We start from the raw sequence: 57,671 nt of genomic DNA on the forward strand, positions 1-57,671 counted from the left end.
CTCAAGTATTATTCAACCTTTTTATCTTCAGGATGTGATGAATTTTTCACCTTCATCTACTGGTTTATTACTTATGATCTATCCATTAGTTTTGTCTGTGGTGGCACCTCTTAGTGGACATTTCTCAGATAAAATAGGCTCAGAAATTTTAACTTTTATTGGGTTAGTAGTTTTAAGTTTAGGTTTAATATTAATGTCAACTCTAAATGAGAAATCTTCAACTATAAGCATGGTAATTTTTATAGGGGTTATGTCACTGGGTACTGGGTTATTCCAATCACCTAATACTTCTTTAATAATGTCAACAGTATCAAAGGATAAGCTAGGCATTGCAGGGAGTATAAATGGACTTGTAAGAAATTTGGGAATGGTATGCGGCATAGCTTTATCTACTACTCTTTTGTATAGCATGATGAGCTATAAAATTGGATATCATGTAACAGATTACGTAGTAGGAAGAAATGATGCATTTATTTACGGCATGAAAACTGTATATATAACTGCAGCGGTTATTTGTATGATTGGGGCAATTTTAACCTCTTTGAGATTATTTAATCGAAAAGATAAATTAGAAAACTAAAAAATACCTGATCTACACAATATTATATTCCCGTATCAATAGTATTATTGATTGTGTTATTTATTTTTAAATTAATAGTTTTTATACGTACCGCCAACATTCACGACAAAATCCACTTTAAGACATAAAATTGATATAACATGATAAAATAACGGCGAAGTCAACTAACGATATATATGAATTATGCATTAGGTATTCAATCTGAACATATTTTTCTATGGAATGTACATTATTAATAGTATAATTAAGTAAATATTAGTCTTATATAGATTAAATTAAAAAGGAGATGTAACTATGAGAAATACAGCCCTTTTAGTTGTAGACGTTCAAAATGCACTAGTCTTAGCCAAGCCTTTCGCAGTAGAAGAGGTCATTAGTAATATAAAAAAATTAATTAAAACATGTAGAGAAAAAAATGTAGAAGTAATTTATATTCAACATACTGATAAAATTGGGGGTGAATTAGAGCCTAATTCAGAAGGCTGGAAAATCTATGGAGAAATAAGTCCTGCTATAAATGAAACGGTAATAAGTAAAACTTTTAATTCTGCTTTTAAGGAGACAATTTTAAAAGATTATTTAGATAATAAAGGTATTAACAAATTAATTATGACAGGTATGCAAACAGAGTATTGCTTTGATACTACTTGTAAAGTTGCATTTGAGTATGGGTTTAAGTTAATTATACCTGAGAAAACAAATACAACATTTAATAATGGAAATATATTAGCTAAAGATCTATATGAACATTATAACTTTAATATATTTAATGGAAGATTCGGTATTGTAGAATGCCTAGATAATACAATAGAAAGATTAATAGGTTAACTAATAATAAAGCTATCCAATATAACGAAATTTATATTGGATGGCTTTTTTATTTTATTTATAGCTAATATTTGATATTATAGCCAATTAGCCTCTAACCCCAATATCGGAATTAGTGATGGACAAGAAGTTATACCTATTATGGTATTCTATTAGACTACTCCCAAGGTCCATGTACCTACATTTTAATAATATAATAAAAAATTCCACAAAATTTAAAAAAGTCTGTGGGTTTTTTCATAGTACATACGTCTAAACCTATGAGAACTAAATTAAAGGGGGATTTTTATGAGAAAAATAGGTACGATTACTTCTTCAATAGGGCTAATTTTTCTTGGTATCTGGATGATTATATATATGAATAATCCAGAACTTGGTAAGCAAATTTTTATATGGTGGCCTGGGATTTTCATTCTACTGGGAGTAGAGATATTAATACAGTCTAATAGAAAGCATGAGAGCTGTAGAAATCAATTTAATTACTTGACGATTTTAATTATATTTTTGTATTTAGGAATAAATGTATTCCTTAATTTATCCGGAAAATTTGGAAGCATAATAGATAAAGTTGGGTCTGGCATTGAATTTAACGACGAAAACTTTAAAATAGGTTCTTTAAATAACACAAAAAAAATAAGTGCATCTAAAACCTTATCTATTAATGGAAATAGACTTGTATTTAAAGCTCCCAATGCGGATATTAAGATTTGTAGATCACAAGACCAAAATATAAAAATCCAAGCAGATATCTATGTGAAAGAAAATAGTTCTGTTAACGATTATAAAATAGCTGAGGAAAAAACTATGGAGGGGTATGAGGTTAATATTAAAGAAAGTTATATTAAACATGTCAAGGCATATATATATGTACCTTATGGATACAATTTAAAAATCGATGCTGCTAATTGTCAGATAAAAACTATTGATTCAAATATAAAATCTAATATAGATATTGATGCAAGTAATGCAAATATTTCCTTAGAGGGAGATATTGAAAAAAGTAATATAAATGTTTCTAATGCTAATATATATTTTAGAAATAAACTTTGTAAAGATATAAATATGAATGCAAGTAATGGTAAGATTACTGTATACACAGAGAGTAAGAACTTAAATGTAGACGCGAATATAAATAGTGGAGCATGTATAGTAAATGGAGAGAAAAGAGTAAATAAAGGAATATCAACAAAAATTGGGAATGGGGACGGTAAATTAAAAGTTGATATTGCTAATGGGGTAGTGAGTGTTAATAGTCAGGAGTGATTTTTTTGGAAGAACACCAAATAGTAGAGAGACTTAGAAACAAGGACAATGAGAGCTTTATTGAAATAGTAAATAAGTACAAAAGAAAGGTTATCTCTTTATGCTATGCATATACTCAAGATTACTTTGAAGCTGAAGATTTGTCGCAAGAAGTATTTATTGCCTTGTATAATAATATAGCAAAATTTAGAGAAGAATGTTCGTTATCCACATATATTTATAAAATATCAATATCAAAAGCTTTAGATTATAAGAGAAAGAGAAATCTAAAGGGATTTTTAACCGGACTTTTTACTAATAATATTCAACCGACGGAATGTGACATAGATGAGAAAAATCATGTCAGGAAATGCATATGTAGCCTTCCACGAGATTTAAAAGAAGCTGTAGTATTATACTATTATGTAGGGTTAAAGGAAAAGGAAATATCTAAGGTTTTAAATGTATCTCAAAAAACTGTAGAGGGAAGAGTTTATAGGGCAAAACAAAAACTGAGGATAGAAATTCAAAGGGGGGATATCGAAATATGCACGAAAAATGGGATGATTTAGATAGACTAATACTAAATTCCTTTGAAGAACATGAGCTAAGTAGCAATTATAATGAGAAGCTAATAAACAGAATTGAAAAGAATAAAAAAAGTTCAATAGATATTCCTGCTATGTCACTAATTGTTGCAGGGCTGACTATGATGCTGATAATTAGTACTAACTTACAATATAAAATAATTAAAACACAATGCAGATTAAAAACAGAAATTATGGTTGTGCAATATAAATATAATGAAAACATGAATGATTTAAAATATTTGATTGGAGATGGATATAATGCAAAAAAGAAATGATTTTTTAACCTTTATGGCAGCCTTAGTTCCTGGGCTTGGATATATGTACTTAGGACTTATGAAAAAGGGAATACAAGCAATGGTTATATTTTTCATGGTGGAACCCTTATTTAGATTTATTGGGTTAGGAGGATTAACAAGCGTAATTCAAATTCCACTTTGGTTCTATTTGCTCTTTGACACATTCAATATCGCTCATAAGCTTGATAGAGGCGAAAATGTATGTGACTCTGACTTTATATTTAGTAATTATCATAATTTCAATAAGAAAGAAAATCTAAATAATGATACTATAGAAAACATGAAAGACAAAAGTGGGCTAATAGTCGGCTGTGCATTGGTGATAATAGGTGTTCTTTCAATTATTAATAAATTATTTGGAAGTAATGCAATATATGATTTTATAAAACAGAGCATAGGAATATACTTTGTACCAGTACTTTTTATATTTATTGGGGTATATCTTCTAGTGAAGCCACATCAAAAGAAATAGTATAATTCCTTTATAACATTCCTATATGTCATCCCAAGCTATTTCCTATACAATAAAAAGTTATATTTTTATGAATGTACGATTTTATATTAAATCGTACATTCGTTTATGACGCAATTTAAGAAAACTCTGTCTTAACAGAGTATTTCATCTCCTTCAATAACAATCATAACAGAATATTGAGTTGAAAACATACCACCAGTTGTACTATATTGAATGTCCTTAATTTTCAATTTATTTAATTACACATTGTCCTGGACTTTTGAACCAGCATAAATGGCGACCTCTACAGTGTTTAATATCTTTTTCTGCTAAAAATACATTTACCGTTTCTGCCCCTAATATTTATTTATATAACTTTAGGTTCTCTCCTTGACTTTCAATCCACATATTTAAAAGATCTTTTAAATCATCAACCTTTTCTTTATCTGTAGATACCTCATTAGGTTTAAGTTTTTCTACAACTTTGAACTCAAAGGCATTCTCTCCGTAAGCAGCCCAATCCTCTTGTAATCTTTTAATTTTAATCCTACCTAAATTTAATTGAAACTTAATTGATTCAAAGGGCTTATATAAATTTGTACATATATTCACATTAGAATATCCATTAACCGTATTATATATTTGAATTATACCCATCTGTATTTCTTGCTGCTTATAGTTGTTTATAATTTCTTTTTTATTTATATTTCTCATGATATTTTCCTCACAATTCTTATAATATTTGCTGCCATCATTGGTTCTGCTCAAGTATCGATGGTCTACCAGGTACCGTCGTATTATTGCATCATCTTCATAAATAGTTTTAATGATTTTCTTTACTTCAGCTTCCGTATATTCTCTATCAGGTTCAAACAAATCAGCAAACCTTGGTAATAATGCTTTCCGCTTCTCTTCTTTAACAGGGAACACACGAAGCTTCGGATTTTTTATTTTTGGCATCTTTTCCTCAGCTAATTCCATAACCGCCAAAAATGCCCGTGCTTGTCTTGCCCTCTCTCTCAATGCAAATCTCATATTTCTTACTGTGGATTCTGCACATGCAAGCTTCATTGCTATTTCTTTGTCACTATATTTATTAGATACCATATCTAAAAACTCTTTTTGAATTTCAGTCAATCCTGTATATTTCTTGTCCAGCATCAGCAGCATTTCAATAGGAGTTCCATGATTTGCAGTATGAATATTTACACTTTCATCATTTTCGCCAATATATTTTCCACATATTAAACAAATAAATTCTGCTTTTTTACCATCCCATACATAACTTCTTTTAAAATCTTCAATAGTTGCACTGCGAATAAACTCATTCATATCTTTCTCCTGTCTATTAATTTCATAGACAGCATAACATTTTTTCTTTATTTTTGTCAACTATAAATTTGTAACAAATAAAATAAAAGGAGAACCCACATCATCAGAGGATTCTCCTTCTTTATTACTTCTCAAATATCTGTATATATTTCATCTAAAGTGAATTTCTACGTCTTTATTATTTTAATGGCTATCTCATTTATGATTATTGAAATACACTCTATATCTGCAATTTATTTAGATGATAATTTCATTATTTAAATTAAGCTATATCAATGCTTTCACAGAAAGCCTGTGTCATTTGTAATACGATTTATCCTATCTAATTCTAATCTTTCCAATATGCACTTAAGTCGTTAGATTAAATGGATAACAAAAGCAAGTGATAGTGGGAATGTAAATAGAACAATACCCTATATTTAAATCAGCTTCTCAGGAATAAATTTAGAAGAAATTCTCTTTATTAATATATAATCAATTATCAGGAGAACACCACCCGCTGTAAACATAATAAGGTTATTGAGCATAATTACACCTGTCATTTGACCTACCAATAGAATAATTACAGGAAGAACAAGAATGCCGCTTACCTGCTGTGCTTCCTGAAAGGTTTTTGACTTTGCTGATACCATTACAGTGAAGGTTAAGGATAACAAATTAATAGCAGGTGAAATCCAAAGTATTATAATGAGCCATTTTATATCTGGAAAAATAAGTCCTCCAAAATATATGAATCCACCTATATTGATTATTATGCCAAAAGCTATAAATGAAAGCAGGGTTATAATATAGGATGGTATAAAAACGCCTAAAATCTTTGCCCTTAGCAGTTGTTCCATGGATATTGGTGTATAAAGTAGTGTCTCCATTGTCTTATGTTCTTTTTCGCCTACTAAACTGCTGGCTCCAATAATCCCTGAACACATTATGGGAATTATAAGAAAGTATGATGGAAACATATAATTTATAGCAATTTTTATTACAAGTTGTGCAGGACTATATGCCTTATATTCAGAAGGTAGCTTTTTAAGAAGAGAGCCGAACCCTCTTAAGACATCTGAAGCATTCCCGATATAATTGACACCGATAATTAACGCCAAAGGTATAAGTACGGTGAGAACAATTGGTACAATAGCCATTGGCACAATTACCCGCTTTGAACTTGTTATCTCATTTAAATCTTTTTTAATTAATACTTTTTCATTTCTATTCATATTAATCCCCCCCCATTATTACAATGTTACACCGTCGGCTGTGCCTTTTATATACATAAAATACAGCTGCTCCAGGGACCATTTCTGTTGCAGCACCTCATAAATTTCTCCGCCGTTTGCTATTATATTATGTATAATAGCATTCACTTCGGCGTCCCCTGAAATAGATTTACTATATAGATTATGATCTTCATGAATAAGTCCAAATTTCTCTGAAATATTTTTTCCCCTGATTTTTAATTGAAGACTTGCATTTTTCTTTGACGCGAGTTCATCAAAAGTACCGAATCCAAGAATATTACCATCATTTATAAAGCCATACAATGTGCAAATATTTTCAGCGTATTTTAACTGATGAGTGCAAAGAAAGATTGTAACTTCATTTTCTTCTGCAAGTTCTTTTATAAGTTTTGAGACATTAAGTGCATTTTCTGGGTCCAAGCCAGAAGTAGGCTCATCAAGAAATAAAATTTGAGGATTGTGAATAATAGCTATAGCTAGAGAAACTCTCTTCCTCATCCCTGTACTTAAAGCTTTAACCTTCTTATTTCTTATATCTAGTAATTCCAGCCTTTTTAAAATGAAATCTATGCGCTGCCTCAGCAGCTTTTCTTCCATACCATGCATTCTTCCAAAGAATTTTAGATTTTCCTCAGCCGTAAGATTTTCATAGCAGGAAGAACTTTCGGTCATAACTCCACATAATCTATGGAGTTCAAGATTATGTTCATTCACAGGCTTTCCTAAAATTTCAGCATGACCTGAGGTTGATGAAAGAATTCCATTGAGAATTCTAACAGTAGTAGTTTTTCCCGAGCCGTTAGGACCAAGAAATCCAAATATTTCACCCTTGGGTATGCGCAGACTTATATTGTTTATTGCATTAGTCTTTCCATCATAAGATTTTTTAAGATTCGATATATTTATTGCATTCATTTTTTTCACCTCACAATTATTAAACGTACACTGGGACAAAAAGTTCAAAAAATTTACTGCAAGCATAAAATTTTCACTTGAGATAATTTTCCCAATAAAATCATTTACAATATCTAGCATTACATCTGAATTTATAATCCACTTCTCTCCTTTGGTTTTTCCCATCCGTGGTAAATAATATATATTCTTTTATATCCATCTCTATTATATGAATGTAATTGTGTATAAATATGGATAATATGTTATAATTTATATGGGATTAGGTTGAAGTTGTAACATTAGACCGTGTAACTTTTAAATAAAGAAAGGAGAAGATTTCTATGAGTCCTTTAGAAACAAAGAATTTATACAGAATTGAAATTACAGAAAGATGTTACTGCACACTGATTGGCGCGACAGGTAATGCAATGCCATCATTTGAATCAGTTGAGAAAAATGGCAATTATGGTTCAATCCCTATTGGAGTTAAAGGATGGGTGGTAGAAAAGTTTGGGATGAAATATTTTAGACCAGATGAAAACCAAGGGGGAATAGATTTGTTTACACCTTCAAATCAGCCAATCGTTCTAATTCCGTATTATAAAATAAGTGGCCATTATAAAAGGATATAGAAACCGAATAATTTTCTTATAAAACGTCACAACTAATAAAACCGAATAATATTTAAAAATACTGTAAAATTCAAATGAATTTTGCAGTATTTTTACGTCGTCTTTTTATACTGTTGCGACGCAAATCATTTATTTAATTATACTATTATTACCGTTCGTGGTTGTTGGACAATAACATAATAATGTTAAATATCAGCCTTATTCTGTTATCTCTATTCGATTTCCATCATGGTCTAAAATGCAACTCTCATAGTAACCATCTCCAGTATAACGTGGCTCACTTACTACCATGTAACCTGATTTTCTTAATGTATCAGTAAGTCTATTAACCTTTTCGACACTCCCTACAGAAAAAGCAATATGAATTAAGCCAATATATTGACTAATAGCATCATTTAAATTGGAAGGAATTGTCGTCATCTGCATAATTTCAAGTCAAGCACCTGATTCAAATTTAATAAAATATGATTCGAAATGTTTTTTTATATTAGTATATTTATCACCAGCAATGCCATCAAAATAATCCACATAAAATTTCTTTAATTTTTCAATATCTTTAGTCCATATAGCTACATGTTCGATTTTCATATTAACACATCCTTAATCCTATATTTTAGACAAACCGCCCTTGCGGGGTTCCAGAATGTGTATTATTTAATGAATTATTATCAACATATTCTTCTTCCAACCATTTGTATATAGTAGTAATTATAGCATGAATATATTTATAATATACAAGGAAAAGGCAATTAATATATAAACCTACATAAAAACATTATGTCGTGAAAGATCCGTATTACGTAGCAACTGATAAAAGATGTTCTTTGTTTATTAAATAGTGTGATATTTAAAAAATATATTATAATTAACCAAAATATAAATCAGAATTGGTAAAACGAAAAAGGAGAATAGTTATGCTTGAATACAGATTTGATACGCAGTTGTTAATTGAATGATAAAATCTTTCAGATGATAGAATAAACGAGTATATTACAAAAAGCATTAAACTCAGTATCAATTACTTTCCCGTTTTGAAATAAAAAGTTACATCAGCTTTTAGTTGATGTAACCCGTATAATAGTTAAAAATCATTTTTTCTTAAATTCCTTATTATCTAAAATAATAACCCCTGACTTATCTTCCTTTGCTGCCTTTGCTGCCTCCTTTGTGTGATTTACAAGTTTTATAACGTCCTGGTATGATTGTTTTGCTCCCTTTACAAGCAAGGGCACTCCTATAAAATCAATTTTTAGCCATCTAGAAAATAATCCACCAAAGGTCATTGGTAATGGAACAGTTGGTGACGTATTGGAAAATATAATTTTTTCATTTAATAGATTTTGTTTATGAAGCATAGATGCTAAATTATATAATCCAGGAATTAAAACCTTTGAACGTCCCCTACCTACAACATAGACTTTGTTACCATCCTCATCACTTCCATAATAAAAAAGTTCTCCACGATTTCCATATACTAACTTATTAAAGTTAGGTAATTCCAATATTTCATCCTTAGTCGGTTCTCGGGTTTCATCTAGCATTTTTAAGTGATAAGCGATTGCTAAAATAGATGAGTGGGTTCCTCCATAACAATTATATATGTATATCATTTAAATCACCTTATTTCTTATTTTTTAGCTTTGTTTTAATAAATGTAGTATATGCATTAAACATTGATATTAACCATTGATATTAAACATTCTTTGAACACACTTTCTCTAATGCCTTAAATGTTTCTACAATTCTTTATACATAAAATAAATATAATATATTGCAACGAAAAAAAAGGTAGCTCTTACAGACTCTAAGAGTAATTGTCGAAATGGAAATAAAGTTTAATCTAGCCACACTTAATATCTTAATAATTTCATTGATCTATGTGCACTTCCATCAGCATTAACAATATCATCATCTGTAAGACCTGCCTCAACTGCAATATTATAAGCTTTACCAAAATACCCTACATCCTCCGATTTGTGTGCATCACTTCCCAATGAAAATTTAACACCCATATTCTTTAACTTTTTTATTGTTTCAATATCCATATTCTTATGACTTCTGTTAATTTCCAAAGCAGTATTCCTTTCAACAGCAACCTTTCCAATTTCGATAATATCTGGATTAACATGCTCTAAAGGATGATTTAATATTGCAATTTCATATTTTTTAATGGCATTAATCGCAGCTTCTGTATAATTCCTCAATAAAAATGGATTTTGCACTGCTCCAGGATGATAACCCACACAAATTATATCCAGGTAATCAATTACTTCATCTTTAATATCTATATCACCTTTTTTAGTAACAATATTACATTCTACGCCAAGAAGAATCTTAAAGTCATTCTCCTTCAATAATGAACTCTTATTAATATCGTCAATTGATTTGCGTAATTTTTCATATTGATTTAGTTTCATCCCGAAGGTAATATGTTTATAACCATGGTCTGTTATAGCAATTTCTTTTAATCCTCTTTTTATTCCAGCTTTAACATTTGATTCAATACTTCCTTTTGCATGTTCTCCCAAAATAATATTAAATAAGGGAATATGTCCCTTTGCAATATTAGTATGAGTATGATAGTCTGCAATAATCTTAAAACTCATTTTATCTCCTCCATGGTTTAATATCTTTTAATTAAGCGCTTCATTATCAAATTGAAAAGCTTCTTGTATCCACATATGTAATTTCCCTATGGCATGTTTATCATCCAGTTTTAGTTTGCCCATATTACTGGATAATACTTACCTCAATTTTGTTAATTATGCGATAAAAGCTATCACCTTAAGTATATACTTAAATGATGATAGCTACGAAAATTGCTCAATTTCTGAAACGAGCTATTGAACGATGCGGCGTTATCTCTACTATGGGGATTCAATCTTTCTCCTCTTTCTGAAATAAAATCTTTTTATTTTTATTCGAAGTTAAAATAGGATAATTAACCATATATTTATGTTGCAACCGTAAAATATTGCGAAGTAATGTTTATATTTGAGAAAAGAGGTGTTGTTTTGAAATTAGTATTTTTAATTGGCGATACTGCTGTCGGTAAAATGACAGTTGGACAGGAACTGGCCAAAATTACGGATTTTCGGTTATTCCATAATCATATAATTATTGAACCTGTAATAGGACATTTGGATATTTTTACAGAAAAGCAATAACACGAATGAGGGATGTTATTTTTGAGGAATTTGCGAATTCTGACTGTTACGGATTAATTTTCACATATATGTGGGCATTTGACCAGCAATCCGATTGGAATTATGTAGAACATGTCTGTGACATTTTTAAAAAACATAGTGCAGATATATATTATGTGGAACTTGTTGCACCTCAATCTATCAGACTACAAAGGAATGCTACTGAAAATCGTTTGAAGCACAAAGCAACAAAAAGAGATGTTGAAATGTCAACCCAAAGACTCATTAATGATGACAACAACTATCGTTGTGTCAGCAATGATGGCGAAATTCCATTTGAAAATTATATAAAAATCGATAATTCCACTCTTCCAGCAGAAATGGTTGCAAAGATGATAAAAGAACGATTTGACTTATAATATATTAGAATACAAATATTAGTTATACATCGCAACAGGAAGACATATTACGAATTAAAAAAAGTGGTGGAATAAAACCAACTGGATTGGTATGCTACCAGTTTTAATGGGAGTAATTTATTACCTATATATATGAGAAGTGCAGGTAAATAGCTATAGTACAAAGATTTATCTTATGTACTATACCTATTTATCATCACTCTTATGAAAAAGAAAAAAGGCATTGCTGCCGTTTGTGGCTGTTGGACAATAACCTTTTTTCCTGAACTTTCGTCCTACTGGCATTCGCTTTCTCCACATACTTTCACTTGTCATCTTCCTTTGTAACATTATAAAGACTAAAAAAGTATCCTTTTTTCTGTGTTAATTCATCAAAACTACCTATCTCCTCTATCCTTCCATTGTTGACTACTATTATCCCATCATACATTCTGAGTACTTCATCAACAAGTTTGTGTGTAACTACCATACACGTCAATTCATTAATACCTAAAATTGATTTTTCTATATTATAAGCTGTCTCATTATCAAGTGATGATGTTGCTTCGTCAAGTACAAGGATTGGAGTGTTTTTAATCAATGCCCTAGCAATAGCCACCCTCTGCTTTTCTCCACCTGATAGATTACAACCATTTTCACCAACATTACTATCGAGTCCACCAGAAAGTCTACCTACTAATTCTTCAAGTCCTGAAAGCTTTACCGCCCTTTTAATATCCCCCTCACCATATTCCTTAAATAACGCAATATTTTCTCCTATACTATTATCAAACATAAATACATTTTGATGTATTACCGTAATCAACTTATACAAATCACTAACTTTAATCTCTCTATTATCAACTCCATCAATTTTTATAGCTCCCTCAAAATTCTCATAATACCTTAAAAACAATTTGATTATAGTAGATTTACCGCTTCCACTTCCCCCAACAATTGCATATTTACTACCTTTTTTAATATTCAAAGATACACGATCTAGCGCCTTCCGTTCTTCACTGTAGCAGAAATTTACATTTTCAAAGGTTATTCCCCTTTCAAAACTTAACTTATCAATCCCACTATCGCGATTTTGATTTTCACCTACAAATTTCACTAGCTTCTCACCGATTAATTTAACTGCTTTAACCTTGTTTAATCTTGTTGACACTGCAACAAGCGGCCCAACTATATTATTCATCAATTGAACTGTAGCAATCATTGCACCCACTGTTAACTCACCCTTAATAACAAAATAAGTTCCCAGTCCCATTGCTGTAAAAAACATTAAAAATCCACCTATTTCAGATAAACCATCAACAAAAGCACTAAGCAGTAAATACTTATATTTTGAATTTTCAACCCTATAATTTGATATTTTATATTCATCTTGAATTTTGTCCTCAATATTAAAACTTTTTATCACTTCAAATCCTGAAAACATATCCTTAACCTTTGTTGTAAATATACCTAGGTTATCAGAATATATATTTTTGCTTTTTCCTAATTTTTTTCCAAACGCCATAGGAATTATAATAGTAACTGCCCCAACAACAAAAACACCAATTGTAATATAAACATTCATTTTTATTATAGCAAAAGTAGCAATTCCAAAGGATATAGCGTTATAAATAATCTGAAGAATGTTTATAAAATAATCCTGCTCAACAATATTAATATCATTTGTAATCAAAGAAATATATTTCGCACTATTTTCTTCATTAAAGCTTTTTAAATTTTGCCCAAGTATTTTACCAAATACATCATTTTTTAATGATACCAACGTTTTCTTAATATACAAAGCTTCCAAAAACTTTCTTGTATAACCTATAGCAAATGTTGCTACCACATAACATAGAGAAAATACCAAAGCTGTCTTTAATTCACTCACCGTACCCTTTGTTCCTATATCAACAATTGATTTTAATATAAAAGCAAGATACACATTTGCTACTGCTGTAAGTGCAATCATAAAAATATTTACAGAAAGTAGACCCTTAAATTTGAAAAAATACCTCTTCATTTTATTCCCCCCCCAACTATTTATAATTTAAATGTTTTCTTCAAAAACTCAATAGACTCTCTTAAAGTATCCTTATTAACAACATAATAGGTCTTTTGCGCTCTTTTTTCAGATTTAACTAATTTTACACTTGCCAAATAATTCATATGATATGACACTGTGGCCATGGAAATCCCATATTTATTAGCTATTTCCTGACTATAGACTTCTCCATCCATAAGATAATTTAGTATATTAAACCTTGTTTTATCACACAAATTTTTAAATATGTTGATATTTTTTTCAAATTCATTTTCTCCAATTAATCGTTTTGTTGTTGCTTCAAAATCCCTCCCCAAGAACATATATAATTTTTTATCTGATTCATGAAAAGCACAACTTATTGAATTAAAAAAAATAGTATTAACGTATATTTCCTCATAATCATCAAATTTTAAAAATACATCCTTGAAGTTTCCAAGTATTTTCTCTAAAAATTTAATTCCGTCGTTATTTATATTTTCTTCAACATAATTATTAAATACTTGTATTGATTTTTCATATTTCTCCATGGTCTGTTCATATTGAGAGATATATCCCTCAATAAACTGCATAAATTCTCTTACCCATTTGTCACTATTATTAATAAGTTTTAGTAGCTTCCACTTCATGTTATCATCCACTTTTAAAGATTCTATTAAGTCTAATATTTTGATATCACTTTGCAGTATCTCATTAATCTTTTCCTTAGAAGCAGCATCCTCCTTGAATTCTCCCATAGATTTAATCGCTTCATATTTAATTTGCTGACCATTCAACTTTCTTATAAAATTTATAAGTTCCTCCTTATCAGAGCAGCCCCATATATCTGAGTTCTTATCTATTGGATAATTTAATGGTGACTCTTCTTTAAAATATACCTCTAAAAGCTCAATATTTTTATTAACTATCTTAGATAGTGCTTTTACGGCTCTTTCTACATCTTTGTTGACCTCTGCTTCAAACTTTGAATGCATCTCCCTGTGGCAATCATTCAATACCCAGGATATACTATCAAACAAATCAAGTAATACACCTTGCCTTTTATCAAAAATTATCTTCATTTTATCCCCTCATTCTTCATATTTGTATCTAAGCATCACTTAGAATGTCATCTAAATACATTTTAGACAATTCTCTATATAATGTCAATATAATTTCGATATATATTTGAATGTAATTTATATATCCATCTAATTACTAAACAGAGCAGAAATTAATGTAATCACACGGTTACTACATATTAATATTGACAAATAGGTTTTTGTGGTTTACTATTACGTTACGTGATATACCATGCAACATAATAAGTTATAGGAGATGAACAAAGAATAATGAGCTCAATTGAACGATTTTCAGAACCTACATTATTTATTTTAATTAGTTTAGCAGAGAGTAACAAACATGGTTATGCGATCATGGAAGATATCGAAATTTCATACAATATTAAAATTGGACCAGGTACATTATATGGTGCTATTAGTCGTATTGAAAAACTAAAGTTCATTGAGAGTGTTCCCTCAAAAGACAGGAGAAAACCTTATCAAATTACTCCTGAAGGCAGAGAATATTTACAAGGAAAATTGAGAGAAATGGAGAATGTTACAAACTTAGGTTTTAAGAGGTTAGGTATGATATGAAATGGGTTATTCATCTATATCCTAAAAAGTGGAGAGAACGTTATGAAGATGAGTTTTTATATATTTTAGAGAAAAGGAAGCTCTCTTTCAAAGAAATAATTGATGTATTTGTTAATGCAATGGATGCACGACTTTTAAATTTAGTGGAGGTGATTATAAGTATGGGTAATAATATAAGTGATATCATGCTTAAATCTGTTTTTAAGCGTTCATTAATAATTGGTTCAATAGTTTTATTAGGGGTGATCAGTGGATATTGGGTTGGCGAAAAAACTCCTTCTTTTTTTGAATTATCTCCTAAAATGATTCTTCTAATTGGAGTTGGCTTAGGGATTTTTGTAGGTTATGTAGCTGGAGTGGTAAGAGGAATCATGCGTGTCATAAAAGTAACGCAAAAAGAAGATGTGTTCTTACCAACTGGCAAATTAAAGTTTGATAAAATAGAAAGGTGATGGCGAATTTGAAACAAATAAGGATATTTAATAATACCAATAAATTTTGTTTAGTAACAGAAGTAAATGATTTTCTCAAAAATAATAAAGTGAAAATTAATGACATTCAATATAGTTCAAATGGGGGCAGTCTTATGTTTTCAACTCAATATTCTGTTATGATTATTATTGAAGAAGATGACTTGTAAAGTTAAGACAGATTTTGAAAGTATTGCGTTTTTAATCTTGCTGAGGATTACCGTATTTTTTACAAGTAAAGTAATCTAGTGCGGTAGATAAATAAATTTAAAATACAGGCCATAAGCTATAAAGAGATCCCCCTGAAGTTATATCTAAAAAATAACCATCGTATCCAAGATATTGAGAATGCTTATATGTCATATAATTTATTATAATACCCAACATAAAGATTAATTTAGTATAATGTTTTCTACTTTTATTAATTTTATTAAGACAATATAATGTATACGTAAGAAGCAAAAAATGAATGATTGTTTTTGTATCAATATTCTCTTTAAGACTAACAAGTTCTACACCTTTAATTTTTAGTTGTTCAACAATATTAAGTAAATCCTTGGTGCTTCTTTCGAGTCTACTTATACTTTCTATATAAAGAGTATCACCATCCCTAACGTACTCCATCATTTTTTTATACCCTGCTCTTTCAGTATCTTTGCCACTAACTTTTTCAATAAAATATCTATTAATTTTAAATTCACACAGTGCTATTTCTTGTCTATCTGTATGCTGTTCAATTGATGAAACTCATATGTATGCAATATTTTACATATAAATAACCTCTTTCTAAGACAATATTTATTAAAATAATACAGGATATGTTTGAAAATATCAATTGTTTAATATGAACGTTCAAAAATGCAAAAGCTAAATATATTGAACGCTCTATATACTGTTTAAAAAGGTACACCTTTACGGAGAGCAATTCGTTTTAACATCAAACTATAGTTTCTATTTAAATTATGAAATGTATACAGATAGGCTGTATTGGTTTGTAAAAATAGTATTTAATGGTATTATATTTCTAGTGATTAAGTCGCAACTGTAGGAAATTGCGAATTATAGATTATTCATATATAACATAGTGAAAGGGGTATATAGGTATGAAAACACCCACATTAGAAACGGATAGATTAATATTACGGCCATTTTGTATGGAAGATGCACAGGAAGTATTTGAGTGTTGGGAAAGTGATCCTGAGGTAGCAAAATATATGTTTTGGACCAGTCATAATGATATAAACAAAACTGTTAACTGGGTGAAAAAAGAATTAAGCAAAATAGATTCTGATGATTGGTACAGATGGGCAATTTACTCAAAAATTTCGGGGTTTTAGGCGTAGAACCCCAAATTAAAATCATTCTTTATTCCCATAAATATTCAGTTAATTTTTGGATTTCTTTACGTCTTTTTTCAGTTTCATTTATATCAATAGTAATCGTATTATTATTGATAATTAGTACATCGCCTTCTTTAGCTTGAGAAGGTAATGTAATCCTTTTAATATCTATCATAGTTCTATCTTCTTTTTCACATACTGCATAAAGCCCCTCAAATCTATCAATAATTATTTTCATAAATTATATCCTCCTCTTATTGTGGTGGATTACATTTACTGCATGGAGTTAATCCTTTTGATTTTGCATCACTTAAGCTTATTGAAATTTTACTTTTACTTAAGGAGGAACATCCATCTACATGATACTTACTTCCAGTTTTAGTAGTATACACAGTTGTATTTTGATTTTGACTTGTTGTAACTGTTGGATTAGGAGTTGATACTGCCTTGCTGGTTGATGTATTACTAGATGATGAACTACTTGTAGAAGTGGCCCCATTATAACTACCTGGTTACACATTAAAACTTACATTGGTACCGTTAGAAGTAGCAACCACCGTGCCGTCTTCATCAGTTCTATAAACTGGTATATTTTTAGCTTTTAATCTGTTCATAGTTGATTGTGTAGGATGTCCATAGCTATTTCCTTTGCCCACACTTACAACACCATATTTAGGATTTACCTTATCTAAAAAACTTTGTCCTGTAGAAGATTTACTTCCATGGTGACCTATTTTAAGTACTGTTGCCGATAAATCTAACCCTTTTGATAACATTTGACTTTCTGATTCAGCTTCTGCATCTCCGGTTAATAAAAAGGACGTATTTCCGAAAGTGACTTTTGCAACTATAGAGTAATCATTTGGATCTTCATATCCTGTTCCATTAGGTGCTAATATAGTAACAGTCGCATCACCTATTTTAAATGTACTGCCTACTGATGGAACTGTTAATTTCAGTCCTTTATTATTGACTGCACTTCCAAAACTTTTAAAAGTATTAGGGTGTTTTTGCCTATCCCGCCAAAAAGGTATATTAGTAGATTATATAGAAAAAAAGCAGCAATGCCTTTTAAAGTTGATGAACAATATAAGAATAATGAGACTTATCTGCAAACAAGATTTTGATCCTAATCTTACCAATGTCTTTTTCCTTATAACCAACCCTTTTCTCTGCAATATTCTTTATCTTGATGACCATCCGAATAGCTACTCATAAGATTTCTAAATATCCTAAACAATATTTTTGTTTTTAATGGGATATAAACTTTTTTATTTTTTTACTATATAATCAATATATCCCTGAGTTATCATTTTGCCTTCATATATTCTTTCCAAGGTTCTATTCTCTTTCAATAGTATATTCATATCACTAAAATATTGGTCACCTTCATTTATATCAAAATATGAATGAAGGACTTTTTCACCATCTTCATCTTCAAGGAATTCATTTTCACCAGCTTTTTCACCCTTTTCAAATCCAAAGTTATTCAGTGAAAGAAAATTAATGAAGCATAAGCCATTAGGTTTAAGTACTCTTTTAATTTCATTGACTGCAAGGGCTATATCTTGTTTTTTCATATGAAAGATTGAATTATAGGAATATACAAAGGAAATTGAATTATCTTCGAAGGGTAGGTGTCTCATATCACCTTTGGCGATATTTAGTATCATTTCGTGAAGTAGTTCAAATTCTTTGGATTTTTGGACTTGGGTATCATCTAGTTCTATTCCATAGGTCTCATATCCAAATTCATGAAAAAGTCCTAGGGGTGGGCAGTTTCCTCCTGCTCCACAATCTAACACCGTTTTTTCTAAGGAAATATCCTGGCAATGTTTTAAGAATTTGTAAAGTTCAGTTTGTCTGTACACAATGTTCATGAAATTACCCCCTAATAATTAAATTTAATTCATATTTGTAATGATACAGTAATAATACATTAATTATAAGTCTTAATGTATCTTAAAGTCTGTGCTTTTGAAGAATGGTTAAATATATCCATAAGTAATTCTAATGAAGATCCATTTTGATATGCATGGTATCCAGCCAAAGTGAAAGTAACACAATTACTATTGTGTTACTTTCGCTAATCCAATCCATTTTACAAATTTGAGTTTATTTTATTATAAATTCAAAAATTGAAAACACTAAAGCAAGTATCGCAGCCAATAAATGACTTTTAGCAACCTCTTTATTTTTCTTCCAATACTGAATGGCTTGAATTAACATTGACACACCCAACAATGGAACAAATACACCTGTTTCAATTTTCCAAACACCTAAAATCTGCGTACATACAAATATTATTATGCTTATAGAACAAATATTGCTAAGTACAGACAGCACTTTTTCATCTGTTTGTTTTTTACTCCATTGTTTTTGACTCCAGCTACCTCTCACTTTTCCCATTGTACCTCCCATATGATTAATTATTATTTTATTATCTAAGACGCAATAATCTACGATTATGACATAGATGTTTAGCTAATTATACTATTTTTACCTAATTATATATATAAATTAAAATTGGTTTTGTTAATTATATGATAAATTAAATAGTATATTATTAGGAATTCAAAAACATAAAAGTCGTGAAAGATAACTTTCACGTCATTTGTGTTATAAGTTCGTTTATTGATTTGCATTACTTTATATATTCAGTAATTAGATCAGTAAAAAGAATACCTTCTAAATGGTCTATTTCATGGCAAAAACATTTTGCTAAATCTCCTGTGCCAGTCACTATAATTTCCTCTCCATTCTCATTCAACGCTTGTACCGTTACCTTTGCAGGTCTTTTTAACTTCCCTAATCTATTTGGAATGCTTAAACATCCTTCTACAACTTCTTGAATACCTTCCGACTTAATTATCTTTGGATTAACTAATTTTATAAGTCCTTGACCCATATCTACTACAATTAATCTCTTTAGTATGCCTACCTGTGGAGACGCCAACCCTCCACCTTTTGAATTATACATAGTATCTGCCATATCATTTAGAATAAGCCGTATTTTATCGTCTATTACTTCAACTAATCTGCTTTTTTTTCTCAATATTTCATCATCAAAAAATCTAATTTGTCTTAATGCCATTTAAACTACCCCTCTACTTTGCTGTGCTCTAGATTTTCTTTCACTTTCTTCAAAAAGAAAAACATCCTCTATGGAACTGCGAAATGTTTTACAAATATCATAGGCTAACCATATAGACGGCTCAAATTTTGCTGTTTCAATAGAATTAATTGCTTGTCTTGATACACCCACAAGTTCTCCTAATTGTTGTTGCGTTAATCCAAAAGATTCACGAAATTGTTTTATTTTATTTTTCATTAGTACCACCTTTGTAAGGTTAACCTTACATTGCTAATATAGCATTATTTTACTATTATGTCAATTTAACACTATGTATAGAATTACATTAAATTATATATAAGAAAAGCAAAATAGGGTTCGTTAATATTGGGGTAAAAAGAATAGTTTATATTATGGTATCAAAAAAACACAATGTCGTGAAATAATTAATTTAACGACATTTGTTATGTACCTATATATAGCCTAGAGCTTCATTCATTCTTTTTCCATATGCACTAAGCAACTATTTCACTGCATAAAAGGTGTCTAATTGAGAATATGCACTCCATTTATGCACTTTTTAACAATTTATCCATGCTCTAAACTCTATACCATTTTAATAATATTTAGTACATAGTATAAGAAAGAGACGACATAACTGAATCTAAACTTATGTTATCTCTTATCTCAACTCTACAAATTGGAATTTTGTAGAATTCACATTTTGTTCATTGATTTACCATTCACATAAAAATGACAAAATCTGCTGTACACTGTCCTTTCTGGCGTTTGCACACTCTTTCGGATATTTTTGCTCAGCTTCAATAGCCCTTCTAATAAATAGTTTTTTTAATGGATTTACTATAGGTATATTTCCAAGTAGATGACTTGCCTTTTCGTAAACAATGCTTTTTACTCTATATGGATAATTTGATTTTAATAGCACGGTTTCCATTCTTGGAACGGCTTCATCAGCTGGCCAACAATCATCATTTTGCGCAGCAAGCATCAATATATCGGCTTTTATATTCTCAACCTTTATACGTGAGGAAGGTATTGGCGGATTTATGTCATAAATATAACGCATAGCTCGCCGCAGAGTGTACTTTTTATTTTTATGGGCTTGATGCAATAAAGTAAAAAGGCCCTTATCCAAAAGCGTACTGGAAGTAAAAGCAATGTCTTTTCCACCGTATGTATAGGTCGACTTATGTGTTCTTCTGAATTTCTTGTCTGCCCCCTCCATTACATGGTCAAACGGCGAAATTGCAATAACGCAACTAATTTCCGGAAAAAGCGATGCGCATAACAAAGCATATCCTGCACTAGTGGATGTTCCGATAATGGCTATTTTTTTAATTTTTTGTTCTTGGTACGAAAGCGACCACTTTATCGCTTTATGTACATATTCCACCGGAATGCCATGCATTTCTTTTGGGAGTCCGCTCCATTTATAAAAACCAAGGACAAGAACAGAGTATCCTTGTTCAACTAAAAATGAAGCCGATGCTTGCGCCCGTTTTGATCCGACCCCTGCACCACTCATGAAAATTATGGATTTTTCCAAATATTTATTGCCTTTATAAAATGTTCCGCAAAATCCGTCTTTATCTAAAGAAAACATCTGCACAATCAACACCTCCTTGATGTTCAGAAAATATAAATAATCTGCAGTTTAAATTCCAATTTGTATGCTTATTATATAAATAATCTTTACTTCGTCCTTGATTACAAATACGAATTAACTTATATGCTTAATTATACTATATATAACATATATTTCATACGAGAATTTTACAGTTCTAAGCGATAAAAAGCATACAACATAACGAATGTTATCTTGAATGGGTATTTCTCTAAGTGTCACATATGGACTTGGTGAAATATCTAAACGTACAGAGAAAAAGAAGTTGAAAGGTACTTGCACCTTTCAACTTAAATGAAATTTAACTAACTATGGCTGATTAATGGTGGGGATTTATCCAAATTATTGTAGTATGCACCCTTGTACTGTATAATTATGATATAAAACACACGAGGAGTGATTGCAATAGGTATATTTAGTAAGAAAAATAAAAACAGAAGTATAACTTTATCTTTAGTGGATGGAATAGACGGATATAGCAAAGAAACTTTGGTAAGTTTAACTATAGATAATGACAAACAATGTTTAACAATTAACGCAAGAGTATTTAAAAACCCACCTATACACCTAATGTTAGAACAAATAACAGGAGTACAACGTATTTCAAAAAGTAATATAATCCAAAAAAATAAAAGTACTGTCGGTAGAGCTGCAGTAGGTGGAGTATTATTAGGGCCGCTAGGCGCTATTGTAGGTGGTATGAGTGGAATAGGCGATAAACATACTACGGAAACTAAATATTACATGGTAATAAACTATAAATCTCAAAGTAGAGATGTAAAAGTGTTAAGTTTTAAGATGGTTGGTTTTAGTAATTGGCCCAGTTTTATAAAAGAGCTTAAAAGTAAGATAAATACTCAACACATGGAAGATACTACAGAAGTATACTTGTAAATATCATGACACTTAGGAAACTAGGCGTTATTTTTTTATACAAAATGAAGTGATCAAAATTGAAGAAGTAAGATGTCCTAAATGTAACCAACTGCTTTTAAAAGCTGATTACATTAAGGGGTTCTACGCCCAAAACCTGTTATTGTTTGGCGCAATAGGTTCTCAAAAATCTTCTTTAAAAATTCCACACATCTTTCATTTAAACGTTGATCTAATGCTTGATTAGAAATAACTATTCCTATTTTTGCACTAAGCTTTGTACATAAGGTAACAAGTGTATTATTCGCAACCTCTGCATCCATAAAACAGCATAAGCAAACGAATTCCCACGTATTAATTTTACCTTTTCTTCTATCATTTGTAAAATACCCCCATCAATGTGTTTTTATTATCATTCAAATAATAACATTTTTACAAATGGAGGTCTTTATTTTTATAGAATTTTCTTAGCTTGATGGCTATGGGGTACGGCGACGATTCGTGCAAAAAACAGCCACAAGACAGCATTTTGCCTTTTAAATGAACTGTAAAGCAAAAATGAAACTACTATTTTGTGGCTGTTATGACGTACTATAAGAAAATTGTTATTATTAAATTCTATTTAATAGCTTAGATAAATTCGAATTTATCAACTTCGTGGTATGCTCATTTTGTGCGTTGAGCTTGAATTATGCAATAACGCTGAGTGTCGCCTGCCACAGGAAGTAAATCATATGGATTTTCTGCCCATACAACTTCTGCTACAACTGTTGATATAATATTTTCAAAGCCTGCATTTTTTAAATCATTAACCAAATATTCTTCAACCAAGCCTCTTTCAAGGCTTTTGCTTTGGGCAAGCTCAAAGCTTTTACTGTCTTTTTCAATATAATTGCCTTGAATGACAATTTTGCCATTAGGTTTAAGTATTCGATATAATTCTTTTGCAACCTTATCATTCTCGGGAATATTTCCAAATGCGGCTAATGAGGCAATATAATCAAAGCTTTTATCCTTTATTGACATATATTTGCCGTCGCTTGCTATATAGAATACTCTATGATCATCTGTTTGCTTTAATTTTCTAGTCCACATTAATATGCGTTTATCTATATCAGTACAAACAATAGAGAAATTTTTATTATTTGCGTTGAGCATTTTTTGAAGCATGCAGCCCATTCCCGTAGAAAGATCACAAACTATGCCTGAAAAGCCTTCAATCAAGCTGTCCATGTGCTCACTCAGCATTTTTTCTGCCTCAAGTGTTTCTTTGTTTTTATGTACATTGTAATCTTTAATACAGGCATTATCATTATCTTTCTGTTTTGTGGCTTCAATATCGTTTTCAATCATATCATCCGTTATCTCCCACAATATCTCCTGATTACTTGACAATTTTGGAGAAACAACATCAAAAACTCCGTGCTCATAAGAGAATTTATTTCCGCACTTCTTACATTCCAATTTTTCAGACAAGTCACATTTGCATATGTATATGTTAATCTAAAACTACCCCACAATTCTAATTGAAATATCCCCCACCTTACAGTAAACTTTCTTATGAGAGGCATCATAAGAGGGGGAAATGGAGATGATTAAATTGAGTGAAAAACAACACATCATAATATCGGCACATCTAAACGGAAAGTCTCAAAGGTCCATAGCTAGAGAGACTGGAATTGATAGAAAAACCATTAGTAAATATGTTAAAGAATACGAAGTGGCAAGACAAGAAATTTTGAATTTTAATGGAGGAATTGATGATATAAGAGAACTTCAGGACAGTATTGTTGAGAAACCTAAATACAATTGCATAAATAGAAAAAAGAAAAAATTAACCGATGAAATTATAAATAAGATAAAGGGGTATATTGAAGAAAACCAACAAAAACGGTATGCCGGGAGGCATAAGCAGCAAAAAAAGAAAATTGATATATATGAAGCGTTAAAAGAAGAGGATTACGATATAAGTTATCCAACTGTGAGTAACTATATAAATAAATTACTTGAGAATGGAGCCGAGGCATTTATAAAATCAGAATATGAGCTTGGGGATATTTGTGAATTTGATTGGGGGGAAGTAAAGTTAACTATTAATGCTGTGGATAGAACATTTCAAATGGCTGTATTTACATCTGCAAAAGGGAATTATAGATATGCACAGTTATTTGCTAAACAAAATTCAGAGTGTTTTCAAGAAGCTCATGCTTTGTTTTTTGAACATATAGGACAAGTATATAGAACAATCGTTTATGATAACATGAGAGTTGCAGTTAAAAAATTTGTAGGACCTACTGAGAAAGAACCTACGGATGCATTGCTTAAAATGTCCATGTATTATGGCTTTGATTTTAGGTTTTGCAATACTCGAGCTGGAAATGAAAAAGGTCATGTCGAGCGAAGTGTAGAGGTAGTACGACGTAAGTCTTTTTGTAAAAATGATAGTTTTAAATCATTAGAAGAAGCTAATAAATTTCTGATGGAAACATGCGATAAATTGAATAGCCAACCACATAAAATAAAAAATATGAAGACTGCAAAAGAAATTCTTAATGAGGAAAGACAACATATGGGGCCTTATATTGCAAAACTTGACACTGCTAGGATAGAAGAACCTAGAGTGGATAAATATTCGACATTCTCAGTGAATACCTGTCGGTATTCTGTACCTGATATATATGTTGGAAAAAGAATATTCATAAAAGTATATTCCAATGACATTGTTTGCTTTAGTGAGGGTAAAAAAATAGCTTCCCATGAAAGGAAGTTAGGATTTTATGAATGGTCTATTAAGCTTGAACATTATCTTAATACCTTTAAAAGAAAGCCAGGATCATTAGCTTCAAGCACTGCAATGCTACAAGCAGACCCTAGGATTCAAAACATCTATGATACCTATTATAACAAAAAAGAGAAAGATTTTATAGAATTACTTTTATTTATAGGTAAAAGCAATATCTCTAAGGTCCTAAATGCAATAAATTTATTAAATAAAATAAATCCTACGGATATAACAACCGAAAAAATAAAGTCTATTTGTAATAGAGATTATACTAATTTTATCGAAAATAATGTTATCCAACTAAATTCAACTGTTGAATTTAAACCTAACGGTTTACTAGATGTGTATAAATCTTTAATACCAATATCAACGGAAGATTTTAATAATGAGGTGGCTATAATATGATAAATAAGAAGAAATTATATAAAGATATTGAAGAATTAGCAATAGATCTTAAACTTGCAGGTATAAAAAATAACTTTGAGGTGGGTGCGAAAGATGCTTGCATTAATGACATAAGCTATGAAGAATTTCTTTACAAATTATTGGAAAAAGAATCTGTTTTAAGAAGTGAAAGTAGTAAACAAAATAGAATTAGAATAGCAAAGTTTCCTTATAAAAAATATATCGAAGATCTTGTAGTTGAAGATTTACCAGTTGATGCTAAAAAGAAATTAAAGACGTTAAGTTCACTTGGATTTATTAGTACAGGACAAAATGTAATTTTAGCTGGAAATCCTGGGACAGGCAAGACCCACATGAGTATTGGCCTTGGAATAAAAGCTTGTTTAGCTGGCTATAAAGTTCTTTTTATTACGGTATCATCGCTTATCACCCAATTAAAAGAAAGTCGTTCTCAGAAAGTATTAAGAGCATTTGAAAATAAATTTGATAAATATGATTTAATTATTGCTGATGAATTGGGATATATTTCCTATGATAAAGAAGGTTCAGAACTTTTATTTAGTCACTTATCATTAAGAGCAGGTAGAAAATCAACTATAGTAACCACAAATTTATCCTTTGAAAGGTGGAATGAGATATTTAAAGACCCTATTATGACCGCTGCAATGATCGATAGACTTACGCATAAGGCATATATAGTAAATATGAATGGTAACTCCTACAGATTAAAGGAAACTAAAGAATGGCTCGCAAAACAATAATAAAATTTCCCTTCACTATATAATTAATTTGGAGGGAATATTATTTTTTTTTACAATTTTTGGTGGAGGAGTTTTGGGTTAGAATATGGGGGAGTTTTCACTTGACAAATACAGCATACGGGACACATAAGTAAATCTTGGATTTTTTCATTGAATTTTTACCCCCTGTTATATAAGTAATCTGTTTATAAGTGTACTTGTTATTCCTAATTCACAAACTTTTAGACTTCCCCCCAAAGTAATAGATAGTGGTTATTTTGCCCACCCCCCCGAAAAGGGGGAATAGGCAAATCACTAATTCGATATTCTCTGAAATGTAGCCATTCCCAAACTAGTTTCCTATATTTATATTTCAAAACATGTACTATCCATTTGACATATGTCAGAAATAAATAAGATGTACCTATGACACACAAAAACACCCATCATTAAAAAATTAATTCAGAACATTATTTTTGCTAACATTTTATTTCAAATAACGTTTTGAACTCAAGACGTTCCTAAGCCCTAGCGCGACGCGATTGGCGAAGGAATGTGCATTGGCTATCTTCTACTTGAGTGCGTTGTTAGGCGTTCGTACTTCATTTCAATTCTTTTTCTAATATTTTGTCAAAGTGGCTGTCCATGCAGACACTTATATCTGTTGTAATAAACTTACCATTAAAGAATAAACTAAAAATAGTTGCAGGACTTGGTGCTAATTGTGACTGTTCCATTGTTTCAAGTTTAATAATCTTGTAGGGCAAATTCCTTTTAGTAGCGGTTTCAATCAAAGAAGTCTTTGCGTGAAATTCTGCAAATGGGCACCTATTTGAAAAATATACAACTATTCCTTTTTTGTCAAAACATTCACCACTGAGTACAGATTTTTTAAACTTAGGTGTTTCAGCATCGGGGTCAATTTTCATCACTAAAAGGCTGAAACCGGATGATATTCTCTGACAATCTACGAATCCTTGTTTCAAAAGCCATTTTGTATCACTCATAAAATGGAATTTCTTTGTCCCAACAACAGTAACTAATCCACTTTTTCCTTGACTTCTTGCATCTTCAATAGCGGTTTTCAACAATTCTTTTCCATAACCCTGACCTTTATATTGTCCGGAAACCCAAAAACAGTTGACCATTAGATAATTTGGAGCATCTATAGGAACCCAGCTCATTTCAGCAGGTCCATATTCAATAAAAACTTTTGCTCTTGCATCAATTCTTCGGAAAACATAACCATTATCAAATTCTTTTTTTAGCCAATCTTTTTTTAGTTCATAACTTTCTTTACATTTCTTATCCGATATAGCGCAGCAAATGTGTTCTTCTGCAATGTTATCGCTATTTAGTTTGGTTAATTTTTTCATCTTTTTCACCCTTTCCTTTAATTAGTATGACGCCTAACGTATCGTGTTGCCGACACTCTCCTTTACGAGTACGACATATAATATATATTTAATCATATCACAACAACCATAAATTGAGTATATTTACAATTTTTTTAAAATGAGTAATAGCCTCAAAGTGAAAGTAACTCAATACACACTTAATCAAGTAAACCCATATCATCAGATATGGGTTTACTTGTGACGACATATATTAATGCTACTAACTATTATTTATTTTTATTTTTATTTTGACATTCGTATTCAGACAACATTTTTACTGTATAGTTTTTATGGTAGCCTTTTGCCTATATGGCTTTTTTTTAATGCATAGCTTTTCTCAAAAGGCCTTATACATTTAATATATAATTAATAAAAATGAACTTTATTTCACTTTTAATTGACTTCTATATATCTTAATTATATAATTTAATTATCGTTTAAAAAATGAACTTTGTTTCATTTTTATTAAAATATATAAGCTTAAATATATTAATTAGGAGGATATTTTATATGAAGGATAGCAAAAAAAAATTACTGGCTCTAATTGGTCTAGTTATGTCTGGGTTTATAGGCTCATTAGATTCTACAGTTGTAAATGTATCTCTACCAGCAATACAACAAAGCTTTGATGTAGAATTTCAGGGCGTAATGTGGATAAGTACAATATTCTTATTATTTAATGCAAGCTCTCTTGTTACTTTAGCAAAATTAGGAGATATGTTTGGTAGGAAAACGTTATTTCTAATATCTTTATCTGTATTCACTATATCATCTGTCTTATGTGGTATTTCACCATCTTTATTAATACTTATCATTGCTAGAGCTGTTCAAGGTATAGCTTCTGCAGGATTAATGACTATAGCTATACCGATAGCTCTAGGTATGTTTCCAAAAGAAAAAAGTGGAATGATAGCTGGAGCATGGGGATCATCAATGGCACTTGCAATGGCTATTGGTCCGTCTCTTGGAGGTTTTATAACAGAAAAGATTAATTGGAGGTATATTTTTTATATTAATATACCTTTAGCAATAATTTCTTATATATTGGTTACAATGTTTGTATCTAAAGATGAAATATTGTTAAACAATAAGAAAATAGATCTGGGTGGAATATTATTTCTTTCAATATCCTTATTCTGTCTGATTTATGGGCTGTTAGAAGGGAATAATTATGGATTCGATTCTATAAAAATATTAACATTATTTGGTGTTACAATAATATCAACAATAATTTTATTAATTATTGAAAAAAGAAATAAGAATGCTCTATTTGATCTCTCCCTTTTCAAAATAAGAAGTTTTACAGTAGCATCAGTTACTTTGGCTTTTGTTGGTGTTGTTTATGCTGTATGTGGAAGCTTAATAAATTTTTATTTAAAAGGTATATTGAATTATACTACTTCACAATCTGGAAATATAATAGCCTTTATGTCCATAGGTTTTTTAGTCTCATCTATTATAGCTGGAATTTTATCTACTAAATTAAAATTTTCAACTCTATCTTTTATAGCTGTAATAATATGTATGGCATCATTATACTTAATATCAACAATCAACCCCAATGTTAGTATAAATACATTAAGATTATACTTATTCATAGGAGGATTAGGAAACGGTATAGTCGGTGGTCAATTAGTTGCATCTGCTTTAGCAGACATCCCTAAAGAAAAAAATGGTCAAGCTTCTGGAGTTAATAGAATGATCGCTAATATAGGGAATTTACTATGTATCTCAATATTATCAGCTATATTAATAAGCAATGAAAATTATTATTTCAACTCATCTAAAAATGAAATGATTAATTCAATAAAGGTTGAATCTAGATTAAACTCAAATGTAAAAAATAAAATTATTGCTCAATTAGAGAATATGGATAAGGGTAACTATAACAAATTACCAGAAAGAATAAATTTTGTGATAAAAAATACAAGTACGCCTAAAGAAGAAGCTTATATATTAAGTAATATAATAAGTAGAGATACAAAATATACACGAGAGAATACATCAAAAGCGTTTACTGATACCTTCAGAATTTCTATTTTAGGATTAGTTCCAGCCCTTATTTTAAGTCTATTTGTAAATCCTGAATGCTTATATAAAAAAAAAGAATAGTAAACTTCAAATGTTAAATGCCTCCTTCAAGTACGTATTTAACATGCTACAGTGAATCGGTAGGTTATTATGAATTGAATTTTTTTAAGAGAATATATATAATTCATGAAATAATGACCTTTATTTAATTATTAAATAAAATATTTTAGTTAACTTTTATATAAAACATGAAAAAAAGTTCATTTAATATTATAAAAATTATAATATAATTTTTATAATATTAAAGTTGTTTTATTGACTTTTTTCAAAAGAAATTTTACAATGATAATGTAAAAGTATGGAGGTAAATATTAGTGAAGAACATACGTAAAATTCAAGTACGAACTATAGAAAACAAGGAAAAGCTCGTTATATCAGCCGATGATCTATTTATGATTAAGGGTTTTTATAATACAACATCAAAAGAAATAGCAAAACATGCTGGAGTTTCAACAGGTGTATTTTATAATTATTTTGATAACAAAACGGATATATTTATAGAAATTTATAAAACCACTTGTTCATATTCATATAACTATCTAGAGAATTTAATAAGTAACTTATCTATAGAAAATGTAGATTACAAACCTTTGTTTATAAACTATATTCGTAATGGTATAAAAGCATCTTGTAAAAACAGACATCTATATGATGATTTAGAATCATTAAAAAAAGAGTCCTGTGAAGTATACAACATTTATAATTATAACAATGATAAAATGATTTTACTTCTTCAAGATTTTATTAAAAGTTTATATCATGGAGAGAAAAACATTAATTGGAATATAAAATGTCAAATAATATTAAATACTGTTCAAAGTAATGCAAATGCTATCGTTGCAATAAAAGATACTAAACAAAGAAATGAATACATAAACAACTTAATAGATATGTTATATAAATTTATATTTGATAATAGGGATTGAGTAACATACAACATAATAAGATGTTATCTTAAATGAAAGAAGAACTGAAATTTTGAACCTTATTTACTAATAATAAAAGTGCGTAATTATTTAATACTACCGCATTTAATATGAAATATATATAAGGTATTTATTAATTTGTAAAAAATTAACGTTTAATGTTATAACTTTTCTAGTGATTAAGTCACAATTGTGTTTTATTGCTAAGCACTTTTGACAGAGTTAACTGTTTTTTTTAACGTAAAAAGGAACAGATTCTGAAAACAGATCCCGTTCCTTTTTCATTCTTTATTTATTCTTTTTCCTGTATTTCTGAATATTTGTACAAATATTTAGACCAGGAACCCATAATTTTGTGAAGCGCCGGTATCAGAATTAGAGTTAGAATAATTCCCAACAAGGAGGCTAACATGATTGTATTCATGCCATAATGCAATATCTTCTCAGCGGTATATAAGGACCAGACACTAGGCAGTGGTAAAATAATTGATGTGATGACTCCTGGTACATAGTGCTTAAAACGGATGCATATAAACATATGGATAAAAACCAAATGTAAAGTTACCCCTGCCCGCTTTTGATGAGGTAAAGGGTGAAAAGATGCCTTTTCCTAAAGAAAATATTCAGTACGCTTTAACATCTAGCACTGGTGGGTTTATGCACATCCTTCTCAGGTGGCTGAACGACAGTACACAGAAATCGCCAGAAGAAATGGCAATAGTAGTGAAAGATCTTGTTTCAATCTGCAATTATTCGAATCCCATAAAAAAAGCGAATCAGTCATGAATTTAGCTTCAATGAGGAATGACCCATGACAATAAATATTTGAAAAAAGTGTGTTTCCAATGTAAGAAAAGCCTACTTATTTAACAGCCGGAGCGCCTGTTTTTCTGTTCAAAGGAGGTATGCTCTGTAGCACTCGCTGTTGTGGTAACCGACACCCTGATGACCTTTATACTCAGGATGTTGTGGTGTTACAAATATATACCACTTATCTATATACAGAAAAAAATTGCATAAAATACCTAAAAGGTTTTTTAGATAATTTGCCTATTCCACCTTAGGGCTGGTCCACCTTGAACAAGTTGTGATGAACCTACAACTTGCACAAGGTGGCTGGGTATTTCAAATATACGTGCGTAGTATTGTTTACATCTGACACGCATATAATTTAGCTATGGCAGCACTTCCCATAATAAATTTTGCTGCAAATAGGGGTACAGGTAGTAACGGAACCAAAAACTACTATAAGTGTGCAAAAAAAATGGAATTTTAAATTTAAATAGCTGTTTATCATCAATCTTAAGAAAAGAAAAAAAGGCATCGCTGCCTTTTGGTTTGTTGAGCAATATATGAATGTTGCGTCATTTATGGAAATTAACTAATTTTGTAACGCAATACGCCATTCCTGTTGTGCCACCACAACCAACTATAATCAATATTGGTTCAAATTCTGCATATTTCATACTAAATGCAAAGGCTAAAAAGCCAATTATTGCACCAAAAAAATATATATAATAAGACTTATATTTCATAGTACCCCCTTTAAAATTGTTTCGTCATCGCTTTAAGTTGCGACTTAATCACTAGAAATATAATACCATTAAATACTATTTTTACAAACCAATACAGCCTATCTTTATACATTTCATAATTTAGTTTGATGTTAAAACGAATTACTCTCCGTAAAGGTGTACTTTTTTAAACGGTATATAGAGCGTTCACTATATCTAATTTTTGTGTTTTTGAACGTTCATATTAAATAATTAGTATTCTCAAACACCTACTGTGTACAGATTAGGTTTAGTTATCGCCATATATTTACAGACCTATAGCTGATTTCTGTTCCGTTACTACCTAAACCCCTAATACAGAAAAAATGGTTTTAGAATTACCATTAGGTAATGAAGTATTCAAGTTGTCTTATATTAGGGGGTAGTATCCGCTAAGCGTAAATTTACCACGTTAAGATACATATTACCAAAATAACGATAAATCCAGGGAGAATATTAAATATACTCGTGTTATTTTAATATTTTTCTCAAAGGTTTTACATTAGCTAATATATATTTTTTATTACTTTTTTAGTTAGCATTATCAATACTATAATTCTACTTTAACTAACTTGTTTTGAGCAAAAAAATAAGAGCTTTATCATTTCGTGATTAAACCCTATGTGTATCAATGTTTTACAGTGATGTTATATATTTTTTCGAGTTAGAACTTTTTAGTATTAATTCTAAGTCGGAATATTTTGATAAAAGACTCTTTTGGTAATAACTGTCTCAACGTATATTTTCCGCGTTTTGCGAGCACTACCCCCATATGCAGTAGCAAATCTATTACAGAAAACAAAGTCCATATTAAGTTGCAAAATCATTGCAAATATAGAGGTAACTCAAAACTTTTAATATGTTCAAATTTTTTCATAATAACACCTGACGGAGATATTTCAAATGTAATGTTATCAATACCAATAGTATTATGCGCACCCACAAATGGTTTAACTTGAAGCTTTAATAAAAATCCAAATGTCCTATAACCATCAGGTCTAATAGCCTCTAAAACTTTTATATCAAAAAGGTCATATTGCACTGGCTTTTTATAGTATGATTCCAAGCCATCTTGTATATTTTCAAATAGCAATGTAGTAAAAATATCCTGATATAATTCTTCCGTAGAGTTTTTTTGTGGGATACTAGAAACTGAGGCATGGGAATTAATTGAAAAAGATAAAGACAACAATAATGTCATTACTAAAAATAATATATTCTTTTTAATATATATCACCTCTTTTATTTATTAATTATATTATTATCTTATAATTAATAATTTATGAGAATTATGGTATGATCAAATGTATATTTTATGAATGTATTTATAATTCAGCTATCAAGACAATCAACATATCATGATATGTTGATTGTCGGTATCCTTTATGGAAATATTGAGGATGGAGAGACTAAAGACATAGATATTGAGGATAGGTATCATTCAATTTACCTGAAAATTGATTGGCGCAGAAGTAATGAATTATAAATCAATCTTAGTATGAGACTAAGATGCCGCACTCAAAGGCTGGTCCACATCAAATTTTCTCATTCATTCTTCATACGAAAACCTGATGTGGCATGGGTCTGTGTAGTACCGGAACACAGGTCCTAAATTTTACCATCTAAGTTTCATTTAAAGATCCTCGTTTATCATGTTTGCGGATGCTCCACAGACTATGGCTGATGAAGGGAGATGGCGGGGAACGGCGGCTGGGGCAGTAAACAGGCCCGGCCCGAAGTTACAAGATACTTTGCTGTCGGCTGGCTAAATCAAGCCGTTATGTTTCCATAACGGCTTGATGTGCTGTTTTGAAATACAGTAATAACAAAGCACGGCAACGTCCTCCTTTTACGCCGCCGTGTCCCGAAAAAGGGGCACAGTTTATCAATCCCTCCGGTATACAGAAAACGGCGATTTTGATTTTCAAAACCACCGTTTTCTGTATATCTTTTTATGGCATAACGAACCCCCGCCGAATAACGTTTTTTTCTTTTTCCGCTTGCGCGGCGGGTTTTTTGCCGTATTTTATTGTGGTACAACTTCGGGGCGATTGCGAATCACTTGAACTAAATGTTTTTTTGATTTTCTATCAAGTCAATATCGGTTTTGAATTAATTCATGTCATCCCGAAGCGCGTCAATAATATTTTCTTTTTTTATCTTGCTAACAGAATACAGCATTGTAATGAACACTACAAAGAGCACGCTGAACACGCTGATTGCCATATTGCCCCACGGGAACATAAAACCGATGTCCTCCCCGCTGCTGACCATCCCTTTGTAAATCAGCCAAGAGGAGATTGCCGCTATGGGAAGCCCGAAGAGCAACGCCTTCATGCCATAAAAGGCACACTCGAAATTCATCATCTTTTGGAAATCGCGGTCAGACATCCCCACAGATCGGAGCATGGCAAGCTCTCGCCGACGCAGCTTGATATTAGTGGAAATAGTGTTGAACACATTAGCAACCGCAATCAGCGAAATCATAATGATAAAAGTATAAGCGAACACGTTGACAATTAATATATAATTGCGGCTCTGATCAAACATTTCATAATAATTGTACAGTTTATAATTGGATTTAATTCCCATACCCTTAATCATCGCTTCCATTTTAGCCATCGACTTTGTGGGATTCTTTAATCTAAAGGTCAATCCCTTAATAACCGCATGGGTATCGGAGGTTTCAAACTTCTCTTTGAGCGAATAGGGGACCATCACGCTAAAAATGCACGGATTCTTCGACCCGGAGTTTCCTAGGATCGGGAGTGTATCAGGCAGCACGGTATTGACAAACGTAATGCTTACGTTTCGCCCCTGTTTTATCTTCGGCTTGCCATTTGTTTCGGGAGCGATGGTAAAATTCATGGAAGAACTCTTGAATATATCAATCAGCTCGCTCTGCCCGGCTTTCGCGTTGTCTACTTTTTGGGCAACGGCGATCATTTTCGCGTTTTTCCCGGTATATTCCTTTACGGGCAAACCCAAGCCTTTGATAATATTCAGATAGGCGCTATCACCAAGAAACTGGATGTCCATTGGCAGATTAACCGTTTTGTCCGGCAAATTATAACCCGCGTATTTCCGGTAGCGGTCTGAAAAATTGCTTGCTTTAACCGCGCATGAATACTTCATAAGCGCTTGATACGAGCTTTCGTAAACACCGTCGGCGGTTTTCAATTTGTCGTAAAGCGACAACATTTCGCTATCGTCCATGTCCTGTGTGGCCAAACCGATGTCAAAGGTAGTAACCTCTACTGTCCGCTCCGACACCTGTTTTATATCCGTTACAAAAGCACTGGTCGATATAAACAGCACTACGCTTAAAACAAGTGATAGCACAATGCTGCGATAGCGTTTCTTGTTTCTTTTAAAATTCTTTAGCGCAAGGGTTCCCTCCAAACCGTAAATACGCTGCGCCAGTTTTGACGTTTTCACGGCTTTGGATTCAACTTTGACCTCGTTCGTCTGGCGAATACTCTCCATAACGGGAGTGCTTGCGGCCTTTCTGGCCGGGATATAGGCCGAAATCAGAATTGTAACTATGCTGACTGCCGCCGCGCCGACAATCGCGGGGACGGACACTGTCAAGGTGAAATGGACGTTGCTGTAGAGAACGTGCTCAAAATTCTTGGCGACACCGGAAATCACAAGCCCGATGCTGCCTATGCCAACGATAACGCCAATCGGTATGCCGACCGCACCTATACAAAGTCCCTCAACTAGCACCGAATTTCGCAGCTGCCTCGCTGTGGCTCCCACCGACGAGAGAATCCCGAACTGGTGTGTGCGTTCATTCATTGATATGTTGAACGAATTATAAATCAGAAAAATCGAGCCTACCATTATCAATGCAACCAAAATGCCGCCAATCGAGTACAGAAGCGTGTTGAAAAACTTATCCTCCGAAAGACCCATGAAGCGCAACACATTATCGTTAAATACATAGCTATGGCTTTGGGCTGTGCTGCTTGCGTAAGCGTGAACCCCATGCGGGTTTTTAAGCGTGACAAATAGGTTTAAGCTGTCCGCTTTGCCTTCTGCATCTGCTTTCGTTATCAAGGTATATCCCGGCGCGGAAGACTCATCAAAACCGGGTTTTTCGCAGATTCCGACAACCTTGTAGGTTCTCTTGGCTTTTGGCATAAGAGTTTCTTTTCCAGAAATGTAAGGGTTTTGTTGACTGAGATTTTTGTTGACCTCCATGCGGCTTCCGACAGCAAGTGAAAGCGTGTCACCCACCGCAAATTGAACGCCGCCGCTTGCTTCGACGCTCAGCGGAACAAGAATCTCCCCACTGTTTTTCGGCAATCTACCTGAAACCAGGGTTATGGGCAAGGTATCAAAGGCTTTCTTGCTAAATCCGGCTATAAAAAGATACGGCCTTTTGGGGTTTTTCCCTCCGTCAAGTTTTGCGTAGCCGATATTTTCAAATGTTGCGGTGTTTGCAACTCCATTGTCGAGAGTTCGTTCCTGTGCGAAAGAGGAATCAACGTTCAAATACTCGACGTGCCAATCGCCGTATTCCTGGGCCGCGCCTTTTGCCAGATAGTTCAGTATGGAAACACCCAAGGTAGCGACTGCCGTAATCATGGCGGCGGACAGGATAACCCCGATAACCGTTACAATCGTTCGTGTTTGGCTTTTTTTCATGCCTTGCAGGGTAACTTTATTGAAAATATTCATGGTCTCACCCTCTCGTCTCGCACTACTTTGCCGTCTGATATGCCGATAATGCGGTCTGCTTGCAGGGCGATATTTTCGTCATGGGTGACGAGGAGCAGGGTCTGCCCATATTTTTTATTGCTTTCTTTCAGCAGTTTGATGATTTCATGTCCATTTCGGCTGTCCAAACTGCCCGTGGGTTCATCGGCAAGCATGACCGCCGGGGAGTTCATCAAAGAGCGTCCTATGGAAACGCGCTGTTGCTGACCGCCCGAAAGCTGATTGGGTAAATGCGTTTTGCGGTCTTTTAGCCCAAGCAGTTCCAACAAGTCATTCAGCCGTTCCTCGTTGACCTTGCGCTTGTCCATCAGTATAGGCAAAGTGATGTTTTCCACCACATTCAGAGTGGGAATGAGGTTGTGAAACTGGTAAATCAACCCTACCTGCCGCCTGCGGAAAATGGCGAGTTTTTCATTGTTTTGGGCATATACATCCTGCCCCTCCAAATACACCTTTCCGCTTGTCGGCACGTCCACGCCGCCGATGATGTGAAGCAATGTGGATTTACCGGAGCCGGAGGAGCCGATAATTGCGGTAAACTCCCCCTTTTCGATTGTAAGCGAAACATGGTCAAGCGCGGTAACTTGGTTTTCGCCCTTTCCGTAGACCTTGTATAAATTTTCAATTTTTAAAAACTCCATTATGTGAGTCTCCTTTCTCATGTCTTACCCATATAATAGCACCTTAAACTTACATCTCTGTGACTTTCAGGTGAGAGATTAGTCACTTTGGGAAACGAATGGCAAATATTGCGCCGCCCTGCGGGTGATTTTTTGCGGTAATCGTCCCTCCCTGCCGTGTTATAATCATCTTGCAGAGAGCCAATCCAATCCCGTATCCTGTAGCGTTTGGGTTTTTCCCACGATAAAACCTGTTAAACAGGCAGGGTAAATCTTCTTTTTCAAAGCCCGCGCCACTGTCGTGGATGGCAATCTCGGTAAACAGTGGGTTGTCCGTGCAGACAATCTCAATCTTCCCGTTCTCGCCTGCGCTCTCCATGCAATTTTTGAGGATGTTTTGAATTGCTTCCGAAAGCCAACCTGAATCACCCTGAATAATCATACCTTTCGGTGCATCTATTTGAAAATCAATATCGTGCAGTTCCATTGGGATTAGAAACGGGCGAATCGCGGCACATATCAAGTTGTTTACATCTATCTGCTCGCTTTGGAACACCACAATGCCCGCGTCCAAGCGGGATAACTTCAATAGGGAAGTAATCAGCCAATCCATCCGCACAAGCAATTCCTCTGTTTCCCGCACAAATGCTTTCCGCTCGGTTTCATCAGGGTTATTCGCTAACAATGACAGAATGAGGTTCACGGATGTGAGCGGGGTTCGGAGTTGGTGGGCTATGTCGGCCAGCGAACCTGCAAGATGTTCTTTTTCTTTTTTCAGCACGTCGTTTTGCTCCCGAATGCGCAACGTCATTTTTGTTATCTCGCTGTGCAGAATGGAAAGTTCGCCCTCGTCCGATTCACCAATATACAAATGGTCAGCATTATGAAGCACAAGATCGATTTGATCTGAAATCCGAGCAATGCTTTTGTATCGGGCTTTGGTAAACGCGAAAAACGCTGTGCCAAAGACGGCGGCAGAAGCAATGGCAAGGATTCCAGCCAACCTATTTATTGTAAATCCCAGCGTTACAGTGGTGGTAGCTATTAAGGAGAACAAGATTGCAAGCTGCCGAAACTCTCTATTCCGAAGCATACTCGCCCCCCAATCTATACCCCGTTCCGCGAACGGTCAGAACGATTTGCGGACTTGCGGGGTTGTTCTCTATCTTCTCCCGCAGGCGTTTGATGTACACGGTCAATGTATTGTCATTGACAAACTCGCCCGCCGCGTCCCACAATTCGTCAAGTAGCCTGCCCCTCGTGATAATGCTTTTGGGGTTTCTAATAAACACCAGCAACAAGCGGTATTCTAATGCTGAAAGGAAAACCTCGTTGCCGTTTTTCTTCACAACGCCGCTTGCCGTATCGACATAAAGCCCTCGGATTTCAAAAGCCGACCTAGAACGCCCGCTTTTTCGCAGGGCGGTTCCAATTCGCGCAATCAATTCACGCGGACGAAAAGGCTTGGTGATATAGTCGTCCGCGCCCATATTCAGGCCGGTAACAACACTCGCCTCATCGTCGTAAGCCGTCAGAAAGATAACGGGAATATCTTGCGTTTCTTTGATTTCCGTGCAAACCATAAAGCCATTTCCGTCAGGTAAAGAAATATCAATCAACGCCAAGTCAAATTTATTCCCGGCAAGAGCGGCAAGGGCTTCACTCCGCGTAGGGGCGTGGGTGACTGTAAATTTCTCCGCGCGGAGCAAAAGCATAAGGTTTTTAGCGATTGCCTTATCGTCCTCAACCAAAAATATCCGTTTCATTTATTTTCACCATCCTTTACTTTACTGCTCCTATATCGTCCGTCAGCCGGTTTTTCAGTGTCAGCAGGAACAAGCCATGTATTTCCCATTTTTTTAGCTCCCTTAATCCGCCCGGAAGAGCAATGGCACACAACCATTCTGTCTGTGATTCCCGAAATTTTCGCTGCTTCTTTTGTCGTTATATAATTCACGCATAATACCTTCATAACTCTATTGTATTTATTTTGACGGAAATTTACATGCTGAGGTATAAAACAAAAAATTACAGGAGCGTTGAAAAGCGTTCGCGCTCCCGCAAAGGCTAAAGATGTTAGGCGGCTTTAAATGTCAGTATTCCGGCAAGCAGGCCAAGGTGGTACATACCTTGCGAATTTGCTCAAAATCCCCTTGCGGGATTTTTGGAAAATCTGCTTATTGGGGAGTATCCCCAATCCCCACTGAACACACAATAAATTGTGTGGCTACGCTCACTCCGTGAGCTGAAAAAATCACAGGTCAGATTATCTCTGCTCCTGTTATTTTTCTTTTTTTCGATGAGCCATATCGTCGCCTATAAGACGATCAACATTTGCATTTGCGGTAACTACTTCCTACATTTCTTTTTTTACCGAATGGTACTTTGTATAGGCTTTTTTCTTTTGGGTGAGTAGCTCGGAATATTCTATTTGCAGAGCCTTGACAGTATGCAACTTTTTAACGCCCAGCTCATCAAAAGCCGCCTTTGCACGGTTACAATTGAAATCTTTTTTCTCATATATACCTCCTGCTTGCAATTCATCTTATTGCTATAAATATAATTTTACCTAATTGACGTATTAACTTTAACCGTCTTATTTGGAATAATTTTATCGTAATTCGACAAAACGCAACGAATATTGGGGGGGATAGGCAAAAACACCCACATTCGTACACAATGATTTTAAAATTTAAATTCATAAAAATAGTTAGATTTATGAATTTGTCAAGTAAAATAATTACATTTTTGTAATTATACTTTCCTTGACGTACGAAATATCATTTTCGCTGACACTACCCCAAAAATAAATTGACTATTTTATTTTTGGGAATGGCATTGCAATTTTACTTATTCTTCCACAGTTATACAATAATTTTATAATAATTATTCATCACCCTCATTGAATAATTATTATAAGATTGTCAATAATTTAGATATCCTACTTTAGTTAAAAAATTATTTACAAAAGCTTATAAATAGATTAGCAAAAGATGCAAAAGTAATTCTACATCCGATGAATAATTTGAGAATTATTTATATGAGGAATTGTCATGAAGCATCTTAAAGTAGGATTTTTCGTAGTATCCATCATAATACTTTCCATACATTATAAGGTAGTTGAGATTAATTTTAATATCCTGTCAAAGAATGTAGGAAATATTGCTGTATGGATAGCTTGTACTATGCTAGGAGCGATTATTTCATCCTGGCTTGAATAATGAGCCGGAAGGTAGCTTCAATAAAAAGAAGTTGCCTTTTGCTTTTTACAAATTATTTACAATTCGCACTGTTTAGTAAGTTCGACATATCACAGTTACTGCATTTTGTTCGTCAATTATATCCTACAATATATTCTCAATATTGCTCTTAATAATCACAGCTGTTCCTGTTATTGTAATTAAAAACAACCGATATGATTTATATATGAATAATGTTTCCTGCACTTGCTTTTTCTAATCGATTGATTATAGAATTCCCTAACCCATTGTTATTGGGAGCTTGTATATAAATATGACTTACACTCAATTTATCACATTCTCTAATCAAATCAAACATCTTTTGTGCAGCTATATTTAACATTTTAAAGCTTCCTAAACTATATATATGTTGATAGTCCTTAAAATCGTTTAAAAATTCTTGAAAACAAATTACAACATCATTCTCATTTGCATTTTCTTTAATCCATTTAGAAGTTTTTACATAATCTCCTTCAACCAATGTTAGTGGTGCATCTGGTGCATAGTGTTTATATTTCATTCCTGGAGCCTTTGGAATTTCATTTTCTTTCACGCTTAATAAATCCTTTTTATATATAAGATTTGGAATCACATTACATATGTCATCCAAGCTTATTGCTCCTGGCCTTAGCAGTATTGGGGCTGGAGTAGACATATCTATAATTGTTGACTCTAACCCAATTGAACACGGCCCTCCATCTAAAATACAAGAAATTTTTCCATTTAAATCATTGTAGCAATGCTCGGCACTAGTAGTTGATGGCTTTCCTGATAAATTTGCAGATGGAGCTACTAATAAAGTTCCACTTTCTTTAATTATAGCCCTTGCTATTTCACTTTTTGGGAATCTAACTCCTACAGTTTTCATTCCTGCAGTAATTGTATCTGAAATGCAATCTTTCTTATTAAAAATCAAAGTTACTGATCCCGGCCAAAAAGTACCAAATACTTTCTCTGCTTCTTTTGAAATATCTTTGCATATGTCATACACTTGTTCCAATTTATATATATGTACCAATAATGGATTATCCTGTGGCCTTCCTTTAACTTCAAATATTTTTTTTATTGCATTTTCATTAAAAGCATCTGCGGCTAATCCATAAACAGTTTCTGTTGGAATTGCAATCACTTCACCATTTCTTAGATACTCTGCACCTTTTACAATATTTTTATAATTAATATTTAAATCTTTAACATTTAATATTTCTGTTTCCATAGATAAACTGCCTCCTATTTGCGTAATTTGTTTGGTATAATAACCATTACTATTTATCCCACTAATGGCTGTTATACCACACACCTATTCAGTTCCAAAAACAACCGTTTATGGTGCTTATACAGTTGACGAGCAATAAAAGAATGTTGTAAATTATAACCACTATAAATTTAATTCCATTTTTTTGTTTCTTGTTAACATTCCCATTTTTTCATAAAAATAAATTGCACCTTTATTAAATTCCCATACAACTAATTGTAATGATGAAGCACCTTCTGCTCTTACATAATCTACAATATATTGAAATAATAATCTTCCAATCCCATTTTTCTTATAATTTGAATTGACACAGAAATCATCTATATAAGCCACTCTTCTTGGTATTAATATTGATACGCTTTGCATATCAATAATTTTCACTGTACTATAAGCAATTGATTCTTTTTTATCAGTATTTTCAACAACAAATAATTTTGTATTATATGTATTCAATAAATTACTAAAATGCTCTTTTAATAAAGGATTATTGATATTAAAAACATCTGGTCTATTTTCAACATGCAAATTATGTACCTCGGCATTAAGGTTACTAATATCATTGTAATCACTACTAATTGCTTCTCTTACTGTTAAATTCATAAAAATCCCTCCTCCATTAGTTCGTTATATATTACAATTATTCATGTATCGTAGAATGTCACGGTAGACGTATTAGTCACCCAGTACACTCCGCACAGATCCCAGCGTGCGGAACTACCGCAGCGGGCTCTTCAAATATATTCGCTTACGTAATCACTCAAAACAGGTTTCGATTCTCATTTGTGTTTCTGCTCTTTCCACTACTCTATGTTTAATTAGTCCATACCAATTCATCTTTTTATTAAACTCTTCCAAGTTGAAACCCTTTCTTTGATTTCTACGATTCATCCATTTATACAATATTCTTAGGGATGGTCCATAGAATTCACTAAGTCCCTTACTATTTCCTATTACTCCGTAATAGTTGAAATATCCCCTGTATTTAGAATTTAACATTGTCACAATCCAAGGCTCATTCCTCTAAATAGATTGTATGGTATTAAAACAGCAAAACTCGGTGTATGCATTTTTTTAGATGAAACATCATTATGAAATTTTTCTGCCAACCTTCTGCATTTTATTTTTATTCTTTTATTTACTGTATAATCATTCCAACTATATGATATGACAGGTAATTTATAACAATAGCTAAATCCAATTCCTTTTAGCCACGCCGAAAGGTAGTTTACTGCACTATTACCGCCTACTCCACCCACTGTTGTAACAACTATTGCTTTGTTTTTGAAAAAGTGAGGTCTGTGAAACATATAGCACAAGTGGTCAATCAAATTTTTAGTCAAAGCGTTTGGTTGCATATTAAAGGTTGTCATTGCAAAAATCACGCCATCACTTTCATCAATTTTATCAATTATTCTCTGCATAATTTTATGATGCGGACAGTGTTCATGCCCTTTTCTAAAACAAAGACTACATCCAGTGCAAAAGGGTAGTTCCAAATCTGTTAACTGTATTTCCTCAAATGTTGATTCAGGTGAGATTTCATGTAAATCTTCCTGAATCAATTTAACTAACCGCCATGTATTACCCCTATGAGGGCTTCCATTAAATATTAAATATTTAATATTATTTCATCTCCTTCTAAAAATATTCATAGTTCATAGAGCAGTGATGTTTATGAATCCCTTCATCCTTATTTTCTTTTTCAAAGGTAGTATAAATAATATTTAATACGCAATATTATACTGTTGTAACACAAAATATTTATTTAATTATACTATCATTACCGTAAATTGTATACTAACCCAATATATATATGATAAGTGGCAGGTAAATAGGTATAGTACAAAGATTCATCTTATGTACTATACCTATTTATCATCAATCTTAGGAAAAAGAAAAAAGGCATTGCTGCCGTTTGTGGCTGTTGGACAATAACCTTTTTTCTGTGTTAATTCATCAAAATTACCTATCTCCTCTATCCTTCCATTGTTGGCTACTATTATCCCATCATACATTCTGAGTACTTCATCAACAAGTTTGTGTGTAACTACCATACACGTCAATTCATCAATACCTAAAATTACAGGTACAGTTGACATACGTGTAAAAACCGGCCACATTCTGGATATTGATTCCAGTACATGGCTTTAGTTCTTAAACAATAAAATACTGTTATGAATTAACATAAGTGATTATTTTATCTATATTTTTCTTTCTTGTAAAATCTACGGGCTTATCGTAGCAGGCTAGCATGCCTCTTTCATCAGGTGTTAAATCTTTTTTCATCTTCACCTTCATCTGCATCTTCCATTTTAGTAATGTCATAAGCACCTTATCAAAAGGCTTTAGTTTACTATAATTAAATCCACCTCTTAAATAAAAGAACTGTATATGTTTCTGTTCTCCAGGAGTAAAGTTTGTATTTCTTACTTCATCTATCGCCTCTTGGCTAGAGGGAGATGCTCCCGTTGCAAAAATAATGACTTTTTTATCTTTAAGTATATCCAAGTTCTTTGTTATATATTTTACTCCATTGATACCAACAGCATACAAACTGCCACCGTAAATCACGATGTCATAGGCTGCCACTATATTGGTTGCAACATTTGAAACATCAAAAATATCAGCCGATAACTCCTCTGCAATCCATTCTGCATATTGCTTTGTAAAACCTGTTTTTGATTTGTAAATTACTACAACTTTCATTATTAGAACCTCTTTCAATATAAATTTCTTGGAATTAAAATACAACTAAGCCTTACATCTACCTAAAATCAATAAAGAGATAGCTTCTACGTTCCAAATCATAATCTATTGGCTCCTTTTATTTTCTTGAAACTCCTTTAACAAGGAGTTCTACATAAGCATTTGTTGTAGCAGTTATTATATTTTCATCATAAACGTTATTTAACACAATCATAGTAACCACACCCAATATACTTGTAGTCATTAAAACTGCTGTAAATTTTGTATCATTTATAACAAAATCATCTGAGGAAACACCTTTATTTAGCATATTTACAAGTAGGTTTACTTAATATCCCTCATTTTTAAGGGTTGATATAATCTCTACATATTTTTCCATTACATCAAATCCTTTATAATCATCTCTTCTTAAATCTATAATATCTCCATGAGAGATTCCACGCCTATGCTTATTTTTAAGCACACCTTTAAATTCTCCCCATTTAGCAGAATTAATAGATACTAAACCATCATTTTCACCTTCCGTTAACTTCACTAAAATATAAGGAATGGTCACTATATAATCACTAAACATATGCTTTATAAAGCTTATCAGGCATATTACAAGCAATATCAACAAACTTACATCCTCTATGAGGTGATGACACCATTGTTAGCGATGCAACATATTCCCCCATCTCTAACTTACTAATCATATAACGTGCATCTAATCCACCTTTTGAATGTGCTATAATATTTACCTTTTCACATCCTGTTGCCTTAACAATATCAAGAATTTTATCTTTAATGTCCTGCGCATTACATTCCACTGTTCCCCAAGCTTCTTGATTTCCATAATAAACTGTTGCCCCATTACGAATCAATTCCTTAGGTATTCTTCCCCAATAATTAATGTATTTTAAATCTCTAAATCCAACTCCATGAACTAACACAAGAGGATATTTTGTTTTACATACCTCTAAGTCAACACGTGCTTCATTATTAATTACCTTATAACACTCATGATCATATTCTATTTTTGCAATATGACAAGCATACAACATTATAAAAATATTTATAATTGGAATAAAGACCATAACGGCTACTATATATCTTTTTAATATACTTAGCCTTCTTGAAGTACATAAGATTCGTAACATTCCATTTGCAAGTAAAGTAATAGTAGTCAATACCATAATAATAACATCTATTACAACGATATTATTAGAAATAACGAAGTCTTTTATTGCTTTAAACCCTATTATGTATATTAAGATTTGAATAAACGCTACATACAATCCATAGAGAACAAGACGTTTGCCACCTAACATTACCTTTAATCTAATGTTAACAATTTGCTTAAATGCGTTTGGGGCTATGTTTATTTTTAACCAAATATAAAAACTGAAAATAATTATTTGGATTAAAATAATCCATTTGCATATAACTTTATCTTGTCCAAATTTAGTGCGTTCGCTAAAAAGCCACCCTAACAAAACAATATGAGGTGCAAAAATAAAATATATGCTCATGAATTTTTTATTGAGTAAAAGTACCTTATTGCTAAGATCTAAGCATATGATGCTTATTATTAGTATTGCTAAAGCAAACGTTATTATAAATACTATCATTTAAATCCACCCTTTAATTCTGCACATTCTTAATATAAAATGTTTTAAAATTCATGTATTAACATTACTTATATTGGTATTCCAAACAAAGAATCTTTTTCCATTGATTCATCACTAGGTTTGCTTTGTTTATTATAGTTATTTCTATTACTAACTTTCGGAAATTTTTTATGATTATTGCCTTTACTCATATGTCTTCTTTATGCCATCTTCTATAATTTTAAACAGATTTTCAAAATTAATAGGCTTACTGATATAATCATCCATACCAGCTTCTATACACTTAACTCTAGCGCCATCCATAAGCCTTACTAATTCTTTACTAATTTCAAGACCAAGACCAGTTCCTCCAAATTTTCTAGTATTTGAGTTATCTGCCTGTGTAAACGGCTTAAATAGTTGATTTAAATCCTCTTGACTAAGGTTTAAATTAAAATATATATATATGTCCTACCTTTAAAAATTCCTATAAGTACAAGAGTGGGAACTTTTTCGACATTAATTTACCATATCCTCCTAAAATACTCAATAAAATGCTTACAATATGCCCAAGTTCACTTTCCAAAATTAAAACCGGAATTCAAGAAACAGTGGTCGCATTATTTCATCCGGACTTGACCCTGCAGTAATATCTACCCATAAACTTCATCACACAGTTGACTACATTTCTGAACCTAACCAGACTTGGTGAAGAAATGTGTCTTGTCTAAGATTTGAAGATTTTCTTGATTTGAAAAATAGACTTGAGTACATCACATGACCTATTCGAAATACTCTCGAGCAAGGCAAACGACAACATTCTGTTATACGAGAACATTGTCCCTACTTCAATCATTTATTCCTCTATCCAGTAATATCTGCATCATTTGGCCCGTCAGTCAAATTGCCTGAAATTAAAATTGAATGTCCCCAGAATAAGTCACCATCATTGTGCCAAAATTCGAATTCACCATTTGGGTTTATAGTAATTTCTTCAAGTATTATACAATTTCTGAACTGCTCAGATGTTACCTTGTCCTCTTCTTCCTCAAGCCAACTTTCATTTTTGATTTTCAATAATTCATGTACAGCATATTTGCATACACGGTTATTCCATGTTACCTGATCTTCCCATAAGGTTTTTGCAACCTGTAGACCTAAATTTATGCCCTCTGGTTCATCTACCGACAAATTCAGTTTAATACTTTTCCCATTCCAGCTTATATCTCCTATATACCAATTAACTTGCCTATTAAAAGTAAATGTTCCTAAGATACTATCAATATAAATAATTGGTTTTTTAAGTTCCTCTAAATATACGTTTAATTCATTATCATTTGAAACAAATTCAATAAATCCTTCAAAAAGTGCATCAGATCTACCAAATACACTCTCCTCTATAACACGAGCATTAATTTTTATTATTGTCTCAGGCCTAATCATATTTCTAATATCATTCAGTTCCTCATGAGTAACTTTTCGTCTAATATGTAATGGTTCAGTCTTTAGATATTCCTTCACAACTCTCCATGCAACAAGTTTCACACCTAAAGTCCATAGCTTCTCACCACCTGTTCTTCCAGCACTAACTCCGTTTATATCCACTATACCTATAACCTCTGATATAGGACATGATCCAAGTTGTTCTAACAACTGTTTTTCACTTTTAGCCACGTCTTTCATTTTTTATCCTCCTAATTCTATAATTTCATTTACTTTTCTATGGGAGCACCTTATACCACAATTTACTTCAGGAAAAACCATCCTTATAATAAGCGATAAAATCCGGTGTTTTATTTAAATATTGAAAAACTGGCTTTAATCTATTTACTAAATTAATCCCAATCAACAAGAGTGCATTATCAAAGAAATCGCTTTTAAACGCTATTGCTTTACTAATATCTAAAATATGATGTTCATTATTAATACAATAATAAGCATCTAAAATCTCCTTAGATTCCTTAGATAAGATTTCTTCAAAAAACCTATATGAAAAATCAGCTGGGTTATATCTCAGTCCATCTAATCCTAAAGTCTGAACTTGTTTATAATTTGAGTCTTCTTTCACACTTATTTCTAGCGCTTCATTGGTATTAATTGATATCCCTATCCCTCCAACCTCAGTATCTATTTCTAATACAACAACATATACATCTCTGTTTTCTTTTTCTTTGCTAAACTCAATAATTTTCCTTTCGCAGTCTAAAAACAATAAATCTTCAATTTCTTTTTCATTAACTAGAAATACTTCTTTTCCTTTAATACTATCAAGCTCTTCAAAGGTCTTATTTGAATAGTAAACTTTGTATCCCTCACCAACTTTAGTTCTTTCACCATTAATTAATTGCTGTAGCCACGCACAATACTCCATATACACACCTCCCCGGTTTCATGAAAACTTATAAATATTTAATTATTTGTCACTATTTCATCAAAGTATCAATTAGTTTGTACCTTCTTTTTTGATCGGATTTTCAATCACGCTAAATCCACTCCCAGCATTTCATTTATCTATTAAACTTTATTCTATCTTATCTAAATTGGTTGTTATTTAAGATAGTCATTCCAATGATAATTCAGATTTAAATGCTATTATGGCATTTCCTGAAATTTTAATTTCTACAGGTTCTTTATTTTCTATCTTTACCTCAACGTCGATAATACCTGTTCTTTTTATAGCTTCACCTTGTTTAGCTTTGAATCTAAATAAAGAATTATTATGATTAACCAATTTGTGATGAACCAGATATGCACCCAAAGGACCATTTGCATTACCAGTTACAGGATCTTCATTAATGCCTATCGCAGGAGCAAACATTCTGCCATGTACTAAAATATCAGTATCTTGAGTATTAACTGTAAAAACGTAATATCCATTACACTTAATATCGTTGCTCAATTTAGAAAGGGCATCATAATTTGGTTTCATTTTATTTAAAGTTTCAATGTTTTTTATACCAATCATAACCTTAGAGTGACCTGTTGAAACTACCTGTATTGGATAATCTTCTAGTAAATCCTTATTACTTATATTCAACGCCAATGTAATATTTTTTATATTTATTCCATCAATAATCGATCCAAATTCAATCTTACCTTGTGTCATAATAATTTTATAGTCATCATTTTCTTTTACTATATCAACAGGTAAAATTCCAGCACCAGTTTTATGATAAACCCTAGAAGTAACAAGCCTGTTTTCAATTGCACGGGCATAGTGAGCCGCAATAGTTGCATGTCCACAAATTGGCACTTCATTTGTTGGAGTGAAAAACCGTATGTGAACATCATACTCATCATTATTTGAAGATAGAATAAATGCTGTTTCAGAATTATTAAGTTCCCTAGCTATTTTCTGCATTTCAGCTTCAGTTAATCCGTCAGCATTTGTTATTACTCCAGCTGGATTTCCAGAAAACTTCTCCTTAGTGAATGAGTCAATTTGGTATAAATTATATTTCCTTGTCATAATATCCCCCCTAAGGCAGTATCAATTTATATGACACAATCTGTCTATTTCGTCTGCTCTCTCAAGTAATTTTGCAATTGTTTATTACGAGATTTACGAACAATGTGACTTAACTACAATTGTTAATAATTCTTATTCTTTCAGTGATGTAATTTATGTTTATAATTTTCGTAGAATATATTCAGTAAAATCTTTTACTATATTATCATCAATTTGGTCTAAAACTTTGTTTTTTAAGAGCAATGTTAAGATTAGCAACCCAACAAAAATATTAATATATACATCTTTTAAGTCAAACGTGAAAAAACCATTTACTAATATGTAATCTAAACTACCGTTCCAAAAAATCTTGTCAATTAATGAACACATAGCACCAGAAAATATAAAAGCATACATGCTATTAATAGTTTTGTTAGTTCCAAATTGTTTATTTAAATATTGATAAAACAGATATATTAATATACTCATAATTGCCACTAGTGAAATATGTATATATTTACCGACACCTAATTGTAACATAGAATTAAACCATGAATAGTGCCTATTGAACATAGGCTCAAAATATAGCAAATGAGGCAATATTGTAGATCTCTTGTCAAGAAAATTGTTGTTAATTACTATTTTAATAACCTGATCTATTGTTACTAAAATAAGCACTGCTCTATATGTATTTTTGTTTTGAATTTTCATATTTATTCTGCACCACCTAATATAATTAATTTTTTTACATCTTTCACATTTAAATAGCGCTTATTGCTATATCTATCTGAGTATCTAGCAGGAACCGCATATTCAATTTCATATAAGAGGAATACCCAATCTGAAAATTTAATTTCATACCATTTGCCTCGCCGTATTATAGAATTTAGACGCAAAATATATTTTATATCATACCATGGTTACCATTAATTTCATATAATCATACATAATAAAACTACCTAACTGCCCAGGTGCCCTTCTATTTATTTCTCTCCTTAATGATTAAAATAACATATTAATCACAATTCATAATATGAGAAACTAATAAAATATAAAATGTGTACAGGCTATATTATTTCAGTAATTGATAGTCTGACATCTAAATTTTAAATAATATCCACCTACAAGTACCCATCTCATACTTTAGCTCATATAACTTTTCAGCTCCGTCAATTACACTCTGACACTTATAAATAATCATAATATTACCTGCCAATTTCTCAGTATCTTTTACTATAACCTTATCTATTTTTATAACTTGCATAGGTTCATCGCCTACTTGCATTCTAAACCTTATAGGCTTTATATCGCCTTTATTATCCGTGTATGAAACCATTTCTACAGGTAATGCTAAAACCTTCATTTATTATAAACCTCCTCAAAGTATTGCGCTCATTAATGGATAATCTTCCTCACCATCTGCCATTCCACCACACATACTATTTAGTCCTGAATGAAGAAAACAAGACCGAACTACAGCTTTTGGCCCATATTTTAATCTTATTTTATCAACGGTATCATTTATCTTTTTATCTTTTTCATAATCAAAACTATCTAGTAACGAACACTGATAAAACTCATTACTACAAAAGTCTGTGATATGTATCCCCAAGTGTCTTATTGGATTACCTTTCCAAACATTATCAAATAAATAGCATGCTATTTCATATATTTTGCGAGTAGAGTCAGTTGCTACAGCTACTTTCTTTTGACGAGAATAAAATATTAAGTCGCTACCCCTAACGCTTATACTTATCACAGTACAACAATTGTGTGAATCTCTTAAACGCATGGAAACTGTTTCACATAAGGATAGTAATACTTTATGAGCCGTGTCTTTATCTTCCACATCAAAGGCTATTGTTGTAGAATTGCCTATACCCTTCACTTTAATATAATTGCTCTTGCGGACTTCTGAAAACTCGATGCCATTGGCGTAATTCCAAATAACTTGACCATGACTCTTTAATTTATTCTTTAAAATATCTAAATTATAATTTGCTAATTCCCCAATAGTATTAATATTTAAATTGTGCAATTTAGGTGCTGTCGCTCTACCTACCATAAATAAATCTTCAACAGGTAATGGCCACATTTTATCTTTTATTTCATTTTGGAAAAGTGTGTGAATTCTATCTGGCTTCTTAAAATCTGTTGCTACCTTTGCAAGCAGTTTGTTATTTGATATCCCTATGTTCACTGTAAACCCAAGCTCATTCTTTATCCTCTCTTTTATAGTTTCAGCGAGTTTCAAATAGTCAGGATATAAATGTTCCATATTAGAAAAATCTAAAAAACTTTCATCAACTGAAAAACGCTGAATAATTGGAGTGTATTCTAAAAATATTTGATGCATAGCCTCGCTACATTTCATATATAATGAATATCTTGGAGGTACAATTATTATTCCAGGACACTTAGCCCTTGCACTATATAACGTCTCTCCTGTGTGAATATCAAATTTTTTAGCAGGCAATGATTTAGTTAAAACAATTCCATGCCTGCTTTCTTCATCTCCGCCTACTACAGATGGTACTGTTCTAAGATCTAACTGCTCACCTTGTTGAAGTCTATACGCAGCTTCCCATGAGAGATAGGCACTATTTGCGTCAATATGAAATATTAATTTACTCATAGCATAAATCATCTTCCTTTTTATTAATCTTAATTTACTCATATTAGAACATCAGTTCGTTATATTTATTATATACTACTTGCTTACTTTTTAAAAGCAAATTTGGGGTAGCATACGCAAAAATATTATTTCGTAGTTAATGAAAATTTCAGATTATTTTTATAATCTCAAGTTTTTATGTAACCATTTAATATTTGGTTAAAATCATACATTCTTTTTAATATCCAATTTACGGTAATAATAGTATAATTAAATAATTGTATTTGTCGCAACAGTCGATTATTGTGAAGTAAACATTATTTATATAACGCGTGGATAAATCCGAATTGTTGGGAGAGATGTACATGAATATTTTAGTAAGTGCCTGTGTAATAGGCCAAAACTGCAAATATAATGGCGGAAATAATTTGAATAGAAGTGTAGTTGAATTTATACAAAGACATACTGTGATTGAAATATGTCCTGAACTGCTGACAGGTATGAAATGCCCAAGGGCATGTGCTGAGATAGTAAACGGCATTGTAATGTCTGAGAATGGTGAGAATGTAGATGCAGAATATCGCAAAGGAGTAGAACTTGCAATGGAGAAAATTAAGGGACAAAAGATAGATTTAGCAATATTACAGTCAAGAAGTCCTACTTGTGGTGTAAATACTATCTATGATGGGTCTTTTAGTGGTACTTTAATTGAGGGGCATGGTTTATTTACTGAAGCCATCATTGAAAAAGGTATTAGGGTAGTAGACTCCAATAATTTTTAAGTTTACTCAATTCGTAAGTTACTACTTATGGAAATGAAACCGGTTATGAGCACAACCTTAGCTAACAATTTGTTTTTATTCATTTAATATTCCCCCTATTGGATATGTTGCATTCGCATTATAACATACATAAATTAAAAATTATGCCGAAATATAGCTAGTGTTTATAAAAATAGGGTATTTGTGACAACTTGCATAACCCAATGGTACAATATTCCTATGAGTTGCGTCAGATTAATAAAAAATTATGTACCAAATAAGATTTTAATGGAGGGTAAAATGATAAATGCTAATGAATCCAAAGAAGTATTAATTAATATGTTAAGTGAATCAAATTTTGATTTTAATAATCCAAATTCTAAATTGGCATTGGAAATTTTTAAAAAGTTTTTTAGTATCAAAGTTGATTGTGCTGATGATGGTCTGTTGTTTCAATGTGGAGTAGAAGAAGTTAAAGGTGAAGCCTTATTTTATTCGGAGTTTGTTAGACAATTTACTTTTGAGTTAGATGATGGAGAATATAACGGTATGGAGCAATTAAGACTTACAATATACTTTAAACCCAATGCTAAATTACAAGGGTTAGATACAAATTTATGGGAATACGACTGCAACTCTGTAGAAGAATTTTTTAACAAAGTTGAAAATATGGATAATTTTAAAATACCTTTTGAGAAATATGTACCATTGAAATGTGAAGTTGAACAGAGCGGAGTTTAAGTACTAATTATTTAATATCAGAAGGTCAAGGCATATTTAATATAAAAGCAAAGGATAGATTGGAGTTTAATACTTTAATGGTATAATTTTTCTACGGATTAAGTCGCAACTCTAATCTATTATGAAGAAAGTAGGGGGTACAAATTTATGTTATATAATATAGTAGGAGCAATTTTTACTATTCTAGCAATTGGGGGAGGAATTTATACCTTAAATAATAAAAACTAACGCCTTTTTATCAGCGTCAGTCATATCAGAACATATAGGTTTATCTTTATTACTTTGCTTAGCTAATACTCATTGCTCATATTATTACTAACTCCATATATCAGCCTCTTTACTTTTTGAGCGATTAATTGTTGAAAAATCCACCCTTGAGAAAACATAGGTTGATAATAGTAAAAACACGATCCCAAAAATGATTACAATCGCCATGCTAATAAGAGGCGTAATTACAAAATCCCCTATTTTAAAAGCAAGCTGTTCCGCAACCATTTGATCGGTTGTTAAAGACGTCTTTTCCAGTATTATAGTTCTAAAAAATGCTGTTGTATATGTCATTGGATTGAGATAAGCAACATATTGCATTGTTTTTGGTAACATTGAAAGCGGAATATATGCGCCACAAAGGAATGTCATCGGCATTGTTATCGCCGTTATTACAATTTGAAAAGTTTGTGAATTTTTAACCAGAGCTGCTAAAAACAATCCTAACCCCGAAAACACAAGTCCAACAACAATCATCACGCAGATTACAGCAAATGGCGTTATCCAGGATGTGAATTTAAGCCCTATAAAATAACCAATGATTAGAATAATAATACCCTGCATGGTTGCTATTGTTGCTGCTGATAATAGCTGACCCGCGGCAATCTGAATTCGTTTAACAGGACTTACTAACACCTCCTTCATAAATCCCGAAACAATATCTTCAATTGTACTTGTCGCAATAGTAAGGGAAGTTTGAAAGACGGTCGTTATTACAATACCTGCGAGCATATAGTTTACTGGATTTTGAATATTGTCATTTTTAAATATCGAACTAAACACATATAAAAAGAAGAATGGCATGATAATCGTGAAAACAAGCTGAACACGATTGCGAACAAAAATTTTAATGTTTCTAAACCATAAAGCTAATATAATATCCATAAATTTCTCACTTCCTTATATCTTTTCCGGTAATTTCTAAGAATACATCATTCAATGTGCCTTTTTTAATTTCCAAATCCGTTATCGACTCTTTCTGCTGACTTAATAACTCCATCAATTTTGGTATACTATTAACTTCAATCGAATAATAACCAGTTTTTTTCATGTATTTAAACCCCGCAGTGTCTAGCAGTGCCTCAAGACCTTGCTCGTCACTAGTTGTAATATTTGCTTTATCCTTTGTATATTGCTGTTTCAAACGATACGGAGTGTCCATTGCAACTATTTTACCACCATCCATAATGGCAACTTTGCTGCAAATTTCGGCCTCATCCATGTAATGCGTAGTTAAAAAAATAGTAATATTCTTCTCCTTTTGAAGCTTTACAATATAATTCCATATATGAGCCCTTGTTTGAGGGTCAAGACCTGTGGTTGGTTCATCTAAGAACAATACTTTTGGGTAGTGTAGTAGCGATCTGGCTATTTCCACACGACGTTTCATCCCGCCGGACAGACTGCTTACCATTGCTTTTTTCCACTCCAGTAAATCCACTAAATTTAAAACAAATTGGATACGCTCTGTGACTTCACTTTTGGGTATACCATAAAAATGACAATGCATAATTAAATTTTCAAGAACGGTCATTTTATTATCCAATGTCGTTTCCTGAAAAACAACCCCAATAACACTTCTAACATCATCCTTTTCATGCGAAACGTCTTTTCCGTCAATAGTCAGGGTTCCTGATGTCTTATCAAATATAGTACACAGAGTATTGATGGTTGTGCTTTTACCTGCTCCATTTGGACCTAAAAACGCAAAAATGCTTCCCTCTTCTACCTCGAATGAAACATTGTCGACTGCTGTGAATTTATCATATTTCTTTACAAAATCCTTAACTTCTATTATGTTTCTCATGGTATCACTCCTATCAACTGAATAATTACAACGCTAACATAACGAGCAGATACACAATACTCGAAGCGAAATTTGCTTCGCTTACATGATCTGCTTTCCTATGTGAAATTATACCGATAATTCGCCTAAATACAACTTATTTTATAAGACGTATGGCCCTTACATATTTCCATGTGGATATATCATATTCACTCACCTCATATTTTTAAAACATAAATAATTTTTACTTTTAAAGTATATCATAGACACTATATTATTCAACCTCTAAAATCTCCTATAAATTCTATCCCACTTTTCTGCTCCAAAATTTTGCCCTACAAAAGACAGTCCTTTAATTTTTTATTTAGTGAAAAAATGTTATAATTATAGAGAAAGAATAAATGAAATGTTCGTTTAGAGCATACCCTTACGTAGGGTTATTTGTTTTTAGATTAAATTGGAGGTAATACACATGGAAAACACTAAACTAAAAACGAAGATTTTAAGACCTACCTTTGATAGCGATTTAGATATCCTAGAGTTATCTAAAGAAAACATAGTGGATGAAGCTATATTTTCTTATGGAACAATTAGTGATTGCTCTTTAGAAAACCATAAAGCAGACATGGTAAATTTTAAACAAGTTATATTTAAAAAAGTTATTTTTAATAAAATAACTTTTAGACGTATAGAACTTATGGATGTGAGATTTGAAAATTGTGATTTATCAAATGTAGATTTTAATGAGGCTTCGTTACATAGAGTAGAATTTGTAAATTGTAAGATTATTGGTATTAATTTAAATGAAGCTACCTTGAGAAATGTGATTTTTGAAAATTGTAACGGTCAATTTGCTTTTTTTAGTTATTCTAATTGTAAACAAGTCGCATTCCTTCAATGTCAATTACGCTCTTCCGATTTTCAAAATTCAAAATTTTTAAAAGTTGAATTTCAAGAGTCTAATCTACTCCAGGCTCAATTTAATTTTACAAGTCTTAAAGGAATAGATTTTACCAGTTGCAATCTTGAAGGTATAGGAGTAAACATTGCTGATGTTAAGGGCGCAATAGTTACCACTATGCAAGCCGTTTCTATATCGAGCATACTAGGTCTCATTGTTAAATAATCACCTTTATTTATCGAGTGCATGCAAAAGGGATTTCCATATTTAGAAATCCCTTTTATATGATGTTTTTTTGAAAAAATTATTTTCAACTTTTATAAAATACTAAATACATAGCATTTCTATCACTCTTATTTCAAACTAAAAGGCATCGTATATTTAACATTTCCGCTTAACACTGGAGTAATATTTAA

General features: G+C 32.0%; 65 protein-coding genes and 3 pseudogenes (2 of these 68 running past the window's edge). 23 read left to right on the forward strand and 45 right to left on the reverse strand.

What is annotated here, in order from left to right; genetic code table 11:
* From KTC94_RS05190 to KTC94_RS05215, 6 genes are all read left to right on the forward strand, one after another.
* Positions 1-580 carry the 3' portion of an MFS transporter gene (locus tag KTC94_RS05190; protein ID WP_220287067.1) on the forward strand. It extends 851 nt beyond the left edge of the window, so 580 of the gene's 1,431 nt are visible here — the last part of the coding sequence; its start codon lies off the left edge, out of view; its stop codon occupies positions 578-580.
* Between the two features lie 294 nt (positions 581-874).
* Positions 875-1,408 (forward strand): cysteine hydrolase family protein, encoded by a 534-nt coding sequence (locus KTC94_RS05195; protein ID WP_216303641.1) that lies wholly within the window; start codon positions 875-877, stop codon positions 1,406-1,408.
* 288 nt (positions 1,409-1,696) lie between these two features.
* Entirely contained in the window at positions 1,697-2,671 is a 975-nt protein-coding gene (locus KTC94_RS05200; protein ID WP_220287066.1) for a hypothetical protein, read from the forward strand.
* Positions 2,672-2,676: 5 nt separating this feature from the next.
* On the forward strand, positions 2,677-3,222 hold the full coding sequence (locus KTC94_RS05205; protein ID WP_216303639.1) for an RNA polymerase sigma factor: 546 nt from the start codon (positions 2,677-2,679) through the stop codon (positions 3,220-3,222).
* On the forward strand, positions 3,198-3,515 hold the full coding sequence (locus KTC94_RS05210; protein WP_216303638.1) for a hypothetical protein: 318 nt from the start codon (positions 3,198-3,200) through the stop codon (positions 3,513-3,515). The genes KTC94_RS05205 and KTC94_RS05210 overlap by 25 nt, the downstream gene beginning before the upstream one ends.
* Positions 3,499-4,008 carry a hypothetical protein gene (locus tag KTC94_RS05215; RefSeq protein ID WP_220320033.1) on the forward strand — a complete coding sequence of 170 codons (510 nt, stop codon included), beginning with the start codon at positions 3,499-3,501 and terminating at the stop codon, positions 4,006-4,008. The genes KTC94_RS05210 and KTC94_RS05215 overlap by 17 nt, the downstream gene beginning before the upstream one ends.
* A 345-nt stretch (positions 4,009-4,353) precedes the next feature.
* Here KTC94_RS05215 and KTC94_RS05220 read toward each other — a convergent pair whose 3' ends face one another.
* From KTC94_RS05220 to KTC94_RS05230, 3 genes are all read right to left on the reverse strand, one after another.
* A complete protein-coding gene (locus KTC94_RS05220; protein ID WP_220287110.1) occupies positions 4,354-5,322 on the reverse strand; it encodes a DUF2087 domain-containing protein in 969 nt (322 codons plus the stop codon).
* Between the two features lie 419 nt (positions 5,323-5,741).
* A complete protein-coding gene (locus KTC94_RS05225; RefSeq protein ID WP_216303635.1) occupies positions 5,742-6,536 on the reverse strand; it encodes an ABC transporter permease subunit in 795 nt (264 codons plus the stop codon).
* 18 nt (positions 6,537-6,554) lie between these two features.
* Positions 6,555-7,472 (reverse strand): ABC transporter ATP-binding protein, encoded by a 918-nt coding sequence (locus tag KTC94_RS05230; protein WP_220287108.1) that lies wholly within the window; start codon positions 7,470-7,472, stop codon positions 6,555-6,557.
* 320 nt (positions 7,473-7,792) lie between these two features.
* Here KTC94_RS05230 and KTC94_RS05235 point away from each other — a divergent pair, with 320 nt between their 5' ends.
* Entirely contained in the window at positions 7,793-8,083 is a 291-nt protein-coding gene (locus KTC94_RS05235) for a hypothetical protein (RefSeq protein WP_220320032.1), read from the forward strand.
* A 198-nt stretch (positions 8,084-8,281) separates the two neighbouring features.
* On the opposite strand, the pseudogene KTC94_RS05240 reads toward KTC94_RS05235, so the two are convergent.
* The 3 genes and pseudogenes from KTC94_RS05240 to KTC94_RS05250 all read right to left on the reverse strand — a co-directional run bounded on the left by KTC94_RS05240 (position 8,282) and on the right by KTC94_RS05250 (position 10,689).
* Positions 8,282-8,671 (reverse strand): annotated as a pseudogene (locus KTC94_RS05240) (VOC family protein).
* 500 nt (positions 8,672-9,171) lie between these two features.
* Positions 9,172-9,693, reverse strand: coding sequence for a DUF3189 family protein (locus KTC94_RS05245; RefSeq protein ID WP_220320031.1), 522 nt, complete (start codon positions 9,691-9,693; stop codon positions 9,172-9,174).
* A 240-nt stretch (positions 9,694-9,933) separates the two neighbouring features.
* Complete coding sequence (locus KTC94_RS05250) at positions 9,934-10,689, reverse strand: PHP domain-containing protein (RefSeq protein WP_220287062.1); 756 nt, start codon at positions 10,687-10,689, stop codon at positions 9,934-9,936.
* Positions 10,690-11,097: 408 nt separating this feature from the next.
* Here KTC94_RS05250 and KTC94_RS05255 point away from each other — a divergent pair, with 408 nt between their 5' ends.
* Both KTC94_RS05255 and KTC94_RS05260 read left to right on the forward strand, forming a co-directional pair.
* Entirely contained in the window at positions 11,098-11,250 is a 153-nt protein-coding gene (locus tag KTC94_RS05255) for a hypothetical protein (protein ID WP_258876426.1), read from the forward strand.
* 5 nt (positions 11,251-11,255) lie between these two features.
* Positions 11,256-11,648, forward strand: a complete 393-nt coding sequence (locus tag KTC94_RS05260) for a shikimate kinase (RefSeq protein ID WP_253198219.1) — start codon at positions 11,256-11,258, stop codon at positions 11,646-11,648.
* A 304-nt stretch (positions 11,649-11,952) separates the two neighbouring features.
* Here the strand turns inward: KTC94_RS05260 and KTC94_RS05265 are convergent, their stop codons facing one another.
* Entirely contained in the window at positions 11,953-13,650 is a 1,698-nt protein-coding gene (locus KTC94_RS05265; protein WP_216303627.1) for an ABC transporter ATP-binding protein, read from the reverse strand.
* Between the two features lie 20 nt (positions 13,651-13,670).
* On the reverse strand, positions 13,671-14,732 hold the full coding sequence (locus KTC94_RS05270; protein ID WP_220320030.1) for a helix-turn-helix transcriptional regulator: 1,062 nt from the start codon (positions 14,730-14,732) through the stop codon (positions 13,671-13,673).
* Positions 14,733-15,002: 270 nt separating this feature from the next.
* Here KTC94_RS05270 and KTC94_RS05275 point away from each other — a divergent pair, with 270 nt between their 5' ends.
* Genes KTC94_RS05275 through KTC94_RS05285 form a run of 3 tightly spaced genes read left to right on the forward strand, consistent with a single transcriptional unit; the run spans position 15,003 to position 15,948 of the window.
* Positions 15,003-15,308, forward strand: coding sequence for a PadR family transcriptional regulator (locus KTC94_RS05275; RefSeq protein WP_165414625.1), 306 nt, complete (start codon positions 15,003-15,005; stop codon positions 15,306-15,308).
* Positions 15,305-15,760 carry a hypothetical protein gene (locus KTC94_RS05280; RefSeq protein ID WP_220320029.1) on the forward strand — a complete coding sequence of 152 codons (456 nt, stop codon included), beginning with the start codon at positions 15,305-15,307 and terminating at the stop codon, positions 15,758-15,760. The genes KTC94_RS05275 and KTC94_RS05280 overlap by 4 nt, the downstream gene beginning before the upstream one ends.
* Positions 15,761-15,768: 8 nt before the next feature.
* Positions 15,769-15,948: a hypothetical protein gene (locus tag KTC94_RS05285; protein ID WP_220320028.1), complete on the forward strand. Its 180-nt coding sequence runs from the start codon at positions 15,769-15,771 to the stop codon at positions 15,946-15,948.
* A gap of 97 nt (positions 15,949-16,045) precedes the next feature.
* On the opposite strand, the gene KTC94_RS05290 is transcribed toward KTC94_RS05285, so the two are convergent.
* Entirely contained in the window at positions 16,046-16,516 is a 471-nt protein-coding gene (locus KTC94_RS05290; protein ID WP_220320081.1) for a recombinase family protein, read from the reverse strand.
* A gap of 365 nt (positions 16,517-16,881) precedes the next feature.
* Between KTC94_RS05290 and KTC94_RS05295 the strand changes: the two genes are divergently transcribed.
* Entirely contained in the window at positions 16,882-17,115 is a 234-nt protein-coding gene (locus KTC94_RS05295; protein WP_220287057.1) for a GNAT family N-acetyltransferase, read from the forward strand.
* Positions 17,116-17,143: 28 nt separating this feature from the next.
* Here the strand turns inward: KTC94_RS05295 and KTC94_RS05300 are convergent, their stop codons facing one another.
* The 7 genes from KTC94_RS05300 to KTC94_RS05330 form a co-directional block, all read right to left on the reverse strand.
* The gene (locus KTC94_RS05300; protein WP_220320027.1) at positions 17,144-17,356 is read right to left on the reverse strand and encodes a DUF3006 domain-containing protein; all 213 of its coding nucleotides are present in this window, start codon (positions 17,354-17,356) and stop codon (positions 17,144-17,146) included.
* A gap of 274 nt (positions 17,357-17,630) precedes the next feature.
* Positions 17,631-18,152 (reverse strand): ComEC/Rec2 family competence protein, encoded by a 522-nt coding sequence (locus KTC94_RS17725; RefSeq protein ID WP_369811897.1) that lies wholly within the window; start codon positions 18,150-18,152, stop codon positions 17,631-17,633.
* A gap of 237 nt (positions 18,153-18,389) precedes the next feature.
* Positions 18,390-18,998, reverse strand: coding sequence for a class I SAM-dependent methyltransferase (locus KTC94_RS05310; protein ID WP_220287053.1), 609 nt, complete (start codon positions 18,996-18,998; stop codon positions 18,390-18,392).
* A gap of 235 nt (positions 18,999-19,233) precedes the next feature.
* Complete coding sequence (locus KTC94_RS05315; protein WP_220287052.1) at positions 19,234-19,527, reverse strand: hypothetical protein; 294 nt, start codon at positions 19,525-19,527, stop codon at positions 19,234-19,236.
* A gap of 235 nt (positions 19,528-19,762) precedes the next feature.
* Positions 19,763-20,212, reverse strand: coding sequence for a peptide deformylase (def, locus tag KTC94_RS05320; protein ID WP_220286668.1), 450 nt, complete (start codon positions 20,210-20,212; stop codon positions 19,763-19,765).
* Positions 20,213-20,449, reverse strand: coding sequence for a helix-turn-helix transcriptional regulator (locus tag KTC94_RS05325; RefSeq protein ID WP_220286667.1), 237 nt, complete (start codon positions 20,447-20,449; stop codon positions 20,213-20,215).
* A gap of 478 nt (positions 20,450-20,927) precedes the next feature.
* Positions 20,928-21,815, reverse strand: coding sequence for an acyl-CoA thioester hydrolase/BAAT C-terminal domain-containing protein (locus KTC94_RS05330; RefSeq protein WP_258280764.1), 888 nt, complete (start codon positions 21,813-21,815; stop codon positions 20,928-20,930).
* 417 nt (positions 21,816-22,232) lie between these two features.
* Here KTC94_RS05330 and KTC94_RS05335 point away from each other — a divergent pair, with 417 nt between their 5' ends.
* On the forward strand, positions 22,233-22,730 hold the full coding sequence (locus tag KTC94_RS05335; protein WP_258280716.1) for a hypothetical protein: 498 nt from the start codon (positions 22,233-22,235) through the stop codon (positions 22,728-22,730).
* Positions 22,731-23,375: 645 nt separating this feature from the next.
* Here KTC94_RS05335 and KTC94_RS05340 read toward each other — a convergent pair.
* Complete coding sequence (locus KTC94_RS05340) at positions 23,376-24,062, reverse strand: class I SAM-dependent methyltransferase (RefSeq protein ID WP_220320026.1); 687 nt, start codon at positions 24,060-24,062, stop codon at positions 23,376-23,378.
* A gap of 238 nt (positions 24,063-24,300) precedes the next feature.
* Between KTC94_RS05340 and istA the strand changes: the two genes are divergently transcribed.
* Both istA and istB read left to right on the forward strand, forming a co-directional pair.
* A complete protein-coding gene (istA, locus tag KTC94_RS05345) occupies positions 24,301-25,896 on the forward strand; it encodes an IS21 family transposase (RefSeq protein WP_220320585.1) in 1,596 nt (531 codons plus the stop codon).
* Positions 25,893-26,657 carry an IS21-like element helper ATPase IstB gene (gene istB, locus KTC94_RS05350; RefSeq protein WP_253198316.1) on the forward strand — a complete coding sequence of 255 codons (765 nt, stop codon included), beginning with the start codon at positions 25,893-25,895 and terminating at the stop codon, positions 26,655-26,657. Before istA ends, istB begins: the two co-directional genes overlap by 4 nt.
* A gap of 581 nt (positions 26,658-27,238) precedes the next feature.
* Here istB and KTC94_RS05355 read toward each other — a convergent pair.
* A complete protein-coding gene (locus KTC94_RS05355) occupies positions 27,239-28,012 on the reverse strand; it encodes an N-acetyltransferase (protein WP_220320221.1) in 774 nt (257 codons plus the stop codon).
* 531 nt (positions 28,013-28,543) lie between these two features.
* Here KTC94_RS05355 and KTC94_RS05360 point away from each other — a divergent pair.
* A complete protein-coding gene (locus tag KTC94_RS05360) occupies positions 28,544-30,145 on the forward strand; it encodes a DHA2 family efflux MFS transporter permease subunit (RefSeq protein WP_220286662.1) in 1,602 nt (533 codons plus the stop codon).
* Between the two features lie 293 nt (positions 30,146-30,438).
* Entirely contained in the window at positions 30,439-31,050 is a 612-nt protein-coding gene (locus tag KTC94_RS05365; RefSeq protein ID WP_220286661.1) for a TetR/AcrR family transcriptional regulator, read from the forward strand.
* Between the two features lie 292 nt (positions 31,051-31,342).
* Here the strand turns inward: KTC94_RS05365 and KTC94_RS17730 are convergent, their stop codons facing one another.
* Entirely contained in the window at positions 31,343-31,588 is a 246-nt protein-coding gene (locus KTC94_RS17730; protein ID WP_369811898.1) for a hypothetical protein, read from the reverse strand.
* 29 nt (positions 31,589-31,617) lie between these two features.
* Between KTC94_RS17730 and KTC94_RS05370 the strand changes: the two genes are divergently transcribed.
* Positions 31,618-31,836, forward strand: coding sequence for a TetR-like C-terminal domain-containing protein (locus tag KTC94_RS05370; protein WP_258280765.1), 219 nt, complete (start codon positions 31,618-31,620; stop codon positions 31,834-31,836).
* Positions 31,837-32,414: 578 nt separating this feature from the next.
* Here KTC94_RS05370 and KTC94_RS05375 read toward each other — a convergent pair.
* The 7 genes from KTC94_RS05375 to KTC94_RS05405 form a co-directional block, all read right to left on the reverse strand.
* Positions 32,415-32,585 carry a hypothetical protein gene (locus KTC94_RS05375; protein WP_220286658.1) on the reverse strand — a complete coding sequence of 57 codons (171 nt, stop codon included), beginning with the start codon at positions 32,583-32,585 and terminating at the stop codon, positions 32,415-32,417.
* 841 nt (positions 32,586-33,426) lie between these two features.
* Positions 33,427-33,804, reverse strand: coding sequence for a DUF3888 domain-containing protein (locus tag KTC94_RS05380; protein ID WP_220286657.1), 378 nt, complete (start codon positions 33,802-33,804; stop codon positions 33,427-33,429).
* A gap of 911 nt (positions 33,805-34,715) precedes the next feature.
* Positions 34,716-37,289 (reverse strand): FtsX-like permease family protein, encoded by a 2,574-nt coding sequence (locus tag KTC94_RS05385; protein WP_220286655.1) that lies wholly within the window; start codon positions 37,287-37,289, stop codon positions 34,716-34,718.
* Positions 37,286-37,969 (reverse strand): ABC transporter ATP-binding protein, encoded by a 684-nt coding sequence (locus KTC94_RS05390; protein WP_220286654.1) that lies wholly within the window; start codon positions 37,967-37,969, stop codon positions 37,286-37,288. The genes KTC94_RS05385 and KTC94_RS05390 overlap by 4 nt, the downstream gene beginning before the upstream one ends.
* An 82-nt stretch (positions 37,970-38,051) precedes the next feature.
* The gene (locus KTC94_RS05395) at positions 38,052-39,041 is read right to left on the reverse strand and encodes a sensor histidine kinase KdpD (RefSeq protein ID WP_220286653.1); all 990 of its coding nucleotides are present in this window, start codon (positions 39,039-39,041) and stop codon (positions 38,052-38,054) included.
* Positions 39,028-39,714 carry a response regulator transcription factor gene (locus tag KTC94_RS05400; RefSeq protein ID WP_220286652.1) on the reverse strand — a complete coding sequence of 229 codons (687 nt, stop codon included), beginning with the start codon at positions 39,712-39,714 and terminating at the stop codon, positions 39,028-39,030. Before KTC94_RS05400 ends, KTC94_RS05395 begins: the two co-directional genes overlap by 14 nt.
* Positions 39,711-39,920, reverse strand: coding sequence for a helix-turn-helix domain-containing protein (locus tag KTC94_RS05405; RefSeq protein ID WP_253198218.1), 210 nt, complete (start codon positions 39,918-39,920; stop codon positions 39,711-39,713). Before KTC94_RS05405 ends, KTC94_RS05400 begins: the two co-directional genes overlap by 4 nt.
* 1,081 nt (positions 39,921-41,001) lie before the next feature.
* Here KTC94_RS05405 and KTC94_RS05410 point away from each other — a divergent pair.
* Positions 41,002-41,169 (forward strand): hypothetical protein, encoded by a 168-nt coding sequence (locus KTC94_RS05410; protein ID WP_220286651.1) that lies wholly within the window; start codon positions 41,002-41,004, stop codon positions 41,167-41,169.
* A gap of 199 nt (positions 41,170-41,368) precedes the next feature.
* Here the strand turns inward: KTC94_RS05410 and KTC94_RS05415 are convergent, their stop codons facing one another.
* The 16 genes and pseudogenes from KTC94_RS05415 to KTC94_RS05490 form a co-directional block, all read right to left on the reverse strand.
* Entirely contained in the window at positions 41,369-42,403 is a 1,035-nt protein-coding gene (locus tag KTC94_RS05415; protein ID WP_220286650.1) for an L-threonylcarbamoyladenylate synthase, read from the reverse strand.
* Between the two features lie 162 nt (positions 42,404-42,565).
* On the reverse strand, positions 42,566-43,042 hold the full coding sequence (locus KTC94_RS05420; protein ID WP_220286649.1) for a GNAT family N-acetyltransferase: 477 nt from the start codon (positions 43,040-43,042) through the stop codon (positions 42,566-42,568).
* A gap of 153 nt (positions 43,043-43,195) precedes the next feature.
* The gene (locus KTC94_RS05425; protein WP_220286648.1) at positions 43,196-43,438 is read right to left on the reverse strand and encodes a hypothetical protein; all 243 of its coding nucleotides are present in this window, start codon (positions 43,436-43,438) and stop codon (positions 43,196-43,198) included.
* Between the two features lie 2 nt (positions 43,439-43,440).
* Positions 43,441-44,064, reverse strand: a complete 624-nt coding sequence (locus tag KTC94_RS05430; protein ID WP_220320251.1) for a flavodoxin family protein — start codon at positions 44,062-44,064, stop codon at positions 43,441-43,443.
* A 246-nt stretch (positions 44,065-44,310) separates the two neighbouring features.
* A complete protein-coding gene (locus KTC94_RS05435) occupies positions 44,311-44,541 on the reverse strand; it encodes a hypothetical protein (protein WP_220320222.1) in 231 nt (76 codons plus the stop codon).
* 73 nt (positions 44,542-44,614) lie between these two features.
* Positions 44,615-45,148, reverse strand: coding sequence for a flavodoxin domain-containing protein (locus KTC94_RS05440; RefSeq protein WP_216303606.1), 534 nt, complete (start codon positions 45,146-45,148; stop codon positions 44,615-44,617).
* Between the two features lie 118 nt (positions 45,149-45,266).
* Entirely contained in the window at positions 45,267-45,458 is a 192-nt protein-coding gene (locus KTC94_RS05445) for a hypothetical protein (protein ID WP_216303605.1), read from the reverse strand.
* 18 nt (positions 45,459-45,476) lie between these two features.
* Positions 45,477-46,758: pseudogene (locus KTC94_RS05450) on the reverse strand (esterase/lipase family protein).
* Between the two features lie 68 nt (positions 46,759-46,826).
* A complete protein-coding gene (locus KTC94_RS05455; protein WP_258280718.1) occupies positions 46,827-46,949 on the reverse strand; it encodes a hypothetical protein in 123 nt (40 codons plus the stop codon).
* Between the two features lie 103 nt (positions 46,950-47,052).
* Positions 47,053-47,172: pseudogene (locus KTC94_RS17735) on the reverse strand (ATP-binding protein); the annotation flags it as partial.
* Positions 47,173-47,601: 429 nt separating this feature from the next.
* The gene (locus tag KTC94_RS05465) at positions 47,602-48,420 is read right to left on the reverse strand and encodes a DUF2262 domain-containing protein (protein ID WP_220286646.1); all 819 of its coding nucleotides are present in this window, start codon (positions 48,418-48,420) and stop codon (positions 47,602-47,604) included.
* 67 nt (positions 48,421-48,487) lie between these two features.
* Complete coding sequence (locus tag KTC94_RS05470) at positions 48,488-49,108, reverse strand: DUF4303 domain-containing protein (protein ID WP_220286645.1); 621 nt, start codon at positions 49,106-49,108, stop codon at positions 48,488-48,490.
* 189 nt (positions 49,109-49,297) lie between these two features.
* Positions 49,298-50,206 (reverse strand): PhzF family isomerase, encoded by a 909-nt coding sequence (locus KTC94_RS05475; protein WP_220286644.1) that lies wholly within the window; start codon positions 50,204-50,206, stop codon positions 49,298-49,300.
* Between the two features lie 159 nt (positions 50,207-50,365).
* Positions 50,366-50,896: a signal peptidase II gene (locus KTC94_RS05480; RefSeq protein WP_220320223.1), complete on the reverse strand. Its 531-nt coding sequence runs from the start codon at positions 50,894-50,896 to the stop codon at positions 50,366-50,368.
* 388 nt (positions 50,897-51,284) lie between these two features.
* A complete protein-coding gene (locus KTC94_RS05485; protein WP_220286642.1) occupies positions 51,285-51,548 on the reverse strand; it encodes a hypothetical protein in 264 nt (87 codons plus the stop codon).
* A gap of 15 nt (positions 51,549-51,563) precedes the next feature.
* Positions 51,564-52,820, reverse strand: a complete 1,257-nt coding sequence (locus KTC94_RS05490) for a DNA polymerase IV (protein ID WP_220320252.1) — start codon at positions 52,818-52,820, stop codon at positions 51,564-51,566.
* A gap of 344 nt (positions 52,821-53,164) precedes the next feature.
* Here KTC94_RS05490 and KTC94_RS05495 point away from each other — a divergent pair, with 344 nt between their 5' ends.
* Both KTC94_RS05495 and KTC94_RS05500 read left to right on the forward strand, forming a co-directional pair.
* The gene (locus tag KTC94_RS05495) at positions 53,165-53,581 is read left to right on the forward strand and encodes a DUF523 domain-containing protein (RefSeq protein ID WP_220320224.1); all 417 of its coding nucleotides are present in this window, start codon (positions 53,165-53,167) and stop codon (positions 53,579-53,581) included.
* A 279-nt stretch (positions 53,582-53,860) separates the two neighbouring features.
* Positions 53,861-54,301 (forward strand): hypothetical protein, encoded by a 441-nt coding sequence (locus KTC94_RS05500; RefSeq protein ID WP_220286639.1) that lies wholly within the window; start codon positions 53,861-53,863, stop codon positions 54,299-54,301.
* Positions 54,302-54,616: 315 nt separating this feature from the next.
* Here KTC94_RS05500 and KTC94_RS05505 read toward each other — a convergent pair whose 3' ends face one another.
* Positions 54,617-55,453: an ABC transporter permease gene (locus KTC94_RS05505; protein ID WP_220320225.1), complete on the reverse strand. Its 837-nt coding sequence runs from the start codon at positions 55,451-55,453 to the stop codon at positions 54,617-54,619.
* Between the two features lie 7 nt (positions 55,454-55,460).
* Positions 55,461-56,375 (reverse strand): ATP-binding cassette domain-containing protein, encoded by a 915-nt coding sequence (locus KTC94_RS05510; protein ID WP_216303826.1) that lies wholly within the window; start codon positions 56,373-56,375, stop codon positions 55,461-55,463.
* 451 nt (positions 56,376-56,826) lie between these two features.
* On the opposite strand from KTC94_RS05510, the gene KTC94_RS05515 reads away from it, so the two are divergent.
* On the forward strand, positions 56,827-57,480 hold the full coding sequence (locus KTC94_RS05515; RefSeq protein ID WP_220320226.1) for a pentapeptide repeat-containing protein: 654 nt from the start codon (positions 56,827-56,829) through the stop codon (positions 57,478-57,480).
* Positions 57,481-57,608: 128 nt separating this feature from the next.
* On the opposite strand, the gene KTC94_RS05520 is transcribed toward KTC94_RS05515, so the two are convergent.
* Positions 57,609-57,671, reverse strand: the end of a protein-coding gene (locus tag KTC94_RS05520) for a phospholipase C (RefSeq protein ID WP_216303824.1). It continues 1,131 nt past the right edge of the window; only the last 63 of its 1,194 coding nucleotides appear in the window; its start codon lies off the right edge, out of view; the stop codon is at positions 57,609-57,611.

This window comes from Clostridium sp. CM028, from assembly GCF_030585565.1.
GTDB lineage: Bacteria > Bacillota > Clostridia > Clostridiales > Clostridiaceae > Clostridium_AD > Clostridium_AD estertheticum_B.

Coding starts and splice junctions, on each gene's coding strand:
- KTC94_RS05445 (WP_216303605.1), bottom strand. CDS start 45,458: ATGCTAAATAAAGGTGTTTCCTCAGATGATTTTGTTATAAATGATACA.
- KTC94_RS05235 (WP_220320032.1), top strand. CDS start 7,793: ATGAGTCCTTTAGAAACAAAGAATTTATACAGAATTGAAATTACAGAA.
- KTC94_RS17730 (WP_369811898.1), bottom strand. CDS start 31,588: ATGTTTATATGCATCCGTTTTAAGCACTATGTACCAGGAGTCATCACA.
- KTC94_RS05195 (WP_216303641.1), top strand. CDS start 875: ATGAGAAATACAGCCCTTTTAGTTGTAGACGTTCAAAATGCACTAGTC.
- KTC94_RS05410 (WP_220286651.1), top strand. CDS start 41,002: ATGAAGCATCTTAAAGTAGGATTTTTCGTAGTATCCATCATAATACTT.
- KTC94_RS05355 (WP_220320221.1), bottom strand. CDS start 28,012: ATGAAAAAATTAACCAAACTAAATAGCGATAACATTGCAGAAGAACAC.
- KTC94_RS05210 (WP_216303638.1), top strand. CDS start 3,198: ATGCACGAAAAATGGGATGATTTAGATAGACTAATACTAAATTCCTTT.
- KTC94_RS05485 (WP_220286642.1), bottom strand. CDS start 51,548: ATGAAGGTTTTAGCATTACCTGTAGAAATGGTTTCATACACGGATAAT.
- KTC94_RS05390 (WP_220286654.1), bottom strand. CDS start 37,969: ATGGAGTTTTTAAAAATTGAAAATTTATACAAGGTCTACGGAAAGGGC.
- KTC94_RS05405 (WP_253198218.1), bottom strand. CDS start 39,920: ATGAAGGTATTATGCGTGAATTATATAACGACAAAAGAAGCAGCGAAA.
- KTC94_RS05470 (WP_220286645.1), bottom strand. CDS start 49,108: ATGGAGTATTGTGCGTGGCTACAGCAATTAATTAATGGTGAAAGAACT.
- KTC94_RS05440 (WP_216303606.1), bottom strand. CDS start 45,148: ATGAAAGTTGTAGTAATTTACAAATCAAAAACAGGTTTTACAAAGCAA.
- KTC94_RS05325 (WP_220286667.1), bottom strand. CDS start 20,449: ATGAAAAATAAAATAAAACAATTTCGTGAATCTTTTGGATTAACGCAA.
- KTC94_RS05295 (WP_220287057.1), top strand. CDS start 16,882: ATGAAAACACCCACATTAGAAACGGATAGATTAATATTACGGCCATTT.
- istB (WP_253198316.1), top strand. CDS start 25,893: ATGATAAATAAGAAGAAATTATATAAAGATATTGAAGAATTAGCAATA.
- KTC94_RS05425 (WP_220286648.1), bottom strand. CDS start 43,438: ATGTTAAATTCTAAATACAGGGGATATTTCAACTATTACGGAGTAATA.
- KTC94_RS05420 (WP_220286649.1), bottom strand. CDS start 43,042: ATGAATTTAACAGTAAGAGAAGCAATTAGTAGTGATTACAATGATATT.
- KTC94_RS05465 (WP_220286646.1), bottom strand. CDS start 48,420: ATGAAAGACGTGGCTAAAAGTGAAAAACAGTTGTTAGAACAACTTGGA.
- KTC94_RS05250 (WP_220287062.1), bottom strand. CDS start 10,689: ATGAGTTTTAAGATTATTGCAGACTATCATACTCATACTAATATTGCA.
- KTC94_RS05360 (WP_220286662.1), top strand. CDS start 28,544: ATGAAGGATAGCAAAAAAAAATTACTGGCTCTAATTGGTCTAGTTATG.
- KTC94_RS05505 (WP_220320225.1), bottom strand. CDS start 55,453: ATGGATATTATATTAGCTTTATGGTTTAGAAACATTAAAATTTTTGTT.
- KTC94_RS05500 (WP_220286639.1), top strand. CDS start 53,861: ATGATAAATGCTAATGAATCCAAAGAAGTATTAATTAATATGTTAAGT.
- def (WP_220286668.1), bottom strand. CDS start 20,212: ATGGCATTAAGACAAATTAGATTTTTTGATGATGAAATATTGAGAAAA.
- KTC94_RS05495 (WP_220320224.1), top strand. CDS start 53,165: ATGAATATTTTAGTAAGTGCCTGTGTAATAGGCCAAAACTGCAAATAT.
- KTC94_RS05220 (WP_220287110.1), bottom strand. CDS start 5,322: ATGAATGAGTTTATTCGCAGTGCAACTATTGAAGATTTTAAAAGAAGT.
- istA (WP_220320585.1), top strand. CDS start 24,301: ATGATTAAATTGAGTGAAAAACAACACATCATAATATCGGCACATCTA.
- KTC94_RS05510 (WP_216303826.1), bottom strand. CDS start 56,375: ATGAGAAACATAATAGAAGTTAAGGATTTTGTAAAGAAATATGATAAA.
- KTC94_RS05245 (WP_220320031.1), bottom strand. CDS start 9,693: ATGATATACATATATAATTGTTATGGAGGAACCCACTCATCTATTTTA.
- KTC94_RS05330 (WP_258280764.1), bottom strand. CDS start 21,815: ATGTTTTCTTTAGATAAAGACGGATTTTGCGGAACATTTTATAAAGGC.
- KTC94_RS05225 (WP_216303635.1), bottom strand. CDS start 6,536: ATGAATAGAAATGAAAAAGTATTAATTAAAAAAGATTTAAATGAGATA.
- KTC94_RS05455 (WP_258280718.1), bottom strand. CDS start 46,949: ATGAGTAAAGGCAATAATCATAAAAAATTTCCGAAAGTTAGTAATAGA.
- KTC94_RS05400 (WP_220286652.1), bottom strand. CDS start 39,714: ATGAAACGGATATTTTTGGTTGAGGACGATAAGGCAATCGCTAAAAAC.
- KTC94_RS05275 (WP_165414625.1), top strand. CDS start 15,003: ATGAGCTCAATTGAACGATTTTCAGAACCTACATTATTTATTTTAATT.
- KTC94_RS05260 (WP_253198219.1), top strand. CDS start 11,256: ATGAGGGATGTTATTTTTGAGGAATTTGCGAATTCTGACTGTTACGGA.
- KTC94_RS05435 (WP_220320222.1), bottom strand. CDS start 44,541: ATGTCAACTGTACCTGTAATTTTAGGTATTGATGAATTGACGTGTATG.
- KTC94_RS05480 (WP_220320223.1), bottom strand. CDS start 50,896: ATGAAAATTCAAAACAAAAATACATATAGAGCAGTGCTTATTTTAGTA.
- KTC94_RS05395 (WP_220286653.1), bottom strand. CDS start 39,041: ATGCTTCGGAATAGAGAGTTTCGGCAGCTTGCAATCTTGTTCTCCTTA.
- KTC94_RS05380 (WP_220286657.1), bottom strand. CDS start 33,804: ATGACATTATTGTTGTCTTTATCTTTTTCAATTAATTCCCATGCCTCA.
- KTC94_RS05315 (WP_220287052.1), bottom strand. CDS start 19,527: ATGGGAAAAGTGAGAGGTAGCTGGAGTCAAAAACAATGGAGTAAAAAA.
- KTC94_RS05265 (WP_216303627.1), bottom strand. CDS start 13,650: ATGAAGAGGTATTTTTTCAAATTTAAGGGTCTACTTTCTGTAAATATT.
- KTC94_RS05340 (WP_220320026.1), bottom strand. CDS start 24,062: ATGATTGAAAACGATATTGAAGCCACAAAACAGAAAGATAATGATAAT.
- KTC94_RS05200 (WP_220287066.1), top strand. CDS start 1,697: ATGAGAAAAATAGGTACGATTACTTCTTCAATAGGGCTAATTTTTCTT.
- KTC94_RS05415 (WP_220286650.1), bottom strand. CDS start 42,403: ATGGAAACAGAAATATTAAATGTTAAAGATTTAAATATTAATTATAAA.
- KTC94_RS05215 (WP_220320033.1), top strand. CDS start 3,499: ATGCAAAAAAGAAATGATTTTTTAACCTTTATGGCAGCCTTAGTTCCT.
- KTC94_RS05280 (WP_220320029.1), top strand. CDS start 15,305: ATGAAATGGGTTATTCATCTATATCCTAAAAAGTGGAGAGAACGTTAT.
- KTC94_RS05385 (WP_220286655.1), bottom strand. CDS start 37,289: ATGAATATTTTCAATAAAGTTACCCTGCAAGGCATGAAAAAAAGCCAA.
- KTC94_RS05515 (WP_220320226.1), top strand. CDS start 56,827: ATGGAAAACACTAAACTAAAAACGAAGATTTTAAGACCTACCTTTGAT.
- KTC94_RS05375 (WP_220286658.1), bottom strand. CDS start 32,585: ATGAAATATAAGTCTTATTATATATATTTTTTTGGTGCAATAATTGGC.
- KTC94_RS05300 (WP_220320027.1), bottom strand. CDS start 17,356: ATGAAAATAATTATTGATAGATTTGAGGGGCTTTATGCAGTATGTGAA.
- KTC94_RS05310 (WP_220287053.1), bottom strand. CDS start 18,998: ATGAACATTGTGTACAGACAAACTGAACTTTACAAATTCTTAAAACAT.
- KTC94_RS05270 (WP_220320030.1), bottom strand. CDS start 14,732: ATGAAGATAATTTTTGATAAAAGGCAAGGTGTATTACTTGATTTGTTT.
- KTC94_RS05475 (WP_220286644.1), bottom strand. CDS start 50,206: ATGACAAGGAAATATAATTTATACCAAATTGACTCATTCACTAAGGAG.
- KTC94_RS05490 (WP_220320252.1), bottom strand. CDS start 52,820: ATGAGTAAATTAATATTTCATATTGACGCAAATAGTGCCTATCTCTCA.
- KTC94_RS05230 (WP_220287108.1), bottom strand. CDS start 7,472: ATGAATGCAATAAATATATCGAATCTTAAAAAATCTTATGATGGAAAG.